The following is a 57,671-nucleotide window of genomic DNA, read 5'->3' on the forward strand; positions in this document are numbered from 1 at the left end:
GCCCCGCACAGGGGCAACGCTAATAGACCACTAACAATGCAAGGAAAGGCACCAAAGCCAGAACAAGGAAAGCCCAAAGCCCTAAGAACACGGCCAAAAAGCGCCGCAGGCAACAACCCACACTTCAACCCGCGCGCGCCCTACTGCGCCGCCACGTCTCCGATGGCAACTCCCCAAACTGCCCCCGATACTCATTGGAGAAATTCCCAAAATGCCAAAACCCCCACCGCGTAGCGACTTCAGTAACAGACCCAGCGGCTCTCAGTTCCCGCCGCACATGATCAAGCCGAACCGCTCGTATATACGCTGAAGGATTCACTCCAACTGTATCCTCAAACGCATACTGCAAAGTGCGCCGACTCGCGCGAAACCGCGCACATAGCTCGGCGACAGACAGCGGGCAATCCGGCGACTCTTCCACCAGCTCACGAACGCTGCGCACAAGCTGCCAGTTCCGCGCGGTACGCGCTTCGACATTCCCGTGTGGATCCGCATCCCGCATTCCCTGCAATGCCTCGGCAAGACCAAATATCACCGACTTCTCGAACGAGGCCGCCACGCCGCCATCATCGAGCAGAGTCGGCGTCGCACTCACGGCGTCAAGCAATGGCTTCAGCACCTCGCGAAATCCTTGCAATCTCGCAGGATCGACATTCAACACACCAGGCCTCGCGCCCAGCAACGGCGCAATCTCGTCGAGCTGCGAGCGCAGCAAATGATCGCCAATCGCGTCAGGTTCGATCTCCAGATTCACCACCAGATGCGTGTCGGGCGACAAAAACTCGAACCCGCCATCGCCGGAAAACACATGCAGACCGTCGCGATGACTCGTCTGCCCGCACAGCAGTGCATGCCCTTCGAGTTGAAATGGAATGCCCACGGCGAGCCTGGACCGCGCCACCTGGCCGCGTTGATAGACCGTGCGGTTCAGGCGCTCCACCAACACCCGCACGCCGCCCGCGGCGAACGAACTCACCGAGCCGTCGAAGGCGCCACGCGAAATCTGGCAATAGCTCTGGTTCCACGCGTCGAGCAACATCGCCTGCTCGTCGATGTTCCGGCAATAGCGAATCTCGACGGCGCTGCTTGTCTGATTGGCCGGCTGCATAGCTTCTCCCGATTCTGTTGGCGCTCCCCGAAAGCCTCGTGCCGACCAGTGTATGCGAAAAAAAGTCCGTGCCGCACCCGGGGTTCAGGCCGTCTGCGCTCATCCGGGTGCGCTCGAATCACCGCATGTAATGCATTTGTCAGTAAGGCAGATTTTTACGGGATTTTTACTTTTTGCCAATTTTGGATAGTCGCCGCTTTTTGCCGCCCCTACTTTGTGCACAACGCAATGCAACACAACGCACTGGACACTGGAACGGGAGTCACGCATGAGCAGAGCGGCAGGCAGGCTGGAAGGCAAGATCGCAATCGTGTCAGGCGGCGCGACCGGTGCGGGCGGCGCGGCGTCGCTGCTATTCGCGCAGGAAGGCGCGCAAGTCGCCGTGGTCGATATCAATACCGATGCGGGCGAGGAGGTCGTGACGCGAATTCGCGCGGCGGGTGGCACAGCCGAACTGTTCGCTGCCGATGTATCGAAGCGCGCTGCCGTGGACGCCGCCGTGGCGAACATCATGGCGCGCTTCGGGCGCATCGACGTGCTGTTCAACCACGCCGGCAGCATCGTCGTGAAGCCGTTCGTCGATACCACCGACGAAGACTACGACTGGCTCATGAACGTCAACGTCAAAAGCATGTTCATGATGACCCGCGCGGTGCTGCCGCACATGCTCGCGGCAGGCGGCGGTTCGATCGTGTGCACCGCGTCGATTTCGTCGGTCGCGGCCACGCCGCTCGAAGTGCTGTACTGCACGACCAAAGGCGCATGCGCCATGTTCGCGCGGTCGATCGCCGTCGAGTATCGCGACCGTGGCATTCGCTGCAACGCCGTGTGTCCCGGCTTCATCGATACGCCGCACGGACGCCGCGAAATCAGCGCGCTTGCGAAGTATGGATTCGATGCGAGCGAAGCGGCGCTGTCGGTGCAGCAGGGCCGTCTGTGCGCGCCGGAAGAAGTCGCGCGCGCGGCGCTCTTTCTCGCCAGCGACGACGCCAGTTTCGTCAACGGCGCACACCTGTACGTCGACAACTGCTTTACGGCTGCGTGAGCCGGTCCTTCGTCGCGCGGTCACGCCAGTTTGCCGCTTCGTCATAACCCTGTTCAAAGGATCGCGTCATGGACATCAACACGGCCGTGCCGTCGGCGGAGTCCGCCGACAACGACGTCAAGCTGTTGCACAAGATGGGCTACGCGCAGGAGCTGTCCCGGCGCATGGGGGCGTTCTCGAACTTCGCGGTATCGTTCTCGTTGATCTGCATTCTGTCGGGTGGCATCACGTCGTTCCAGATGGGCCTGTCGGCGGCGGGCGGGGCGTCGATCGGACTCGGCTGGCCGCTCGGCTCGCTGTTCGCGTTGGTCGTGGCGGCAGCGATGGCGCAGATCGCGTCGTCGTATCCGACGGCTGGCGGCCTTTATCACTGGAGTTCGATTCTCGGCGGCAAAATGTGGGGCTGGCTCACTGCCTGGCTGAATCTGCTCGGTCTCGTGTTCGTGGTCGCCGCGATCAACTACGGTACCTATGATCCGTTCTTTCGCACACTGATCGCGCCAATGTTCGGTGTGAGTCCCGATTCGCTCGGCTGGTGGCAGCAGACGCTCTTTCTGACGGTGATCACCGCCTCGCAAGCGTTCCTGAATCATCGCGGCATTCGCATCACCAGCAAGATCACGGACCTGTCGGGTTATCTGATCTTTGTGGTGACGGTCATGCTGGTGGTGTCCCTGCTGGTGTATTCGCCGGTCAAGATCGATCTGTCGCGGCTCTACACGTTCACCAACTTCACCGGTATCGATGGCGGCGCATGGCCCAAGCAAACCATTGCCATGGCGTTTCTGTCCGGTTTGCTGCTGACCGCTTATACGATCACGGGCTTCGACGCTTCTGCGCATACCTCGGAGGAGACGCATCAGGCGGCGCGCAATGTGCCGCGCGGCATCGTTGGCTCCGTGTTCTGGTCGACGACCTTCGGCTATGTGATGGTGTGCGCGTTCGTGCTGGTGATGCCGGATATCACTGCGGGGGTGAAGCAGGGCACCGGGTTCTTCGAAGCGATTCTTGCGCCGATTCCGGGACCGCTGCGCATCCTGATCGAATTGCTGATGTTCTTCATCAACTACGTATGCGGTCTCGCAGCCGTTACGTCGACCTCGCGCATGATGTTCGCGTTTGCCCGCGACGGCGGCTTGCCTGGCTCGAAGTGGCTGCGCAAGGTGAATGCGGCACACCGCACGCCGGGTGCTGCAATCTGGACCTCGGCGGTGCTGGCGATTGTGGTGACGTTGTACGGCGACGCGTTCACGGTGCTGAGCGCGGGTAGCGCGGTGTTTCTGTTCATCTCCTACGCGATGCCGATTGCTGCCGGCATTTTCGCCGAGGGCCGCACGTGGAAGGAAAAAGGGCCGTTCCAGTTGGGCATGCTGTCGAAGCCGTTCGCGGTGGCTGCGGTGTTCGGCGCGCTCGTGCTCGCCTATGTCGGCATGCAGCCGCCTAATCAGAAAGTGGTGTACGTCATTGTTGGTTTGCTCGCGATCCTGCTGGCGATCTGGTACGGCGCCGGTGTGCGCAAGAGCTTTGCGGGCCCGCCGATCGGCAAGGTGTCGAAGGAGCGCGAGCAGGAGTTGAGCGGGCTCGAGGGGCGACTGGGGGAAAGCTGACGCACTGCGAGTGCGCGGCCAGGCGCCGCCATCCATGTCTGAAAAAAATAACGTCAGCCGGCCCTGAAGCCGGCTGACGTTTTTACGTCTACCGCATGATGAGGCGGTTGCTAATTAGATACCGACGTATCCCACCGGCACCGTCGCATTCGACTTCGCAACCGAAGCGTTGTTAGACACCACATACACCGGCGATTCAGTCAGATTAAGCGTCAGCGTCCCATTACTGTAACTCGCGCTCGAAGCATTCCCCATCATATCGACCACCTTCACGGTACCGCTCGTGCCCGGCGCATCCACAGTGAGGCTATACGGCACGCTATAGCTCGAGCTGAACCCAACACTCGCATCCCACACGCTATTGTTGTGCGCCCACAAAGCGGTGATCACCGCCCCATTGCCCACCTGCTGGAACGCGTACGCGTAGACCCCGGTCGGCGTGCCGTTCACCGCTCCAAGCGTATGCGTACCATCGAGCGTATGCGTCATCGCGCTGATCGCCATCGCGACTGGCTTCGGACTGATATTCGTCGCGCCGAAGGCACCCTGCGCATCGCTCAGGTCGAAGAACGTGCCGTAGCCGACTTCGCCCGGATAGTCCGCACCGTAGAACACGTAGGTCTGATCCGCGCCTTCACCCAGCGTGATGATGTGCATGCGCGCCGCGACCGCCGCTTGCGCGTACAGCACGTTCGCGCTCGGATAGTTCGGACCGTACGAGCTGCCGAGGTCGTAGCTGATGCCGGCTTCCGTGGAGAACAGCTTCATGCCCGTGCGGTAGTCGGTAGCCATTTCATTTCGCAGAGCGCGCATCTGGCCGCGCAGCGAACCTGAGGCTGTCGACGGGTCACTGTCGTAGCGCTCCGGCGGATGCGACGGCGAAGTGCCCGCGTCGTAGTAGCCGTGCGTTGCCACCGCGTCGATGTATTGGCCGAAGCCGAGCGGCGCGAGGCGCTTCAGACGCGTCGTGGTCAGGCTCGGGAACGCATCGGCCGGGCCCATCACCACCGCGTTCGAATCGGTGGAATGGACGCCTTGATAGACGGACTGATACAGCGCGATGAAATTGGCATCGGTGTCGGTCCAGAACTCGTTGGGCTCCCACGTCACCTGATAGTAGTTCGCCGACTGGGTCGGGAAGTACGCCGCGCGAATCGCGCTCGATTCCGTGCCGACGCGGCTCATGTAGTTCTGGTAATACGAAAGGTTGGTCGGCACGCTCGTGTCGTCCTGGAACGCGCCGGTGCTGCTCGCCCAGGCAGGGATGCCGTCGAGACGGATCAGGCGCATCACGTTGCCGCTCTTGTAGAACGGATCGAGATTGTTCGTGGAAGGGTTGAAGGTGTTCGCGCCGTTCGGCTCCATCGTCGAAAGCTGGCGGTCGTCGATCGTCGACGAGATGCCGAGGTCGGCCAGCAGAGGGCCGTTGTCGTTCGCGCCTTGCATGCCGAAGCGGTGCTGGTCCTGATGCGCGTAGGTGACCGCAGGCACGACCTGAGACAGGTTCGGCAGCACACCGAAAGTCGCAATGCCGACCGGACGCGTGCCGGCCTGTGGCAGTTGGCCGCCGTTCTGCGCGAGTGTGCCCGTCGCGGCGAAATAGCCGGCGAGCGTCGAGGTGCAGTTGAGCGTGATGGTCTTCGAACCGCTCGGGACGGCGGTGCTGCCGCTCGCCGCCACTCGGCCGATGGTGTCCGTGACGGCCCAGTTCAGCGTATCGGCATTCGGCACGTTGGTGCTGAAGGCGAGCTGGAAGGTGGTGCCGGAAGCGAAGATGCGTGTGCCGTCAGCACTCGGCGTGTCGGCGGAAATGGTGGCGCTGCCGGAGCCCGCCGAGACGGCCGGCGATGCACAACTGAGCGTCGCGACGGTGGTGCCCGCGCCGTTCACCGTGGCGGTGCCGCCGGTGCTGCTGTTGCCCGCCGCAGTCGAGTTGGACGAGCCGGAGCTGCCGTTGAGCTGGCTTGTTGCGTTGTTGCTGGCGCCGTTACCGCCGCCGCCACCACCGCAGCCCGCTAGCGCGAGAGAAAGTGTCGAAAGTAGGAGTAGTTGCGATTTCATCAATCTAACCAATGCGTTCTGTGAATATTCGCTTGCCTCTTCGCGCAAGGCGCGTAGGGAGACAGAGCAAACATCGGGGTTCAATTGCAAGCCAGCCGATGACCGAGGCATCGACACTGGCCGTCCTGGATGCGCAACCATTCGGTCGCGCGAAGGTGTGATGCCTTCCCGGGTTGTCGGCCCCGAACGCATTTCTCTGCAGAGAAATTCTTATCGTACGAATCCATGCCACTCGTCATGGCGGATTTGGCGGAATCGGACGACCGGGGAAGGTGTGACGAATACAACGAACGTCTTGAGGAACAGCGCAATCCACATCGAAGTGCTTGAGTTCATCGCGCCATTCGATGAACTTTTTACTGTCCTGTAAGCAAGAAAGGCTCTGATGGGAAGAATCGACTGCAACAATACTCATTAGTATGTTTAAAAGAAGTAACGAGTCGTTACGTATGAACAATAAGGCAGTACTAATTGCATTGATCGCACCAAAAAATACGTATGAGGAGATTAGTCTTTGTCCGCCAAACAGAAATGGGGTCGAAAAGATTTGCAACGGATGCCTAACTATACGAATCGGGGTAAACCGCTGAGAAATGGGCGATAGCGCTCATTGCATAGCCGAAGGAGCCTTGCAGATGGCGGAAAAGTGCTGGGCCTTCGGTGTAACGTTTCCTCGCGATAGTGACTTCGCGGCGGAACTGTCGCTGTTTTACGGAGACGAGGCCGCGTCCCGCGAAAGGGGCGCGCCAGATGAACGATGATGGATGTCGACGGTTTTTGGGGGCGGTACTTGCTGGTCGGCTTGTCCATCCGCTGCGCAAAAAAGGCGGTTATCCAGAGAGATAAATCGTGAGAATTCTTCAGTTGGTTCATGCCCCGCGACTTTCCGGGGCAGAAGTACTTGTAAAAGGTCTCGCGATTCAACATCAGCGCGGCGGCCATGAGGTCTGTATAACGTCACTGCTTCCTCAGCAGGACGATTTCGTCGGCATTCGTGCGGAGCTGGAAGCCGCAGGCGTCACCTGTCTGTTCCCGACCAGCCGTCACGGCAGGGTGGGCAAATTGCTGCACCTGTATCGCGTGGTGCGCCAGTTCCGTCCCGACTTCATCGTGGCGCATGCTACGCTCGCCGCACTCTATGTGCGTCTTCTGCCGGTGCATACGCCGATCGCCTGGGTGATGCACTCCGGCGTCAATGACTTCGAGAACGGCGCGCTCAAGCAGGCGGAGCGCCTGCTGTCACGGCGGGCGAGAGCGATCATCGGCGTGTCGCAGCAAAATATCGACGACTACCTGCGAGAAATCGGCAAGCATCCGGCGATGGTCGTGATCCCGAATGGCGTGGACGCGTCGCTGTTCGCCGAAGACAGCAACCCATCCGTACCGGATATCGCCGTGCCTGCGAAGCAGATCGTTCAGCTAGGCCGCTATATAGAAGGGAAGAGTCAGCTGGACACGATCCGCGCGTTCGAGCACGTCGTGCAGAGCGAGCCTGAAGCGCGCCTGCTGCTGTGCGGAGTCATCGAGGAGATTCCCTATTACGAGGCGGTGGTGTCGCTGGTTCATCAGCTTGGCCTCGACAGCCGCGTGACGGTATGCGGGCCGCGCCTGGATGTCGCCGCGATTCTTCGCTCGTCACGTGTCTTTGCGATGCCTTCGCGTTTCGAAGCGCAGAGCATCGGCTTTCTGGAGGCGCTCGCCTCGGGCATTCCTGTCGTGGCGAGCCGGATTCCGTCGTTCGGTTTTGCCAGTGGATTTGCCGGCGTTAGTCTCGTCGACACGGCCGATCCGGAGGCCTATGGCCGCGCCTTGCTCAAGGCGCTCGATATGCCGCGAGCGAACCGGCAACTGGCGGGATACACGTTGCACGACACGGCAGATCGCTACATGACGATCGCGCGGCAGTTCGTTCAGCCGCTGCGCGTGTCGACCTGAACCGCGTCGGGTCGACCGGCTTGCGCTACTGCGCCAACCGGTCGATCCGCACCGTCTCCGAGAACAGTCCCGGGAGTTCACCGAGATCCTGGGCTGCGCCTAAAGCGAAACCATCGCCTACCGGATAGCGCGTCAGCGCCGGTGCGCCGCCGGTGAAATAGAAATCGCCGAGCGTGGCGTCGGTTCTTCGATAGAGCACGAGCGCGGCATTGCGCTTGTCACGCACGAAAGCCGGAAAGACATCCGACCACGACATGCCACGCAGCGTCGCCGCCTGGACCGGCACTGCGTTCGCGTCCGCTGTGTCGAGCGTGGCAATGTCGATGACCGCGTCCTCGTTCGTTCCGTCGAGATGCGGTGTCAAAAGAATCAGCGTATTGCTCGCTTTGCCGTGCACGGCCCCGACCGTCACTTTGACGAAGTCGGGCAGGAAACTCGCCGGCAATAGTTTGCGTTCGCCGATGGTCATGCGTGTGCCGTCATTGGAAATTGGCGTGAGTGCGAGCCGGCCGTCCGCACCATCCACCGCGACCAGCGACGTGCGTGAACCTGCAGTTTGGACTGGCAGAAGATTGGCGTTTTGCCGCAGCGTTTTTGCTTGCGCCATGAGTGTCGGCGCTGAGCCCGTCGAGCCCGTGGAAGACGCCGTCCAGAGGTCAAGCCCGCTATCGGCGCGTTTCTGTGCGATCAGCACGCCGGCACGTCCCATTCCGCCGAAGTCCGCCGCCACATATTGCTGCGTCAACGCGGGCCTGAACTCACGGCTCGTCTGAAGCCAGAGACGTGGAGCCTCGAAGCGCTCGCCTGTGCTGCGAAGCAACCAGAACGCGGTGCCACCCTGGCGCGCGGTGATGACCATCAAGTCGGTCTTGCCGTCGCCGTCGAAATCGCCGAGCAGGAAGCGCGCGCTATCGAAGCACAGCTTGTCATCCGTGCAACTGGGCGCGGTGGCGCGGGGATCGAAAGGAACGAGGCCGGCGTACCAGAGCGCAGGGGGCGACGCTTTCACGAGCGACGCCGCATACACATTAAAGCCGGGCCCGTCGTGTTGTCGTTGCACGTAGACCGCGGCTTGCTCGCCCGTGCCGGCGACGTCGCCGACCATTGCGGTTGCGAGGCGCAGATCTGTCGCCTGCGTGCGTTGCTGAGTTGCCCACCGGTAGCGTGTGGTGAGCTGGGTGCAGCCGCGCATGGTGAGCTTGCCGTCGTTTTCGCCGAGGCAGTGCCGCAGCGGCGTATAAACGAGGCCGAAGTCCCACGGCGTCCAGCGCTGCGCCATGTCCCATTGATCACAGGTCTCGGAGATCAGATAGCCGTCGCGTTCGGCGATGCATTGCGAAGTCGCGACGCTGACGAGTGCGGCGTTGCGCGCATTGCCGGGATATACCGTCACCGGATCCCAGCGCCATTGTTGCGTGGACGAGCCCGTGCATGCGGCGAGTGTCGGCGCCTGGCCGCTGCCTGCGGAGGTCAGGCAGCGAGTTGCCGCCGCATTGAATAGCTGAATGGGATGCGATTGAAAATCGGCAACGCGGTGATCGCTGCGATCGGCGAAGGCATAGCGGCGCGCGACCCAGTTACCGTCCCACTGGAACTCGCCGAATACGTGCGAAAACTCGCTGCCGTCGACAGAAAAATAGCTGGCGACGATGTCGCGCTTGCGCTGAACTTCGGCCGCCGACACATTGCCCGGCCAGTCGCCGGTCGGATAGGTGATGTGGTATTCGATCGGCACGCTTTTGTTCAGCGTCTGGGCGACGTGGCGCGTGATGCGCGCGGCGTAGATGTGATCGGGGTGCTCGAGAAACGGTACGGTGTCCGGATTGAGCGTGTAGATCTGCGACGCCCCGGCGAGTATCACTCTCAGTGTGGCCGACAGCGAGGCCCGATCGTATTGCACACGCACCGAACCGTCGGCGTTCATCGGATAGGTGGAAAGCGTGGCGCGCTGTTCCCACAGCAGGCCGAGCGGTTCGCGGCCGCCGCGCACGGCGCCGCCGGGCAGGCGGAATTCGAGCAGACGGACTTGCGGCTTGGCCTTCAGCACCATCTGATGCACCAGCTTGCCGGCGATCGGAATATTCGTTTCGATCCATTCGTCAGGCACCCCCGCCATGCGCGCGTACGCGAGCCGCGAGGCCCGCTCGCGGGTCTGCACGTAAGCGAAATCCGCACCGTTGGCGCCGCCGATCAGATGGACAGTGGTGATGCACCAGCCGGCGTCGAGCCGTTCGCTGATGGCGGGGTCGACAAAGAGCAGATCGTCGTCGAGGTGAGCGACGACTGTCACCAGCGTGCCGGCGCCGCAATCGGCCGCGCGCGCCGCGCCCGGAAAGAAAGCGAAAAAAAGTAGCGCTAGAAGAGCAATGGATGAATCGCGAACGAGCCTGGCTGCCGATGATCGCATGTCTGATTCGAGCCCTGACGGTGAGCTCGATCATACTGTACCGGCGTGAGTTGACGCGTTGGCGAACTCACAGTAGATATCACTTTGCGCACCGGCAATGGGTCATGCGGGTGGCGGGGCTGTTGGCGCTAGCGGAAATAAGCCTTGGTGTTCTCGTGGACATCGGCGCGTGCGAGCAGCTCAGAAGGTGTTAGCCAGAGATAGTCGCTGTGCTGGTCGAGCCGGCCGACCGAGATGGTGCTGGTGAACTGCAGGCCATAGGCGAGCACGATGTAGTGCGTCGACACGTCAGGCTCGGCGGCGAAATTGTCTTTGTAATGGTGTTCGAAAACGCCCTCGAAGCGCGCGGTCGAGCGCGTCAGCCTGCCGATGCCCAATTCGGCGTCGGCGATGCGCGTGAACGCTCTGTCGAGTGTTTCGTCTTTGAGAATTCGCCCGCCGGGAACGAACCATGTGCCGCGGGCGGGGCGATTGCGCCGGTGGCCGATCAACACGCGGCCCTCGGCGTCGCTGACGATCAGATCGATCGCGACCAGCGGCGTCAGACGCACCACGTCCAGGAAATCGATCTCGGTCAGCATTCCATCTCCTGCAGGGTGCGCGTCGCGTTGAGCGCAGGGTGATCGTGAGGCGATGCTGAAGGCACTAGTAGTCGCCATGATGTTCATCATCCCGGGTGAGACGGCTTGAGACATTCGCCAGCAGCAGTGCGACCAGAATCGCGCCGACCGTGGCGAAGACAAACGCCCCAACCATCCCGGCCAGCACCAGCATTGTCCATGCGAGGCCGTTCATTTCTCGGTTCCGGCGCGTTGATATGCGTGCGAGGTAGTCTTCTTCTGGATTTTACGGGTGTAAGAAACGACTTGCCCTGTCACATCACGCCGAAGTATCGCCGCGTCTCGACAGCAAGCGGTGCCTATCGAGGGGTCTACGGCGGCCGCTACGCGCACCCCGCGCCTTGTGCGGTACATCTAGCGAGGCACGTAACCCTCCGGCGTCATGACCGCGTCCTTGAACACGCCGGCGTTGGCGGACACCACATAGATGGGCGCCGGCGACAGCTTGAGGTTCGCGACACCGTCGCGATACGGCAAGCTCGATGGGTTGCCCATCATGTCGAACACGGTCACTTCGCCTGACGTGCCGGGTGCGTCGACACGCAGACGATAATCCGCGCTCTGGCTCGCGCTGAAACCGGTTTTGGCGTTCCACGCGTCGTTGTCATGCGTCCACAACGCCGTCACGATCTTGCCGCCGCCGAGCCGGCGGAACGCGTACGCGTAGACGCCTTTGGGCAAAGCTTTGAGCGGCCCGAGCGTATCCGTGCCGTCGATGATCCGCGTCATCACCGCCACCGCGAGCGCGGCGGGTTTGGGGCTGATGCGGGCGGCGCCGTAGGCGCCAGTCGGATGATCGAGCTCGAAGAAAACACCATAGCCGGGCGCGGCATCCGGCATGTCCGCGAGGTAGAACACGTAGGTCATATCCGCGCCTTCGCCGAGCAGGATGAGATGCGTGCGCGCCACGACCGCGGCTTGTGCATACAGCACGTTCGCGCCCGGATAGTTCTTGCCATACGCCGCACCGATGTCGTAGCTGATGCCGGTTTCGGTAACAAACAGCGGCGCACCGGGTTTCAGGTATAAACGCAACTCGTGACGCAGCGCGCGCATCGCGGCGGGCAGCGCGCCGGGCACGGTGCCCTGATTGCCTGAGTCGGCGACACGTTCGGGCGGGTGCGATGGTGTGGTGCCGATGTCGTAATAGCCATGGATGGTCATGCCATCCATATAGCGGCCGATCCCGAGCGGACCGAGACGGCGCATCTTCTCGACATTGACTTGCACTGACGCGTACGTCACCCCCATCACTACGGCATGCGGGTCCGTCTGATGAATGCCCTCCCAAACCGCCTTATACATCGCGACGAAATTCGCGTCGGTATCGCGCCACGGCAGGCCGCCGTCGGCGTCCGGTTCCCATGTCACCTGATAGTAGTTGTCGCGCTGTTTGGGGAAGTAGGTCATCCGCGTGCGGTTGGACTCGGCGCCGACTTTGGCCATGTAGTCCTTCATTTGTGCGAGCGAGGTCGGCGCATAGCTGTGCGTCTCCTTGCCGGTCGGACTAGCCCACTGAGGAATACCGTCGAGCTGGATCAGACGCATGATGTCGCCGCGCCGGAAGTAGGGCAGCAACTGCTTGCTCGCGGGATCGAACGTGCCTGCGTTTTTCGGCTCTTCCATATACCAGTTGCGATTGTCGTTCGCCCACGAGAGGCCGAGCGCGGTGTAAGCCGGCCGATAGCCGTCGCCATCGCAGCAATGCTGCCCGGGCGCAAGGTATGCAGTCCCCTGTCCGCCGAATCGGTGCAGGTCGTCGTAGGGAAAGCGAACGGCGGGCAACGCAGCAGAGGTGTCGGGCAGGACGCCGAAGGTGGCGATCCCCGCAGGACGTGTGCCACGCGATTCGAGCTGGCCATGTGCGCGTTCCAGCGAAGCGGAGACGGCGAAGTAGCCGGCAACGGTCGAGGCGCAACTGAGCGTCGACAGCGTGGCGCCCGCCGCAACGGGGAAGCGGCCGCTAGCACGCACGGTATTCCAGCTGTCGCGGATTTGCCAGTTGAGCGTGTCGTTTTGCGCAGGTCGTGTCGTGAAGACGAGTGCGAACGGTTTGTCTGCTGCGAACAGGCGCGTGCCGTCGCTCGGCGTGTCCGCTTCCAGCAGATCGCCGTTTGCGGCCGCGCGTACTTGTGAGGTGGGCGCGCCGCAGCGCAGACCCTGCCCGGGCGGCGCCTTTAATGAAGTGGATACCGTGGCCGCAGATTCCTGCGCGGCGGCAGGCGCTGTGTCTTTTTTCGCCGAGGCAGCGGCTTCAGCCTTGGCCGCCGTGCTCGAGTCAGTCGCAGTGACCGCAACTGCGCAGCGCTTCTCCACACCGGGCGCAGGATCGCCGAACACACCGTTATTGCAATCGGCGGTGGTCGTGAACGTCTTGATGACATGTTGTTCGACGGTGCCGTACAGCACGTCGCGCGTACCGTTGAACCGGCAGGTTCCATATTCCGCCGCGCAAGGTGTCCACTTTCTGCCGTCGACCGTCAGATCGGCATTGCTTGCGCTGTCAGGACCGGCTGAAGCCGCTGCCGCACTACACGAGGAGGCCGCCATGGCCAGCAGGATAAATACCGCCGCCGAAGCGGCAACGCGCAGCGCTAACCCGCGGGCGCCACAGGTGCCGGCGAGTGGTTGCAGCGCGCGATATTCACATACATCAGACATGTGTTCCCCGTGTCGTTCGACGCATAGGTTCCGGCCTGTTGTAACGATAAGGCGTCACCGGATTGCTAGTTGACCAGGCCAGACCCGCCTCAGACTACCTCGCGTTGCAATGTGTTGCGGAAACCGCATAGGCCATTTCCGCAATTCTATGGCGGAAACATACCGGCTCTCATCCGACAGAATCCGCCATTGGCCCGTCTATTGCCGGGCTGGCTAAAGTTGTCTTATTGCCGTGTTTCACGTTTGAAACATTAATCGTCATGTTTATATTCTCCAGATCCAATAACAACGAATTAAATAATTTTCTCTCTCGAAAAGTGCTTATATTGGATACTGTTTTATATGTCTCTGCCGACCAAATATATCGTCAGAAGAAAGCCCCGCGGGCATCCGGTAAGAACAATGACTGGTGCAAACAAGGGGGCTGCTCTCATTCTGGCGATGTGACGGAAAGAAGTCACTTCGAATCTGCAGAATGCCGGGCAGATCAAATTGCAACTCAAGCATTTCGAGTGGCGGTTGTATGTGCGCCAGCACACAAAAAATCACATTAATTAGCATTAGGATTCGCGGAATGTGAATTCATTCATATGCAGAATCGGCAATTAATTCGTTGAAAAATAGTAGCAGAGCAATTGTTCCGAAAATCACTGGCTGGCCACCATATTGAAACGCCAACATGTCTGCACTTTCGGTCATGGCGGCTAAATGCTTGATTGCGGATGGCTATGATGCACTGCACAGAGCATTCCTCTGTGTGGGCGTTCAAGGTTGAAAAGTAGATCCGTTTTCTGTTGAGAGGATGACTATGACCTGCGCGAGTCTCGAGTCTGCCATGTTGCGCTGGGTGCACGCACCGAACAAAGGTATGCGTCGCATCGCAATCCTGATGTTCAACGACTGCTCGCTGCAGGGCGCGGGCGTGGTTGCGGAAGTGTTTCAGGCTGCTAACGAACTGGCATCGTCCGGATCCGGTGGCTGGTTGTATGACGTTTCCTTCCTGTCGGCCGACGGCGGCATGGTGACCTCGTCATCGGCACTGCGGGTCTGGACCGACGGGCTCGACGCGCGCCATTACGGCGGCTTCGACGCGTTGTATGTGGCCGGCGGCAAAGGCGCATTCGCCGCAGCCGGCGACGAGCGGCTGATCGCCTGGTTACGGCGTGTGCGCCGCAACACGGGCATGATCCGGCCGATCGCGGAAGGGCGCGCCTTGCTCGAAGCAGCCTATGTGCCGGACAGCAAGGACAGCGGCGAATTTCACCAGCCGCAGTCGATGTCGTCGCGCCAGACCGAGCAGAACGGCGACGCGGGTGACCGGCTTGAATCGATGAGAAGCGCGCTCGCCATGATCAAGCGCGATCTCGGCGGCGCGACCGCCCGCACGGTGGCCGAGCGTCTGCTTGCCGATTCGTGCTCGAACCTCGCACCGCTGCTTGGCGAAGACGGCGGCTTGAGTCCCGGCGACAAAGTGCGCGCGGCGGCTCGCTGGCTGCAAGAGAATTGCCAGCAATCGATTTCGATTGCCGATGCGGCTCAGTTCGCCGCGATGAGCGAGCGCAACTTCCTGCGCCGCTTCAAGATGGAAATGGGTATCACGCCCTCGAGTTTCCTGTTGCATGAGCGCCTTGCGGTGACCTGCAGCCTGCTGACCGAGTCGGAATTGCCGGTGGACAAGATTGCCCGGCGTACCGGCATGGGTAACGGTGACCGCCTCGCGAAGGTTTTCCGTAAGCGGATGAGGATTTCCCCGACTGAGTTCCGGATTCAAAGCCGCCGTATGGTCGGCGGATAGCGCGCGCCGCGAACCGCGCTGAGCGCGCCCAACACGTAGTCGTCTCGTACCGCGCTTCGGTAAGTATTTCCTTGATCTCAAAAAATTATAAGGAATCCGAATATGTTGACTAAGGGAGTTGTGAACGCTGCGTCGGCGAACCCGGACGGTGCCAATGCCGGGACCGCCGGTGCGCATTGCGCGCGCATCGTCCCGGTCATTCTTGCCGGCGGCTCGGGCACGCGGCTGTGGCCGGTGTCGCGCGAAAACTATCCGAAGCAACTGATCGACGTGGTCGGCTCAGACTCGCTGTTGCAGGCGACTGCGCGGCGTATGGACGGCTTTCCCGCCGGCTGGAACGTGGACGCGTCGCCGATCATCGTGTGCGGCGAAGAACACCGGTTTGTGATTTCCGAGCAGCTTCTGGAAAACGGCGTGAACGCGCGTCTGATCGTCGAGCCTGCGCGGCGCGATACGGCGCCGGCGTTGACGCTCGCGGCGTCGCTCGCGTGCGCGGACGGCGACGACGCGATTCTCATCGTGATGCCAGCCGACCATTCGATTGCGGATGTGCCTGCGTTGCAAGGCGCGCTGGAACGCGCGGCCAGGTATGCGGAGCGTGGTTTGATCGCCACGCTGGGTGTGCCGCCCACGCGCCCCGATACGGGCTTCGGCTATATCCGTATCGGCGCGGAATTGCCCGATGGAGGTTATGCAATCGACGGCTTCGTCGAGAAGCCGGCCGAGGAAATTGCCGCGCAGTACGTCGCTGCAGGCACGTATTGGTGGAACGCAGGGATCTTCGTCGTGCGGGCACGCGTGTGGCTCGATACGCTGCAACGCCTGCAGCCGGAGATGCACGCAGCCTGCGAACGCGCATTCGCGAACGGCCGCAGCGAAGGCGCGTATTTCCGTCCGCTCGTGGACGCTTTCCTGAGTTCACCCGCTGACTCGATCGACTATGCCGTGATGGAGCGCCTCACTGACGTGAGCGACGTGAGTGACGCGAGCGCCACGGACGAGACAGCCGCGCCCCATGTCACTGACCCGCAAGACTCCGCTGCAAATCCGTCCGGCGTCGTTGTTCGGCTCGATGCAGGCTGGTCGGATCTCGGTTCCTGGGACGCCGTCTGGGCCGCAATGGATAAGGACGCCAACGGCAACGCCGGGCGCGGCCGCGTGACGTTCGAAGGCGCGGTGTCGAGCTATGCGCATTCCGAAGGCCGGCTTGTCGCCTGTGTGGGCACGACCAATGTGGTGGTCGTCGAAACAGCCGACGCCGTGCTGGTGGTCGACCGCTCACATGTGCAGGACGTCAAGGGCCTGGTGTCGCGCATCAAGGCGCAACACGCTCCCGAGGCCGATGCGCATCGCAAGGTGCGGCGCCCTTGGGGCTTCTACGATTCCATCGACCACGGTGAACGCTTCCAGGTGAAGCGCATCGTCGTCACGCCGGGCGCGAAGCTTTCGCTGCAACTGCATCACCACCGCGCCGAACACTGGGTCGTCGTGCGTGGCACGGCGCTCGTCACGCGCGGAGAAGAGCAGTTCCTGCTGAGCGAAAACGAGTCGACCTACATTCCACTCGGCACGCGTCACCGGCTCGAAAACCCGGGGAAAGTACCGCTCGAAATCATTGAAATCCAGTCAGGCACCTATCTCGGTGAAGACGACATTGTGAGGTTCAACGACAACTACGGCCGCTGCTCCTAACAGCGCCCCCGGAATCATGTGTGGAAAAGAACGAACGGCAAGAACGAGGTAAGCAAAATGCGCAAGTTTCAGGATTTGCTCGCGCGAGTTTTCGATGTCGCGTTGGTACTGGTGGGTGCGGCGGTGGCGTCGCAGATCCGCTTTGATTACCTCGCTCAATCAGGGTTCTATTGGGCGCTCGTGATGTTTTCCGCCGCCTTTGCGCTGGCCACCTTTCCAGCGTTCGGCGTGTATGAATCATGGCGCGGCCGTTCCAAGCTCTCATTGGCCGGGCAGGTGTCGCTTGCGTGGTTGATGGTGCAGGGCAGCGCGCTTGTGCTGATGTATTCGCTGCATCGCATCGACTTCGTCTCGCGGCTGTGGTTCTCGTATTGGACGGCGGTGACGGGCGGCCTGTTGATCGCTGACCGGCTGATCATGCATGCGGTGCTGGCGCGTGCGCGCAGTGCCGGTCTGAATCTGCATCAGGTTGCGATCGTCGGTAGCGGCTCGCAGTGCGATGCGATCATCCGCAGGATCGATTCGGCGCCCGGCACAGGCTTTCGCGCGACGGCCGTCTACAACACGCGCCCTGACGTGTCTGCTGTGACCAGCCCGCGGGTACCTGTCTGCGAGACGGTGGATGCGCTTGCCGACTACATTCGCACCAACGATGTGCACGAACTCTGGCTCATGTTGTCGCTCACCGAAGAGCCGCTGATCTGCAAACTGATCAACGAGTTCCGCGACGATCTGGTGAATATCCGCTTCATGCCCGACGTGCGCAGCATCGCATTGTTCGATGGCAGCGGCGTGATCGATCTGCTCGGCATGCCGGCGATCAACCTGGTCGCCTCGCCGCTGTCAGCCAGTTCGATGCTGAAGAAGGAAATCTTCGACCGCCTGTTCGCCGCTTCGGCGTTGATTGGCCTCGCGCCGATCCTGCTCGCCATAGCGATCGCGGTGAAGCTCTCGTCGCGCGGCCCGGTTCTCTTCAAGCAGAAGCGCAAAGGCGCGGACGGCCACGTTTTCACGATCTACAAATTCCGCTCGATGCGACTGCATGCCGAGCCGAAGGGCACGCTCAAACAGGCGACGCGCGACGATCCGCGCGTCACGCGCGTCGGTGCATTTCTACGCCGCACGAGCCTCGACGAACTGCCGCAATTCTTCAACGTGTTGCGTGGCGACATGTCGGTCGTTGGACCGCGTCCCCATGCACTCGAGCACGACGACCTCTATCAGAAAGTGGTCGCCGGCTACATCAATCGCTATCGGATCAAGCCGGGCATTACAGGCTGGGCGCAGATCAACGGCTTTCGTGGCGAAACCGACCGCATCGAGAAGATGGAGCGTCGCGTCGAACATGACCTGTACTACCTGGGGCATTGGTCGTTCGCACTCGACATGCGGATTATCGGCGCGACGATCGTTGCCGGACTGGCGCATCGAAACGCTTACTAAGTACTAAGTAGTTAACAAGCACGCTGGGCTCTACCTCCCCCGAGGACAGTCCCTGGCGCAAGGAGGAAACACCATGAGCTCGCTTGGTATACGCACGGGAAGTCTCGTGATTTTCACAGTTGCAACAGTGCTTTCCGGATGCGGAATCGTACCGGGTCAACAGATGATTACCCCAGCCGCGGTTCAGGACACGGGTGGGGACTACAGCACGGAAGCGTCGCAGCAACAGCAGATTCCGATTACTGACATCAACCTCGCGCTGCTGCGCAAGATGAACGCGACGCAGACGGCCACGACGCTGCCGCCGCAGACAACCGCGCTGTTCGGCAAACCGACCTCTTACAAGGTCGGCCCGGGCGACGTGCTGCAGATCGTCGTGTGGGACCACCCGGAGCTCGCCGCCGCGCTGGGCCAGCCCGCGCAGAACGCGAAGACGTCGGACGCCGCGCCCGGTTTTCTGATCGACGAAAACGGCGACGTGCAGTTTCCGTATGCAGGCACGGTGCACGTTGCCGGCAAAGACGTCGGGACGATCCAGAAGGATCTGCACAAGCGTCTGAGCAACGTGTATCAGAAGCCTGAGGTGACGGTACGGGTGGCCTCGTTCCGCAACGCGCAGGTTTATGTCGACGGTGAAGTGCGCACTCCTGGCGCGCAGTCGGTCACGGACATTCCGTTGTCGTTGACGAGCGTGATCAACCAGGGCGGCGGCTTCAGCCCGAATGCGGATCGCAGCCGCGTTGAGCTGATCCGCAACGGCGTGACGTATCCGCTCAACGTGGACGACCTGATCAAGCGCGGCCGCAATCCGTCGGACATCTATCTGCAAGCGGGTGACATCGTACGGGTGGCTTCGCGCGAAGACAGCGGCGTGTATGTGATGGGCGAAGTCAACAAGCCGGCGACGATCCTGCCGATGCGTAACGGCACGCTGACGCTTTCGCAGGCCATTTCCGATAGCGGCAGCTTCGACTCGAACACGGCGGCGGCCAGACAGTTGTTCGTGATCCGCAATTCGACCAGCGAATCGCCGCAGGTCTACCACCTCGATGCGACCTCGCCGGTGTCCATGATCCTCGCCAATCAGTTCGAGCTTCAACCGAAGGACGTCGTGTATGTCGGTCAAGGCGGCCTGGTCCGCTTCAACCGTGTGCTGAACCTGCTGCTGCCGGCGATCAATGCGGCTGTAACGGGTGCCGTTCTTGCGAAATAACAACCGTGCAACGTGACCATGAACCGCCGGGCTTTGTTGGGTGAACAAAATGGCAATTAATTTCGAAAACCGCTATACCGACGTGTCCGGACCGGACGAGCTGCACCTGTCGGACTATCTGCGCACGATCGTGAGAGGTTGGCGCACGATCGTGATGGTGACGCTGATCGCACTCGCGCTGGGGTGCGCGTATGCGTTCCTTGCGCCGCCGACTTACCGCGCAGATGTGCTGTTCCACGTCGAGGACAAGACAGCCAATGCCAATGCGAACGGCAAGGATTCCTTGCCGCCGCTCACCGGCATGTTCGACACCAAGCCCTCGACGGCGGCGGAGATCGAGTTGCTGAAGTCGCGTCTCGTCACCGAGGAAACGGTCAAGAATCTGCACCTCGATATCACGGCTTCGCCGCGTTATATGCCGTTCATCGGCGGGATGATCGCGGGCCTGGTGAACGGGCAATGGGGCTTCAAGTTGCCGTCATTCATCAACGTGTCGGGCTTCGCATGGGGTAACGAGAGCATTGCCGTGTCGCGTTTCGACACGTCGAAGGACTATTACGACACGACCTTCACGCTGATTGCGGGCGATGCGGGTTCGTACGTGCTGCGCGACAAGAACGGTATCGCGATTCTCTCCGGCCACGTCGGCGAGACCGTGCAAACCGACACCGCCGACGGCCCGATCGCGTTGCATGTCGACAAGCTGGTCGGCGAGCCTGGCGCGCGTTTCGAGCTGCAGCGCGCCTCGACGCTGGGCACCGTGGACCGCTTGCAAAAGGCGCTCGTGGTGGCCGAAACCACGCTGCAGTCCGGCGTGATTCGCACCAGCCTCGAAGGCGGCGACCCTGCACTGACCGCGGCGATCGTCAACAGTATGGCGCGCGAATTCGTGCGTCAGGATGTGGAAAGCCGTTCAACCGAAGCGGAGCACATGCTGGCCTTCCTCGACCAGCAACTGCCCGGCTTGCGCAAGGAACTCGACGACGCTGAGCAACGCTACAACAAATTCCGCAACGCGCACGGCACGGTCGATCTTGGTGAAGAAAGCCGTCTGTTGCTTCAACAGGTCGTCGACAACAAGACGAAGCTGCTCGATCTGCAGCAGCAACGCGCGGAGATGTCGCAGCGCTTCACGGCGAATCACCCGGCGGTAGCCGCGCTCGATGCACAGATCGCGGCGTTGCAGGGCGCAGCGGCCACCATGAACCGCAGCGTGGCTGTGATGCCGGATACCGAGCAGACCGCATTGCGTCTGCTGCGCGACGTGCACGTCGACACGGAGCTCTATACCAATCTGTTGAACAGCGCGCAGCAACTCCGGGTGGCGAAAGCTGGCCAGGTAGGCAATGTGCGGGTGGTTGACTTCGCCGAAACGCCTGACGAGCCGGTGCGCCCGAAGCGCGTGCTGGCGATCCTGATCTCGCTTGGCGGCGGCTTGCTGATCGGCATCATGCTGACCTTCTTCAAGCGCGCGATGTACGGCGGCGTGGAACGTCCCGACGAGCTCGAAGCAGTGCTCGGCGTGCCGGTCTTCGCAATCGTGCCGCGCAGCCAGACGCAGCTGCGTTTGCAGGAAAACGTCATGCTGCGCCGCCGCGGGCTGCATGTGCTCGCACAGCAGGCGCCAGAAGACATCGCTGTGGAAGGCGTGCGCAATCTGCGGACCTCGTTGCAGTTGTCGCTCGATCATGCTGAGAACAACGTCGTGATGATCACGGGTTCGCGGCCCGATACCGGCAAGTCGTTCCTGTCGGTGAATCTGGCGGCGCTGGTGGCGTCGGCGAACAAACGGGTGCTGATCATAGACGGCGACATGCGGCGCGGCGACGTCCATTCGCATTTCGGCATCGCGCATCAGCCGGGGCTCTCGGACGTGCTGAGCGGTGGCGATCTCGCGTCGATGGTCCAGCGCGACGTGCTGCCTGGACTCGACGTGCTCGCCAAGGGCACGCTGCCCTCGCATCCGTCTGAATTGTTAATGAGCAAGCGTTTCCAAACGATGCTCGACGAGTTGAAGTCGCACTACGACATCGTGATCGTCGACACACCGCCGGTGCTTGCCGTGACCGATTCGACGGTGATCGGCAAGTACGCCGGTACGACGCTGCTGGTGGTGCGCCATGGCCGCCATCCGCTGAACGAGATTGCCGAGACGGCCAAGCGGCTGCTCAACGGCGGAGTATCGCTCAAAGGCGTGCTGCTGACCGATGTGCCTCAGGAAGGGGCATTCCTCGGTTCCGGCTATCAAGGCGGTTATTACGGATACGACAGCATCGCGGGTTGATGTGACGGCCCCGATGACGGGGCCGCTCATTCAATCGTGATGTTGCACTGGCATTGCAAAGTTCAACGAAAGGAGGGGTTCATGAAACGCAAGGTCGCGCTGATCACCGGCATTACTGGACAGGACGGGTCGTATCTTGCCGAGCTGCTGCTCGCCAAGGATTACGACGTACACGGCATCAAACGCAGGTCATCGCTGTTCAATACGGACCGGATCGATCATCTCTATCGCGACCCGCACGATCCCGACCAGCGACTCTTCCTGCATCACGCCGACCTGACCGACTCGACCAGCATTCTGCGCGTGATTCAGCGTGTGGAGCCCGATGAGATCTACAACCTCGCGGCGCAGAGCCACGTGGCGGTTTCGTTCGAGGAACCGGAATACACCGCTAACGCGGACGGCCTCGGCGCGTTGCGAATTCTGGAAGCGATCCGCATCCTGGGGCTTCAGCACAAGACGCGTTTCTATCAGGCCTCGACCTCGGAGCTGTACGGCCTCGTGCAACAGGTGCCGCAGTCCGAGACCACGCCGTTCTATCCGCGCAGCCCGTACGCGGTCGCCAAGCTGTTTGCGTACTGGACCACGGTCAATTATCGCGAAGCGTACGGGCTCTATGCCTGCAACGGGATTCTGTTCAATCACGAATCGCCGGTGCGCGGCGAGACCTTCGTGACGCGCAAGATCACGCGCGCCGTGGCGCGCATCGCGGTGGGCATGCAGAAGACCTTGTATCTCGGCAATCTGTCGGCGTTGCGCGACTGGGGTCATGCGCGTGACTACGTCGAGATGCAATGGCGCATGCTGCAACAGGAACGGCCAGAGGATTACGTCATCGCCACCGGCGTGCAGTACAGCGTGCGTGAGTTCGTTAAGCATGCCGCCGCTGAGTTGGGCGTCACCGTGCGTTTCGAAGGCACCGGTGTGGATGAAGTCGGCATTGTCGAAAAGGTGGAAGGGCGCGAGATCAAGATGTCGCCCGGCGACGTGATCGTGCGTGTCGATCCGCGCTACTTCCGGCCTGCCGAAGTCGAGACGCTGCTGGGCGATCCGTCGAAAGCCCATGCGCAGCTCGGCTGGAAGCCGACCACGCCATTCAGTGCGCTCGTCAAGGAAATGGTGCGGTCCGACTATCAGATTGCGAGACGTGACGCACTTGTCACGTTGGCCGGTTTCACGGCACTGGAACATCACGAGTAACGGCGATGAATAAACAAGCACGTATCTTCGTGGCGGGCCACCGTGGCATGGTCGGCTCTGCGCTGGTCCGGCGGCTCAATGCCGAGGGTTATCACAACGTCATCACACGCTCGAGAGCTGAGCTCGATCTCAAGGATCAGGCTGCCGTGAACGGCTTCTTCGAGCGGGAAAAGATCGACGTAGTGCTGCTCGCGGCTGCGCGCGTGGGCGGCATTCTCGCCAATGCGTCGCAGCCGGGTGAGTTCATTTATGAAAACCTCGTGATCGAAACCAACGTGATTCACGCTGCGTTTCGCGCGCAGGTAGAGCGGCTGGTGTTCTTCGGTTCGTCGTGCATTTATCCGAAGCAATGTCCGCAGCCGATCCGCGAGGAGTATCTGTTGACCTCGCCGCTCGAGCCGACCAACGACGCTTACGCGATTGCGAAGATCGCCGGCCTCAAGCTGTGCGAGGCGTACAACCGCGAATACAACACCCAGTACGTCTCGTTGATGCCGACCAATCTGTACGGCCCCAACGACAACTACGACCTGAACAGCAGCCATGTTTTGCCGGCTCTGCTCAGGAAGGCGCACGAAGCGAAGGTGAACGGTTCCGCGGCCTTGACGGTGTGGGGCTCGGGCACGCCGCGCCGCGAGTTTCTGCATGTCGACGACCTCGCCGCGGCGACGCTCTTCGTGCTCGAGCACAACGTGACAGAAGGCCTGTTCAACGTCGGCGTGGGTGAAGACCTGTCGATTCGCGAACTGGCCGAATGTATCTGCAAGGTGACCGGCTTCGAGGGTGAACTCGTATTCGACGCGTCCAAACCCGACGGCACGCCGCGCAAGCTGCTGGACGTATCGCGGCTCGCGCAAATGGGTTGGCACGCGACCATCGGCCTCGAAGAGGGCATCACGTCCACGTATCGGGAATTCGTTGAATTACACGCCGGCTCGACCGCCGCCGCCGTCATGCACGTTTAGGCGCGCATTGAAGGGCTGCTGGGCGCGATTCCGGCAATGAGGAAGCGCGTGGAGCGTTTCGCACGAATAGCGTGCAGCGCACACAGGGACGATTTTCGAGGAGTGGCATAAAAATGACTGCGTCAGTCACGATCTTCCACAACGTCGTATGGTCGCGTCACAAGGGTGTCGTGTTTTCCGCCTTGCATAAGATCTCGGCATCCGGCGCGATTCGCTACTCGATGGTGCAGATTGCGGATACGGAGCACGACCGGGTTGGTTTTTCGGACGTCGACTATTCCTACCATCGCTATCCGATGCAGAAGCTGTTCGACGGTTGCTACGAAGATGTGCCGACGATGAAGATGATCGCGCGGCTCACGTGGGAAGTGTTGCGGACGAAGTCGGATCTGATCGTCCTGCCGGGCTACCACCGTCCGGAATACTGGGCGATGCTGGCGGCGTGCATCGTGACCGGCAAGCGGCGCGCGGTGTTCTGCGATTCGACCGCGCGCGACCGGCCTAAAAAATTGCTGACTTCGATTCCGAAGCGCGTGTTCTTTTCACTCTGTGATGGCTATTTCGGTTTCGGCGAACGTAGCCGCGAGTATCTCGAGTCACTCGGCGCGAAGCGCGACAAGATTTTCGTGCCGTGCCAGGCCGCGGCAATGCCTGGATCGTTTTCGCCGGAGCGTGCGCTGGTCGAGCGGGTCGCGGCACGCGCCGGCAATCAGCCGGTGTTTCTGTACGTCGGCCGTCTCTCGGAAGAGAAGGGCATCGGCACGCTGATCGAGGCGTTCGCCGGGTTGCGGCGCCGCATTCCTGCAGCGAAGTTGCGCATTGTCGGCACGGGGCCGATGGCGGACGCGCTGCAGGCGAAGGTGGCCGATCTGGAACTGGGCGACGCCGTCACTTTCGCCGGCAGTTTGCAGGACGAGCCGCTCACTCGCGAATATTACGGCGCGACCTGCATGGTGCTGCCGAGCTATAGCGAACCGTGGGGACTCGTCGTCAACGAGGCGCTCGCGCATGGTTGCCCCGCGGTGGTCAGCGAGAGTTGCGGTTGTGTGCCGGAACTGGTGATCGATGGCGTGAGCGGCTATGCATTCACGGCAGGCGATGTCGCCGGATTGCAGCGCACGATGCTCAAGGCGATGGAGGCATTCGCCGACGCCGGCGGCACGGCGCGCCGTTGCATGGATGTGATTCGCCGTTTCGATCCGCCTTCTGCCGCCGCCAATATCGCGCGTGGCTGTGCGCTAATGCTGAGCGACTGAGGCGCCTCACGGCCCCGTCGCGCATGCGAAGCTCTAACTCGTCCTGGCAGTCACAATGAAGATCCTGATCTACGGCATCAATTACGCGCCCGAACTGACGGGGGTGGGTAAGTACACCGCAGAGATGGCCGTGCTTCTGGCGAGGCGTGGCCACGAGGTTCGCGTGGTGTGCGCGCCCCCTTATTACCCTGAGTGGCGCGTAGCGGCGGACTATGTGTCATGGCGGTATCAGCACGAAACGCGCGACGGCGTGACGATCTGGCGCGCGCCGCTATGGGTGCCGGCGCGTCCGAGCGGGCTGAAGCGGATGCTGCATCTGGCGAGCTTCGCGGTGAGTTCGTTGCCGCTGCTCGCCCGGCAGATGCTATGGCGCCCCGATGCCGCGATGCTGATCGCGCCGACCCTGATGTGCGCGCCCGCTACGCTGGCGCTCGCGCGTCTCGCGGGCGCGAGTACGTGGCTGCATATTCAGGACTTCGAGGTCGATGCCGCTTTCGATTTGGGTCTTCTGAAAAGCTCGCTCGCAGCACGCGTGGCGCGCTGGATCGAAAGCACGCTGCTGCGCCGCTTCGATACCGTGTCGTCGATTACGCCGCAGATGAGTGCGCGCGCGGTGGTCAAGGGCGTTAAGCCTTCGCGGGTTGTGTGTCTGCCCAATTGGGTCGACGTAGCGACCATCTTTCCGCTGACGCGCGCGAGCGACTATCGGCGCCTGCTGGGCATTCCGGCTGGCCAGAAGGTGGTGCTGTACTCGGGCAACATGGGCGCGAAACAGGGTATCGAAACGCTCGCCGATGCGGCGGCATCGCTCGCTGCACGTACCGACCTCACCTTCGTTTTCTGTGGCAGCGGCGCGGCGAAAGAGAGTTTGCTCCAGCGCTGCGCAGGATTGACGAACTGCGTGTTCATTCCGCTGCAACCCGTGGAACGTTTGAACGAGTTGCTCAATCTCGCCGACATTCATGTGCTGCCGCAACGTGGCGACGCCGCGGATCTGGTGATGCCGTCGAAGCTCACCGGCATGTTCGCGAGCGGGCGCGCTGTGGTGGCGATGGCGCGGCGCGGCACGGCTCTCTACGACGCAGTGGTGCCGCGCGGCGTGATCGTGCCGCCGGATAACGTCAAGGCGTTGGCGGCAGCGATCACGGTGCTGGCAAGCGATCCCGAACGCCGTGCGGCGTTGGGTAAGGCGGCACGCGATTATGCGGAGCGCGCGCTATCGCCGGAGTCGACGATCGGTACCTTCGAAGCGCGGCTCGCGACCCTGATTTGTGACACATGTGGCACGAATGCGCGTGGCAAGCATACGAACGTGGAGACGCCGTATTTCGGCGGCCCGAGGCCGTCAGCCACGGTGGCCCGGCGGCGCAAGCCGGCTACAACGGAGGAAGCCGCGCCGGATTGATCCGGCACGCGGCCATCTCATGAATGCGATATCACCACGGGGATTTGTAGACGGCGTGCTTGCCCGCATCGAACGGATCGGCGTAAGTGGTTTTCGCCGCGCCATCGGGCATCAGGCGCTCGGCTGCATTCGTACCGCCCGGCTGGCCGGCCACGCGCACCTTACCGTTGCCGGCGGCCTGCGCCTTGTTGGGCTGCTTGCGCACGGCAGGCTGCGCTCCGCCCAGCACCGTCATGCGTTGTTCGTCGAGCAGGGCTGCCTGCTGGGCGTCGGCGGTATTGCCTTGCTGCGCGTCTGGCGAGCCGTAGTCGCGTGGAGCGCCGAGCAACTGCGTTTCGCTGTTGCGATTCGCCGCCCGCGGCTTGGCGCGCGCTGCAGGAGCGGGGGTGCCGTAGCTGGTCGCAGCGGTAGCGGCAAGAGCCGGTGCAGCGGGCGCGGGCGCTGCTGCGTTCTGCGCGAGCGCCGGTACGGCATAGGTCGCGATGGCGAGAAGCAGAGCGGGTGTTATGTGCCGGAACGGAATGGTCATCGGATGCCCCAGGAAGATGCGGTCGCAATAGAGCTATCGTGCGCCAACCGGTACGCGTGCAGCCGCCAAAACGCTTGCTCGTACGGCCATGAAGGCGGGTTCAGTAAGGAGTCGAAACATAATGTAAGCGTGATGCGCGGGTATGTCGATTGCCGTTCGTGGTCTGGAGAAATCTGATGGGTAACGCTGCCGACGATCCGCAGATCGGGCGTATGCCGGAAGTCGAAGGCGTTCGCGAGGATGGCCGTGTCATCGATCTCAGTCTGGCTGGAAAGGGGAACTATCGCGCGAAGCGCGGCGCCCTGATCGAGCTCATCTGGTTTGTCGTGGAAGCCTGCCTCATCAACAACAAACTGCTGCCGCTCTCGTCGGTCCGCGTTGCGCTATTACGCCTCTTCGGCGCGAAGATCGGCACGGGTTGCCGCTTCGTGCATCCATTGCGCGTGAAGTCGCCGTGGAACCTGGAGGTAGGGGATAACTGCTGGTTCGGCGTCGACGTCTGGATCTACAACCAGGCGCTAATCCGCATCGGCTCGAATGTCTGCATTTCCCAGGGGACGTTCCTCAGTGCCGGCTCTCACGATATGAGCACGACGATGGATCTGCGCGTCGCGCCGATCGTCATCGAGGACGGTGTCTGGATCACGTCGAAATGTGTTGTGCAGATGGGTGTGACGATCGGCCGGTCGGCCGTAGTGACGCCCTTGTCTGTCGTGCATCGTTCGCTTGATCCAGAGGGTGTGTATGGCGGAAATCCATGTCGTTTTATCCGGAACCGTTTCGATTCCGTGACCTGAAGCACAGAGAGAGAACCGCAGCGTTTGTACGCTGAGGAGGCCAGGTCGTTGACAAGCCGGAATGTCGATCGATGCCTTTGATCGACACCTGCGGCGACGCCGGAGATGCGTTCGGCAACGACGTGTGCGTGGTTTGCTTGCCAGCCCCGGTTGGATAAGTAGCCGGTTTGACGCACTCAGACATGCATGAAGAAGATGGGAGTAGGGATGTTCATCGATACTCGCACTGTTGAACACAATACGGTCATTGAAACGACGGTCTGCATCATCGGCGGAGGTGTGGCCGGCATTACGCTTGCGTTGGAGATGTCGAGGGCCGGGGTCGACACCTGCATGCTCGAAAGCGGGGGCTTCGGGCCTGATGACGAAACCCGCGACCTCTATCGCGGCGAAAACGTCGGACTTCCCTATTCGTTCGCGGACGGCTCGCGCAGCCGTTATTTCGGCGGCAGCAGCAACTGCTGGGGCGGCTGGTGCCGCCCGCTGGATCCGTGGGACTTCGACAAGCGCGACTGGATTCCGCACAGCGGCTGGCCGTTCGGACTCGACGAACTGGCGCCGTACTACGCGCGTACGCATGAACTGCTGAAGCTCGGCCCGCAGAATTTCGACCCTGCCTACTGGGAGCGCGAGATCGGACGCCATGACGTGCGCCGCATACCGCTTGCGACCGGCGATATGCGCGATACCGTCGCGCAATTCAGCCCGCCTGTGCGTTTCGGCAAGGCCTATCGTGACGAACTCTCACGCTCGGCGCGGGTGCGCGTGTTTCTGTATGCGAATGTGCAGAATATCGACGCCGACGCTGACGGCACGTCCGTTTCGCGGCTTCAGGTGGCGACCATCAGCGGACGCAAGATGACGGTGACCGCGAGGATTTTCGTGCTTGCCACGGGCGGCATCGAGAATGCGCGGCTTCTGCTTGCTTCGAACAACGTGCAGGCGGCGGGTCTCGGCAATGCCAACGATCTGGTAGGCCGCTACTTCATGGATCATCCGCGGATGATGTCCGGCAAGGTGCGTTTTCGCCCGGGCAACGCACGCAATAAGCTGTACGACATCAAGTATCACTATCAGAACGCCGCGGTGTCCGCGCACGGCACGAAGATCTCTTCACAGTTCGCGCCGAAGCAGGAGTTGATGGAACGCGAGAAGCTGCTGAATTCGCGCGTGTGGCTCTATTCGCGCTGGTACGGCGAAGGAACGGCAGGGTCCGAGGCGCTGATCCACTGCAAGGAAGCGCTGTTGCAGAAGGATCAGCCGGGCCGCAGTCTGAAAACCGATGTCGCGACGATGATCGCGCATCCGTTGCACACCGTAGGCTACGGTTTGACGCGGCTGTTGCAATGGCCCGCGTTGATCACCGACGTGACCTTGCAGGCGATCGTCGAAGCGGTGCCCGATCCCGATAGCCGGGTCACGTTGTCGGCCGATAAACGCGACCGGTTCGGCATGCCGCGCGTGAAGGTGGAGTGGCGTCTGGGCGAACAGGTGCAACGCACCTTCGACAAAACCTTCGCGTTGCTCGCGCTGGAGTTGCAGATGGCGGGCATTGCTGATGTCGAACTCGACGCGCCGCTCGAAGGCCGTCGCTGGCCGGCGAAACTGGAGGGCACGTGGCATCACATGGGCACTACGCGCATGCACGATTCGCCACGCGAAGGCGTGGTCGATCGCGATTGCAAAGTGCACGGCATGAGCAATTTTTATGTGGCGGGCAGTTCGGTGTTTCCAACCGTCGGCGCGAACTTTCCGACCATCACGATCGCCGCGCTTGCGCTGCGCCTCGCGGGTCATCTGGTGCGGCAGCTCGATGTGCCGGATATCGTCGGCAATACGCGGGGTGACGCCGCCAACAGTTCCCTGATGTCGATGCAGACCCAGCAGCCTCAAGTCGAAACGCTGCCGATCGCAGCCTCGACCTTGACGCCGTTGATGAAGGAGCAGTGAAGAACAATCGGTGACAGGGCGCCCCTCGCGGCGCAGTCACCGGTGATATTGATTTTGACCGATGCAGCCTGCCGACCGCAGCCTGCATCGCGGCAAAGCGGTCGCCCGACTGCTTTGCCGCGACGATATTTCGTCATCCTGCTCACATAGCGGGAAACGCCTCCTGAAGTTCATTCACTCCCTACCGATTATTTCAGCGCTTCCACCCGTGCACCGCGAGCGTTTTGCAGATGCACAAAACGCTCGCCGGACCGATCACGTATGTCTCCCCGCCAGACCGACAGCCCAATTTCGGTGTCGCTTTGCTGCGCGCGTACCGAGGGAAAAGCCTAATGTCTGGAGAATCCCTGTTAAGTGCATATTTGCACAAAATATTTATAGGTGGATTTTTCGGGGAAACTTCGCGAACCAGGAGACAGGATGAAAACGTCCGTAAACCAGAAGCGTCGCAGGCTCCTCAAACTCGGCGGTGCAGCCGCCATCCTGCCGGTGGCAGGCGGCGGCACCGGCAACTATGCGGCGATCAGTTCCGCACAGGCCAGCGAAACCGGCACTTCCCCGAGCACCGATTCCCTCTCCACTTCCGCACAAGCCGCTTCACCGCTCCTCTCCGCCGATCAGGCGCTGCTGTTCCAGTACGATCAACCCGCCGTCGAATCCAGCATCCAGTTTCAGGGCCTGCCGGTCGGCAATGGTCGTCTGGGTGCGCTGGCAGGCGGCGCAAGCGAGAGGGAGGCGCTTTACCTGAACGAGATCACGCTATGGTCGGGCAGCAAGGACGTCGTCGACCTGGCCTATACGACAACCGGCATGGGCACCTACCTGTCGCTCGGCAAGCTCTATATCGATCTGCCTGCTCACGCCGGCGCCACGAGCTACCAGCGCTCGCTCGACATCAGCAATGCGCTCGTGCGCACGCAGTACAGCGTCGGCGGCAGGACCTACCGGCGCGAGATCTTCAGCAGCTTTCCCGACAATGTGATCGTCGTGCGGCTCACCTCGGATGGAGGCACCTATAACGGCACCGTATCGCTGATCGACGGCCAGGGTACCCAGACCGTTGGCGAGTCGAATCATGCACTGTCATTTTCGGGTTCAGTCGGCGGTAGCGGAGAGCTGTACGCCACGTACCTGTCGGTTATTCCGGATGCGGGCGTCGCGCGGTTCAACTCCGCCACTGGGCAGATTACGCTGCAGAATTGCCCTGCGCTCACGATCATCGTTGCGGCACGCACCGACTACACCGGGCGTTACGTCGACAGTTACCTGACGGGCATCAACCCGCGCAGCGCCACGATCGCAGACGTGACGAACGCCGCGGCTCGGGGCTACTGGGATCTTCTGTGGCGCCACGTGCGCGACTATCGCGGTCTCTTCGGGCGCATGGAGCTGAACCTCGGCACCTCGAGCGCCGCGCAGAGGGCGCTGACAATCCCGGCCCGGTTGCAGGCGCGCGGAGCGAACCCTGCGCTGGCCGATCCCGAACTCGAAGCGATGTACGTGCAGTTCGGACGCTACCTCACGATCTCGTCGTCGCGCGGCTCGATGCCTGCGAATCTGCAGGGCTTGTGGAGTACGACGAACAATCCGCCGTGGATGGCCGACTACCACACCGATATCAACGTGCAGATGAACTACTGGCTCGCCGATCGCGCGGGATTGCCGGAGTGCCAGTTGCCGTTTGCCGATTACGTCACCGGGCAATATCCGTCGTGGGTCCAGTCCACGCGGAATCATTTCAACGACGCCGCCAACGTGAATTACAGCAATTCGAACGGCAAGGTGGCGGGCTGGACGGTGGCGATTTCGACCGGCATCTACGGCTCGCTCGGCTGGGACTGGAGCCCGCCGGCGAGCGCATGGTATTGCCGCACGCTGTGGAATCACTACCAGTACACGCTGGACAAGCGCTATCTGGCGAACATCTACCCCGTGATGAAATCTGCCTGCGAGTTCTGGCAGGCGCGCCTGATCCGGGATCCGGCGACGGGGCTGCTCATCGACGACAAGGACTGGTCGCCGGAGCAGGGACCTCACCAGCAGCTCGGCATTACCTATGCGCAGGAACTCGTTTGGGACCTGTTCACCAACACGGTCGCGGCGAGCCAGTTGCTTGGCAAGGACGCGGATTTCGCGCAGACACTTGCGACGCTGAAGTCGAACCTCTATCTGCCGAAAGTGAGCCCGACGACCGGCCAGCTTCAGGAATGGATGAGCGACAGCGTCGTCGGCGAAACGGGGCACCGGCACCTGTCGCCGTTGATCGGGTGGTTTGAAGGCGAGCGCATCACGCTCGACAGCGATCCGAAACTCGTGGCCGGTGTAAAGGCCCTGCTCACCGCGCGCGGCTTCAACTCGTTCGGTTGGGGACTGGCATGGCGCATCGCCTGCTGGGCGCATTTCCACGATGCCGCCACCTGCTATTCGATGATTCCGAAGCTGTTGAACTACTCGGCGGGTAACGACGGGGTGAACGGCACGTTTGCCAATATGTTCGACGCCTACGCGCTGTCGAGCAACTCGTCAGCATTCCAGATCGATGCGAACTTCGGCGGTCCGGCGGCGATATTGGAGATGCTGCTGCAAAGCAGGATGGATCGCATCACGCTGCTGCCCGCGTTGCCGTCGCAATGGGGTACTGGAAGCGTCAAGGGGCTGCGGGCGAAAGGCGGGTTTGCAGTGGACCTCGCGTGGAGCAATGGCGCGTTGTCGTCCGTCAAGCTCACCAGCGTGGGAGGGACGCGGACAAACCTGTACTACGGCAACGCTTCGCGTGCGGTCGTGATCCCTGCGAATGGCACGGCAAAGTTCGACGGCAGACTGCAGCCCGTTTCCTGGTAGCCTCATGCCGAAACGCTGCCGATCGCAGCCTCGACCTTGACGCCGTTGATGAAGGAGTATTGAAGAGCAGCCTGTGACGGTGCGCGCCTCGCGGCGCGCGCCGTTATCCCAACGTCACTGGCTTGGTTGAGTCGTCGCTTCGCGCAGCGTGCTGAGCGTGTTTTCGCGCGTTTCGCCGATGCTGCCTTTCGTTTCCAGCAGCGCGGTCAATGCGCTAACCATGGTCTCGACCCGGAAGCGCGCTTCGAAAGTGTGAACTGCCTGAGCGCGCATGGCGGCGCGCGCGGTGTCGTCGAGTTCGAGCCAGCGCACGAGATTCTTTTCCGTACCGTCGACCGTATCGGCGGCCACCATCCCCGCACCGTCCGCTTCGATCTCGCGCCACACGTTGACCTTGTCGGAGATCAGCGCCGGCAGTCCGCAGCCGAGCGCCTCGGCAACCGCAACGCCGAAGTTCTCCTGATGCGAGGGCAGAACGAACACGTCGCTTGCATGGAACGCGCCCCACTTGAGATCGCCTTGCAGCATGCCCGGCAGGCTGAGGCGGTGCGCGATGCCGGCTGCCTGAGCCTGGGCGCGCAAGCTGGCCACCCAGCCGGTCTCGTCGGGACCCGCGATCATGAGATGCAGCGACGGGTCGCGGCCGGCGATACGCGCGAACGCATCGATCAGCAGATCGCAGCCTTTCTTCGCGTGCACGCGGCCGAGAAACAACACGATGCGTTTGCCGCGTAAGCCGGGCACGGCTTGCAGGAACGCTTCGCGCACAGACGCTGCGTCGAGCGGCGGCACGGTCGCGCCGTACGGCACGATGCGCTCATGCGCGCGGTACAGCCAGAACGATTGACGAGCACGCGTACGCTCTTCCTCTGTCGTAAAGATGACGGCGCGTGCATCGCGCAGCACGCGGTATTCGGCCCACGGCCAGTACAGCCACTTCTTCAGATGCTTGAGCGGGTAAGCCTGTTTGAACCAGGGGTCGAGCATGCCGTGCACGTACACGTAATAGGGCACGTCGCTTTGACGCAGCGCTTTCCATGCTGCGAAGCCGTGGTATTGCCACAGGCCGTGCACGATGACCGCATCGAAGCGCTTCGCGTTGGTCGCGATCCACGGTGCGAGTTGCGCGCTATAACTATAGCGGCTGGTGACGGGGCCAAACGCGTGGACGGGAAACGGAAAGGACGCGAGGTAGGTGTCACCGGGCGCGTCGCAGGTGGCCACTTCAATTTCGTGTCCAGCGTCCTGCATCGCCGCGCCGCTGCGGCGAACGCCTTCAACCGGGCCGCCGGCGCGGGGATCGACGCTTGCAAGCAAATGGAGAATTTTCATCGGACGATATTCCGTCGATTGGTGTTTCGCGTCGACGTGGTGTGCGACACGAGGGCACCGAACTGGCTGGAGCCGGGCGCGGTGCTTGCCGCGTGCGACATGCCGAGGGTCGTCGCGAGATCCGCGCGACCCATGCCGGGCTGGATTCTGCCCGGCAATTCAGGCATGGCGGCCGGGTGCAAATGCGGGGGCTTAGGTGCGCGCTTCACACGAGCCGGCAGTGCGCGCTGCAAGCGCGCGTGCGTGGCGATCATCAGGCCCAGGGCGATACCGAATATCAGCCCGGAAAAACGCGGCCCGAGCGGATTGCCGCCGATCGACGTAGCCGGCAGCGCGGCGAACAGCATGATGGCGCGGCCCAGCACCGGAAGCATGGGCGCGTCGGGAACCACCACGCGCCAGTAGCGGTAGGAGAAAAAGCAGATTACCAGCGCGGCCAGACTCGCCAAAGGCATGGCGATGCCGAACAGCAGTCCGCCCGCGAAGAGCTGATAGACCCAGAAATTGTGACCCGCCGGCCATTCGTTGATCGCGTAAAAGTCTTTCTCGCTGATCTGGCCGGCAAGGTCCGGCAGATAGACGGGGGAATAGCGGTAGTAGTGTCCGTAGCCTTCGCCGAACAGCAGCGTTTCCGGCGACGACGTCACCTGGTCATACTGATCGCGCATCTCGGCGAGACGGGTGATCGTGGTTGGATCCTTGCCGGTGACGGTTTCTTCGGACGCGAAAATGCGCTGCGTCCAGTGCTCGGTGACAGTCGGAAAACTCACTGCCACGATGCCGACTACACCGGCCAGCACCGCGCCGGTTATTACGCTGCGGGCGGCCGTACGCCAGATAAGCTGGATCGACGGTGCGCTCAGTGCCATGGCGATCAGGAACAGCAGGACCGTACCCACCAGCAAACTGCGCGTCACGCTCAGCAGCTCGACGATCACGCTGACTGCGAACACTGAGACGGTGAAAAACGAAAAGCGTTTGGCGACGACGAATTCGTGCAGTAGCACGCCTTGCAGCCCGAGCAACGTCACCGAGATGATACGAAAGCGCGCATCCTCGAGATCGCCGCTTGTGGCGAGGCCATAGACGAAGGTAAACAGGAGACAGATCACGTTGGCGACAAACAGCGCTTTCTCGAACTGCGTGATTCTGTATTCGCTCCACGGACGGCAGGCTACGAGATAGCCCAGCAAAAACAGCAGGAACGGCAGAAGAACGCGCAGATAGTTGCCGGTGTCGTTATCCTGAACAAACTGGGCGACGATGCTGCCGAGCACGCATAGCAGCACGCTAAAGGTGACCACCGAGCGCAGCCGCGAGCCGTTGTGAAAGCGTGGCGCGATCAGGGCGAGAGCGAGCCCCGCGGCGATCACGGGAATGACGAATATGAACTGGACGAAGTGGCCTACGTTGGCGTCGGGCGCTTTATAGTCCAGCGCAAGCGGTAACAGAAATAACCATATCCAGAGCGTCGCATACTGATGGCGCATTGCTGATTCCTCCCCGTGCTGTCGATCCGCCGTCGGTCTAAAGCGGACGGTCTCGCATCGGGTCATTGTGCGGGAATATCCCCGCGTGGCCGCTCTGCGCACCCCTTTTCGTCGCCGTTTGCCTGGGTTCTGGCGACAGTGGCAAGGGCGCTCCCTGCAAGACGCGCGCACACTTGCTGATGTTGTCGGCCAATGCCTTGATGTTGGCGCGCACGCACGCGTGCCGCCACCGAAGATGCAAAAAGGGACATGCGCCCACGAATGGTGACAGGGGAGAACAACATGAAATTATTCGGCGGGGCGAGACCCTCAACAGCCGGGCGAGCCATCGAGCTGGATTTCGTGCGGGGCATCGCCATTATCATGGTGATGGGGTTTCACTTTCATGCCGTTCAGACCGGCAATTTCCTGATTGAGATCGTTGAATATCCCCTGAAGAATTTCGGGCGGGAAGGCGTCAATCTGTTCTTTACGCTGAGCGGTTTTCTGGTTGGCGGCCTGTTGCTTCGACAGTACGCCGAAACCGGTAACGTCGACGCCAAGCGCTTTATTGTCCGGCGGATTTTCCGCATCTGGCCCGCGTATTACGTGTTGATCGCGTTTCATGTGCTGGCCGGGCGCCATCCGTGGAATACCTTTCTGGTCCAGAACCTGACCCACCTGCAGAACTATCTGGGCACCTCGATTACGCAGACCTGGAGCCTCGCAGTCGAAGAACACTTTTATCTCGTCCTGCCGGCACTACTGTTGCTGTTCGCGCGCTGGCGCCTCAGTGCGTGGACGATCGTCGGCGTGCTCACGGGAATCTGCGCGGTGGTGCTCACCGCGCGCTGCTTCGCGGTGGCGGGCGGTAACCTGGAAGGAGCATTCGCGTACACGCAATACCGCATCGACAGTCTGCTGGTCGGCGTGATTCTGTCCGCGATCTACTGGATGAAACCGGGCGTCTATCATCAGATCGCGAAGCGCAAATGGCTGCTGATCGCCAGCGTCGTGGTGCTGTGCGCGTGGCTTGCCCTTGCGACGAAACACATCGCGCTCGACGAAAGCATCGGCTATACGATTCAGGCGCTCGGTTTTGCCGCACTGATCGTGTTCGTGCTGGAGTATTCCGGATCGTTCAAGACGTCGTGGGTGTATCGCGGGATTGCCTGGATCGGCCTCTATTCGTACGGTATTTACCTGTGGCATTCGCTTGCGCTCGCCCCGGGCGACATGCTGATTCGAAAAATGACCGCCATGGGTCTCGCGCCGAGCGTCATCTGGATCGTGGCGCTTGCCGCGCAGTTTGCGTTCGCGATTGCGATCGGCTACGTGACCACGCGCGCGATCGAGTATCCGTTCCTGCTGATGCGCAATGCCCTGTTCCCGGCAAAGCGCAACAGCTCGGTGCGGGAAGAAGTGCCTGTTGCTGGCGGCCAGTTGTCCTGAGTACGTTCAAGTTCAACCATGAGCGGCCTGGCCTCGCGCCAGGCGCTCTGAGTTTCTGCCGAAGTGAGGGTGTCTCGAAGAAGGCGTGTTGCCGGATCAGGCTATCAGGCCATCTGCTGCAACAAGGTCTGCTTGAATTGCCCGAGCGTATGCCGTGACAGCAGATCTTCGCGTGCGGCCGGAACGGCCTCGGGTTCGTGCGGCCACGAGGTCATGGTCTCGGTGATCGCCTTGCCGATCGAGGCGGAGCTCAGGTCCTTCAGAATCGGCCCCAGTTCGCAGCGCCGGCTGAACCAGCCGATCAGTCCATCTTCCGTTGCAATGACGGGCTTGCCGAAGCGGTACGCCTGCACGAGCACGCCGCTCATGCCGTAGTGTCCCTTGTAGCCTAGCCAGACTGCGTCGCAGGCGGAGAACAGATCGCGCTCCACGTCGTTTGCAATGAACGAGTCGAGTACCAGCGGCGCGGGCGTGAGGCTGCGCACATGATTGCGCATGAAATGGCGCGTGCCCGCATCCTGCTCACCGGCAACGATCAGCGTGGGCGCATGCTCCAGACGCGTCAACGCGTGGACCAGTTCGTAGATGCCCTTTCGTTCGGTGATCGAGCCGTACACCAGCAGATAACGTTGCGTGGGGTCCAGCCCGAGACGCTCACGGGCCAGCACGGGATTTTCCGCACGCTCGTCCGGAAACGGGTCCGCGACATAGGCGACCGCGGCGCTGTTTTTTGAAGTGTTGTGTGCGGCCCATTCCGGCAGAGTCGGGTCGATCGTCAGCAGTGTGCGCAGCCCGGCAGAGCGGATTGCACGCTTGAAAAGGAGCGCCTTGACGGCATTCACAATCGGCCGATCCGGCGACTTGATGCCGACCTTGTGATGATGGAAAGTCGAGCGCATCGTGATGCCGATCCACGGTGTCTTGCGAAACGGCGAACCGAGAAACGGCAATCCATAGAAGAAGTAATCGACATAGGGCACGACCACCAGCCTGATCGGCTGCGCGTGGCTGACGATGCGATGCACGCGCTTGAAATAGCGGTGAAAGCGCGAATACTGGTTCGACTGGGGCAACAGCCCGCGGGGCCGCTCCTCGGGATCGACGAACGCGATCTGCAGATCCGCGCGGTTCGCGGCGACGATCTGCCTCGCGAGCCGGTGGTCCTCGTTGGCGGATTCCGTGGCGAGAATGCACGGATAGCCGGCTTCCGTGCAGGCCTGCATGGTCCATTCGACATAGCGCCAGCGGTGGCCGGTGAGGTTGGGTTCCACAATCAGGACGTAGTCTTGTTCCATCGATTCAGTGGTCTTCAGTGGTCGAATGCGTTGTGGAAAAGCACCCTTGCGCCGGCTGTCTGAGGCGCTAGCTGAACAACGTTAGCATCGGCGGCGTCAGTGAATCCGTCTATTTGACCCGTTCTGTGGGTAAACGTACTAGCGCGCAATGGCTTCGGCTGAACTGACCTAGCTGATGGCGGTTGTTGCCGATTCTCTCGCTGTAAGGTCGTATATGGAATTCGATGAAAAAACTCGCCAGCTTGCTGGTGCAATCTAACAATTTATGCGCCGGCGGCGTTTCGCAGCGATGTATTGAATCGCTGCTTATGGCCGACTCAACGGCGCTCCGATTCGACGGAGAAACAGCTTGCGGGCGATCAGGCTTCCGGCGCTCTCGATAGCGGCCAGCTTCGGCGCGAGCGCGGCGACGTGGGTGCTATTGCAGCAGTTCGCTGTGCGTGGACTTGTAGCGATCAAATTTCTTGCGATCGGCCGGATGCTCGGGCCGGCGGCGATCGGCAGCGTGAGCGTGGCTTTGCTCGCGGTGGCGATTGCCGAGGCGTTGTCGGACACCGGTCTCGCGCAGGCGGTCATTCAAGGCGAACATCCACCGTCGCGTTCACAACTCGGCGCGGTGTGGACGACGCTGACTGCGCGCGGCGTGCTCATCTCACTGCTGCTGGTTGCGCTTGCACCATTGTTGAGCAGTCAGTTCCATCTGAACGGCTCACTGGTGCTGATTCAGCTTGCCGCGCTGCTGCCGCTGTTACGCGGTCTCGCCTCGCCCACCTACTACCTCGTGCAGCGCGAACGGCGCTTCCAGCATATTGCCGGCGTCGAGGTCGGGGCGGCCTTTGTCGATTGTTCGGTCGGACTGGGGCTCGCGTATTTCGGCGCCGGTGCGGCTTCGGTGTTGCTCGGCCTCGTGGCCGGCGAGAGCCTGAAAAGCATCCTGACCTGGGCGACGATGAAACCGCGTCCGCCGATGCGCGCCGTGTGGTCGGGTATCGGTCATTACGTCGGCTTCAGCCGCTGGATCTGGGCGAGCAGCGTGATCAACCTGCTGCTCAACCAGTTCGACAAGGTCGTAGTCGGCAAACTGCTCGGCCCGGCGCAACTCGGTGGCTATCAGATGTCGTCGCGGCTCGCGCAGATGCTGCTCGCCGACGCCGCTATCGCGATGTCGCAATACCTCTTTCCCACCTTCGCGGCACGCCATCGGCGGAGTCCGCAGGCCGCATCGCGGTTGATCAAGATTTATCTGCTCGTGATCGCGATCGGGCTGACGGGGTTCGTCGCGGTGCTGAGGTTGATCGCCGAGCCGCTCTTCTCGCTGATTCTCGGCGCGGCCTGGTTGCCTGCGGTGCCGCTGTTCAGGATTCTGGTGATCAATATGGCGATCGGCGCGTTGATTGCCGTGCTGGTTGCTTATCTGCGCGCGGTGGGTGACGCGAAGGCGACGGTGCATGCGTCGCTGATTCAGGTTGTCGTGCTGCTGGCAAGCGTGCCTGCAGCGGTTCACTGGTGGGGCGTGACGGGTATTGCCTGGTCCATGACCCTTGGCCTTGGCTGCGCCGCGGCGTGGATGCTGTTCAGAACGCTGACCGCAAGGACTTCGTGATGCGCGTTTTACATCTGGTTCTGGCGCCGCGTTTGTCGGGCGCCGAAGTCCTCGCCAAGGATCTCGCTATCGATCAGAGCGCCGAAGGCATGGCCGTATGCATGGCCTCGCTGTTGCCTGTGCACGCCGAATTCCTGCCCTTGCAGGACGAGCTGCAGCGGCATGGTGTGCAGTGCTGGTTTCCTTCACGGCGCAGGCGCCTCGCGGGCAAACTGTGGAATCTGTTCTTCACGGTGCGGCGATTTAAACCGGACGTGATTTTCGCGCACGCCACGATCCCTTCGTTTTATGCGCGCGCGTTGCCGCTGCGAGTGCCGGTCGTCTACGTCATGCATTCGGCGACCAACGATTTCGAGCGGCCATTGTTCAGGCGCGTCGAGCACATTCTGTCCGGACGTGCCCGGGTCGTGATCAGCGTGTCGCAACAAGGCATGACCGATTACGTGCAGGCCATCGGACCGCATCCTGCGATGACCGTGGTGCCCAACGGGGTCGACCTCGGCCGCTTCGCGTTCACGGACGGCGCCGCGCACAACGGCCGGGCACCTCAGGTCGTGCAGATCGGGCGGTATGCGTCGGTGAAGAATCAGCTTCTGACGGTGCGTGCCTTCGGCCAGGTGCTCGAGCAGGTGGCGGACGCGCGCCTCGTCTTGTACGGCGTGGTCGAAGATCCGGAGTATCAGCGCACTGTCATTGGCCTCGCGCAGGAGTTGGGGATCGCGCACCGCGTCGTGGTGGCCGGTCCGCGTACCGATGTGGCGAGCGTGCTGTCAGAGTCGAACGTGTTTGTCATGCCCTCGCGTTCCGAGGCGCACAGCGTCGCGTTTCTTGAAGCGTTGGCTTCCGGTATCCCGATCGTCGCGAGCCGGATTCCGTCGTTTGCCTTCGCGAACGGCTTTCCCGGTGTGCAGTTAGTCGATACGGACGATGTGCCGTGCTATGCGGATGCCGTGGTCGCGGCGCTAGGGCAGGCGCGGGCGCAACGCTCGCTTGCCGGTCTGACGCTCAGGGATACGGCGGCCCGTTATCGGGCAATCGCGCATCAGGTCAGCAGCCGTCTCGCCGTGCCGGCCCGATAGTTCTTCGGTTTGACCCTGCCTGTTTCCGGCCTGTTGCTTGCGCCGGAACCCCCGACTTTCAATGGTGGCTGATTGAGAGGCCGCGTTCGTCGGGCGTCGATTCGGGCGCGGGTGTCGACGGCCACGCGCTTGCCAGTTCGGACTCGCGCATCGCGAGAGTCAACAGGCGTTGGGCTTCCTTGCTGCTTGAGTCGACCTGCAGCGCGTCGCCGGCTTTGTGCCAGACGCACGCCCATCGTGCGACATAGCCACAACCTCGCGCCACGCTCAAAAGTGCGTCCCGCTGTTGTTCACGCGCGGTCACGGTTTCGCGCATGCGCAGCGCGTCGGGGTTGTCCGGCTGGGCCGCCATGGCTGCCACCAGGCGCGCTTTCGCCGCCGACAGATTGTTCTGCTGCAGATTGGCGCGAGCGGACCTGATCTGCTTTGAAGCGTCTACGTTAGGTTTGACGGATGGGTTGTAAGTCTGGCCACCCGGGTTGCGCTTCGCCTCGGCCGACGCAGTTACTACGTGCCGCGGCGCCGGCGGCGCAGCGATTGGCGGGACCGGGGCCGATCGCACGGGCGCGGGCTTCACGGGCCGTTGAGCAACGAAGACCGGTGCGGACCGCTGAGCGACGACAACCGGCGGCTTGACGTGCTGGGTCTTCACTTTGCCGGACACCGCGATAGGGGTGCCGTCGTCCGAGTCGTTGGTGTGAATGAAGCCCAGGTACACGGCGGACGCCACAAGCAGCATCGAGACGCTGAGCACGAGCGGCTGGCGCAGCCTGTGCACGACGGGGGCGGCGACCGGTGTCTCGCTAATGACGGAATACGGATCGGTTAGCGCTCTCGAAGACGGGCGCCAGATTCGCGGCGTCATGAGCCGGGTGGCCAGCATCGGCTGAGGGTCGCCCAGCGGTATTTTCAAGGAGGGAGGCGGCGTGCGGCGCGCGCCGAGCGAATCGACCGGACGCGCGCCGCACTCGGTGCATGGCGTAAAGCGACCGGCTAGCGACGCACCGCAGTGCTCGCATTGGGGGTAATCATGCTGATCGGAAGTAACGTCGCTAAGCATTGCCGTTTCGCAAAGGGGCGTCGAATGCCGGCGCCACAATCAAAAAGAACCAGGCACGGCAGCGAGGCTTGCAAGCGGGATTACTGTGCGACGACGTAACCCCGCGCTTGCATGCACGCGCCATAAGCGGCCCAATACTGTGTCATTGGCGGTTCAGGCGCCGGCAGCGGCGGCAGCTTTACGCCAGATGCAGCGGCCGTCTGTGCCGCGCTGGCTGCTGCCGTTTCCGAGGCGCCGTTATCCGCGCTGGTTGCCGATGCCGGCGTGGCCGCCGTCGTCGTCGTTGCTGTTGCCGTGGTCGAGCTTGCTGACTTGGTCGCTGCAGCGGTCGTTGCCGTGCTCACGCCGGCCCCGCTTGCGGCAGGCGCGGTTGCGGCTGCGGGCATGCTTGCGCCAGGCGGGGTCGCCGAAAAACTGCTTTGGGGCAAGGGTGGCCGCGACGGGGCACCCGTCGACGATGTTTTGGTTGCCGCAGGTTTGCGCGGTGGAAGCTGCGATTCGTGCGCGATGTTGATCTTCGTCTGCTTGTTGGCAGTGGCGTAGCACATCGCGGTGTCGATGCTGCGCTGATAAGCGCTTTGACTTCGGATGGGGTAGACGAGTGGCTGCCATGCGAAAGCAGCACTGCTAAACACCCATAGCGTCAATGCCGTATATATTCTGATTCCCATCGCAGTCGCTCCCGCAGCGATGTTTCGCCGTTCGCCGGCAATCGCGCTTCGCGGTATGTTCTCGTACCTGCTGATTTTGCCGCTGAACGGCGGCTCACTTCCGCGAAGGCTGCTTTCTTGAGGGTAGCACCGGGGAGCGTCGGCGCAAGACGTCGTATAGCGCGCGAAAACGCCATCCTGCAGTCGAATCACGACACTCCAGCGTGAAAGGGCGGCAAACGCGGCGAAAAGCCAGGGGAATTCCCTGGACGCCGCGTGCCGCCACGCTGACTGAAAGACCAGATTGTCAGATCGCCTTTCTCACCGCTTGGAAATCCGCCTGGTCAGCTGCGTTGCGATATTCCGCCAGCCATTTGTCGCGTTTCGTCGCCGCGGCCAGGACGTTGCGCTCCTTGACGTGACCGAAACCGCGAATCTCGTCAGGGAGATTGGCAAGCCGCATCGCGACGTCCAGACGGCTGTTGTCCAGCGTGCTGCAGAACTCGTCGATCAACGCGATGTACTGGTCAATCAGGACGCGTTCACCGCGCCGCTCGGCGGTCTTGCCGAACACGTCGAACGCACCGCCGCGCAGGAATTTGAGCTTCGCGAGCACACGGAACATCGGGAGGGTCCATTGCCCGAAGCGTTGCTTTTTCAGGTGACCATGTTCATCGCGTTTCGCCAGCAGGGGCGGTGCGAGGTAAAAGCCGAGCTTGTAGTCGCGGCCAGGTTCGCCTTCGAACTGTGCCCGCAGTTTGTCGAAGTACGCCGGGTCGGCATAGAGACGTGCAACCTCGTATTCGTCCTTGTAGGTCATCAGCTTGGCCAGATTGCGCGCCGCCACCGGTGTGAGGCGTAGCTTCGAGCCCGCGGCGAGCGCGGTTTCTTTGGCTCGCATCTGTTCGATTACCGCTCGATAGCGCGCGGCATACTGCTCATTCTGATAGAGGCCCAGCAGTTCGACGTTGCGCTCGATGAGCCGCTCCAGCGACTCCGGCATCTGCACAACGATTGCCTGTTGCTGATTGGCGCGCGGCGCGAATGCATCGGCCGCTGCTTCGCCATGCTGCGCGACAAAGCGGCCCCATTCGAACGCGAGGCGATTCTTGTCGACCGCCACGCCGTTCAGTTCGATGGCACGGTCGAGGCTTTCGTAGCTGACCGGCAGCCAGCCGCGTTGCCATGCGAAACCTAGCAGTAGCGGATTGGCGTATAGCGTGTCGCCAAGCAATGCGAGCGCGAGGCGATTGGCGTCGATGAAATCGCAGTCCTCGCCGATGCTGTCGCGCAGGTCGCCCTGGATCTGGTCGCCGGGAAAGGCCCACTGCGGATCGCGCACGAATTGCGCGGTCGGCGTTGCGCCGCTGTTGATCGCGGCCTTGGTGACACCGCGTTGCGTGCGTGCCAGGACTTCGGCGGACGCCGATACGATCGCGTCGCAGCCCAGAATCAGACGCGCTTCGCCGGTCGCGATACGGGTTGCGTGCAACTCGTCCGGCGTTGCTGCGATCTGCACGTGGCTCAGTACAGCGCCGCCTTTTTGCGCGAGGCCCGCCATGTCGAGCACGCTCACGCCTTTGTTCTCGAGATGCGCGGCCATGCCGAGCAGGCCGCCGATCGTCACGACACCGGTACCGCCGACACCCGTGACGAGCACGCCATAGGGTTTGGCAAGGCCGGCGATCGCCGGGCGCGGTAGCGCGGTGAAGTCGGGAAGCGCGGAGCCACGATCTGCCTTCGCCGGCTTCTTCAACTGCGCGCCTTCAGCGGTAACGAAGCTCGGGCAAAAGCCGTTCACGCACGAGAAGTCTTTGTTGCACGACGACTGATTGATCTTGCGCTTGGTGCCTTGCGGCGTTTGCAGCGGTTCGACGGACAGGCAATTCGATTTCACCGAGCAGTCGCCACAGCCTTCACAGACGGCGTCGTTAATGAACGCCCGCTTGGCCGGATCCGGATAGGTGCCGCGCTTACGGCGCCGGCGCTTTTCGGTCGCGCAGGTCTGGTCGTAGATCAGGATCGTGGTGCCCGCGACCTCACGCAACTCGCGTTGCAGACGATCGAGTTCGTCGCGGTGATACACCTTCACGCCTTCCGGCAAGCGCACGCCGGTAGCATATTTTTCGGGTTGGTCGGTGACGACGAGCACCTGCTTCGCCCCTTCGGTGGTCACCTGGAACGCGATCTGCGGCACCGTCAGCACGCCGTCGATGGGCTGGCCGCCGGTCATCGCGACCGCATCGTTATAGAGAATCTTGTAGGTGATATTCGCACCGGCCGCGATCGAGGCGCGGATCGCCAGCAAACCCGAGTGAAAGTAAGTACCGTCGCCCAGATTCGCGAACACGTGACGTTCGTTGGTGAAGTGCATCTGGCCAGTCCACGCCACGCCTTCGCCGCCCATCTGGCTGAAGGTTTCCGTGTTGCGGTCCATCCATATGGTCATGTAGTGGCAGCCGATGCCGGCGAGCGCGCGTGAGCCTTCGGGGACGCGCGTCGACGTATTGTGCGGGCAGCCCGAGCAGAACCACGGCTGCCGTTCGGTGACGGTGCGCGGCGTGGCTGCGTCGCGTTCCTTCGCTTCGATGATGGCGATGCGTGCTTCGATCCGGGCGCGTACGTCCGCAGGCAAATCGGCTTTCGCAAGACGCCGCGCGATCGCCTTTGCGATCAGCGCCGGCGACAGTTCGTATTGCATCGGCAACAGCGCCTGGCCGCGCGGGACCGACCACTCGCCGCCTGCGTCGTCGCGTTGATCGAACTTTCCGAATACTTTCGGACGCACGTCGTCGCGCCAGTTGTAAAGCTCTTCCTTCAGCGCATATTCGAGGATCTGGCGTTTCTCTTCGACCACCAGAATCTCGTCGAGTCCTGTAGCAAAATCGCGTGCGTTCTGCGCATCGAGCGGCCACACGCAACCGACCTTGAGCACGCGAATGCCGATCCGTGCGCAGGTGTCGTCGTCGAGCGACAGGTCCGCCAGCGCCTGACGCACGTCGAGGTAGGCTTTGCCCGCGGTCATGATGCCCAGACGCGGCGTTGGGCTGTCGATCACCACGCGGTTCAGTTTGTTTGCGCGCACATAGGCGAGCGCCGCATACCACTTGTGGTTGAGCAAACGCGCTTCTTGCGCGAGCGGCGGATCGGGCCAGCGGATGTTCAAGCCGCCTTCGGGCATGTCGAAGTCATCTGGCAACACGATCTGCAAACGGTCCGGATCGATGTCGATCGACGCGCTGGCTTCCACAACGTCTGTCACGCATTTCATCGCGACCCACAGACCGGAATAGCGGCTCATGGCCCAGCCGTGCAGACCATAGTCGAGATACTCCTGCACGCTCGCCGGATAGAGCACCGGAATGCCGCTCGCGACGAACATGTGCTCGGACTGGTGGGCAACGGTTGACGACTTCGCCGCGTGGTCGTCGCCCGCCAGCACCAGCACGCCGCCATGCGGATCGGTGCCCGCGGAGTTGGCATGCTTGAAGACGTCGCCGGTGCGATCGACGCCCGGACCCTTGCCGTACCACATGCCGAATACGCCATCGACTTTCGCGTCGGGCCACAGATTGAGTTGCTGCGTGCCCCACACAGCGGTGGCGGCGAGATCCTCGTTAACCCCTGGCTGGAACACGACGTCGTGTTCCTTCAGATGCTTTTTCGCTTTCCATAGTGCCTGGTCGAATGCGCCGAGCGGAGAGCCGCGATAGCCCGATACATAACCCGCCGTGTTCAGTCCCGCGCGCCGGTCCCGTTCTTTCTGCAGCATCGGCAAGCGGACCAGCGCCTGGGTACCGCTCATGTAAACGCGGCCTTTCTCAAGCGTGTATTTGTCGTCGAGTGAAACGGTGGCGAGGGCGTCGTGCAGCGGGGGCGATAGGGGGGCGTTCATGGGGCGGCGTCTCCGGAAGCTTTATTGTCCTGGCGAGTATAGGAAGCCGAATTCCCATCGTAAAATCACAAATACCGAACCCTGCTATGCGAAAAACACATGTCAAAAGACGTCACATTGCGGCAGATGCGTTACTTCGTTGCGGCCGCGCAAAACGGGCAGTTTTCGATGGCGGCGGCGACCGAACACGTGTCGCAATCCGCGATTACCAATGCGGTACTTGCGCTGGAGGAGACGCTGGGAACCCGGCTCTTTGAACGCCTTCCGCAAGGTGTCGCGCTGACGCCGGATGGGCAGGACTTTCTCAATCACGCGCGTCACATCCTCGATTCGGTACGCGACGCGATCTACAAGGCGCCGTTTCGCTCACACGACCTTAAGGGCACGGTGCGTATTGCTGCCTCGTACACCTTGCTCGGTTATTTCCTGCCGGAACTGTTGGGGCGGTTTCGTGCGACTTACCCACACGTCGAGCTGGATCTGCGCGACGCCGATCGTCCCGAGATCGAGCAGGCCATACTCGATGGCGACATCGATCTGGGTGTGGCGTTGCTATCAAATGTGGATCATCTCAAACGGTTTCAGCATCACGTGCTGATCCGTTCGCGGCGTCAGTTGTGGACCGCACCGACGCATCCGCTGGCACAGGTGAACTCGCCGTCGCTCGCGGACATCGCGGCGTATCCGTATATCCTCATCACCGTCGACGAGAGCGAACGAGCGACGCTGCGTTACTGGAAAGAAAACGGCGTCGAGCCGAATATCGCATTTCGCACAAGTTCAATGGAGGCGTTGCGCGGACTGGTGGCGCATGGCTTTGGCGTAACGATCCTCTCGGACATGGTGTTTCGGCCATGGTCGCTGGAAGGCAAGCGGATCGATGCCCGGCCGATTCTCAACGCGATCCCGCAGATGGATGCGGGGATGTTGTGGCGCAAGGGTGCAACGCTCGATGCGCCGGCGTTGGCATTCCAGCAGTTCCTGATTCATGCGTGCGGCAGCTAAGCCGGCGCTTATCCGTTTTTCGCATACCACTTCAGTTTTCCGACGCCGCGCGCGTAGACACGCTTGCAAGCGCAAGACGACGTGGGACACGGCCAGATAGGCAATTTTGCATTCCTGATCCGGACCCCAGTCGCGGCCGGGCAAACCCCATTGCAACTATTTTTTTCCCGTGAAACACTGCGCTTCATCTGCTGCGTCGGACATGAGTCCGATATACCAGACAGTCGAGCATTGGCGCGCATGCCGCGAAGGGCTTGCTAAGCGCCGCTTCCGTCCACGCACGGACTTCTCACACCAGATCGGGACTGAAAAATGAAATTTGTCAGGGAAAGCGCAAAGTTCACTTGTTTGTTCGCCTTAGCCGGTCTGTTGGTGCTCGCCGGCTGCACGAAAGTCGCCCCGCCGGAACAGGGTGCCGCGGTTGATTCGACGCTGAAGCAGGTGCTGCAACGCGGCACATTGCGGGTAGGCGACTGCTTGACCTTTGCGCCATTCGGTTTCTACAACAAGGACGGCCAACCCGATGGTTACGACGTCGACCTGGCGAAAGAACTGGCGAAGCAGATGGGCGTCAAGCTCGAAGTCGTGAACACGACGAGCGCGAACCGCATTCCGAATCTGCAAACCAGCAAGGTTGACGTGGTGTTCTGCAATTTCACCCGTAACCTCGAGCGAGCGAAGGAAATTGCATTCACGAATCCCTACGTGGTCGCGAGTGAGGCGCTGCTGGTCAAGAAGAGCAGCGGCATCAAATCCATCAATGACATGTCGAATCGCACGATTGCAACCGTCAAGGGCTCGACGAATGGCGACGAAGTGCGCTCGCTGAACATGCAGGTCAAGATCCAGGAGTTCGACAGCTCGCAGGCTGCAATCCTCGCCGTCAAGCAGGGTCAGGCCGACGCGATGATCGAGGACAACAACTTTCTCGCTTACCAGGCATCGCTCGATCCGGAGCTGACTGTCACCAATGAAGCACTGGTTCCGCTCGAATACAACGCGTTCGGTGTGAAGTCCGGAGATCAGGTCTGGCTCAACTACCTGAACCTGTTCCTGTTCAACATCAACGCATCGAAGCAGAACGCGCAGCTATACAAGAAGTGGTTTGGCGCCGAGCCGCGCTTTCCGCTGAATCCGCAGTACTGAAACCCCGCTAGCGCCGCACTGCTCGACCGACGGAGGAGCCATGAGCTATGAATGGGTGACCCTTGCGGGTTATTGGAGCGATTTCGTTCGCGCAGCGTGGCTGACACTCCAGATCACGCTTCTGGCCTTCCTCCTCGCGATGCTGCTCGGCTTACTCACCGCTCTCGCGAGCGCATCGCGCGTCGGGCTGCTGCGGGCGATCGCGCGGGCGTACATCGAAGCGATCCGCAATACGCCGGTCCTGCTGCAGATCTTCATCGTGTTCTTCGGGTTGCCGTCGCTTGGCATCACCCTCAATGCGTATACGGCAGGCGTGATCGCGTTAGGGGTGAATGTCGGCGCATATCTGGCGGAAGTGTTTCGTGCGGGTATCCAGTCGGTACCGCGCGGTCAGCTTGAAGCGGCCTCGATTCTCGGTCTGGAACGTTCGCAGATTTTCGTCGAGGTGGTTTTGCCACAGGCCGCACGCGCCGTCTATCCGGCGATCGTCAACAACCTGATTCAGTTGCTGCTCGGCACGTCGCTTCTTTCGGCGATCGCGCTACCCGAGTTGAGCGGAACGGCGACGGTGATCAACGCGCGCACGCTGCTCTATATCCAGACTTTCTCGATCACCCTGATTGCCTACCTGTTCCTGAGCAACCTGCTGTCGTGGCTGGCGGGCCAGATCGGCGTGCGTGTCTTTCATCCGCCGCTCGTGATGAAGAAACGCACGCGCCGGCGGTTCCTTGTCGCACGACAGGCCGATCGCACCTGAACCTTCAACCGGAGACCGGCCATGTCGCAAGAATTGTTAATGACCAGCCTGGCGATCCTGTTTCAGGGACTGCTGGCAACACTGCTTCTGTCCGCAGCGTCAATCGTTGGTGGAACGCTGATCGGACTGCTGGCGGCGGTATTACGCTCATTCGGGCCGTGGGGTACGCCGCGCATCGCCAGGCTCTATACCGAGCTGTTTCGCGGTACGCCGGTGCTGATCACGCTGATGTTTATTTACTTCGGCGTGTCGTACTTCGGCTACGCGATCGATGTGTTCGCAGCGGGTGTCGTGGGCTTGAGCATCTATCAGGGCGCCTATATCTCCGAAGTCTTCCGCTCAGGCATTGAAGCAGTACCGAAAGGCCAGTGGGAGGTGTCGCAAATCCTCGGGCTTAGCAAGATCCAGGCGTTCTTTTCCGTGATCTTGCCGCAGACCGGAAAGATCGTGATTCCGCCGCTCGTCGGCCAGTATTTGTCGCTTATCAAGGACACGTCGATCGTCAGCATGATCGGTATGTCGGAACTGATGCATGGTGGTCAGGCTATCGTCGACCGGGTGGGCAAACCGGTGGAAATCTATGGACTCGTTGCCGTGCTTTATTTCATTGTGTGCTTTCCACTGTCGCAGTGGGTGCGGCACCATGACCGAAGAAGGAGCCTGCTGTCATGACCAGCGTCACTACGTCGAAGCCCATCATCAATCTCACTGGCGTCAGCAAGTCATTCGGCGCTACGCAGGTCCTGAAGGAGATCAACCTTGATGTACGGCCGGGCGAAGTACTCGTGCTGATCGGGGCGTCGGGCTCCGGAAAGAGCACGGTGCTGCGCATCATGAGCGGTCTGGAGACGGCCGATGCGGGCGAAGTCTGGGTCAACGAAGTGCCGCTGCACGATGCGCGCCGGGCGAAGGAAATCCGGGGTCATGTCGGCATGGTGTTCCAGCAATTCAATCTGTTTCCGCACAAGAGTGCGCTGGGTAATGTGACGCTTGCCCTGATCAAGGCACGCAAGATGAGCGCCGCAGACGCACGCAAACGTGCGATGGATGCGCTCGACCGGGTGGGGCTTGCCGACCGAGCCGAGCACTACCCGAGTCAGCTCTCCGGTGGCCAACAGCAACGGGTCGCGATCGCCAGAGCGTTGGCCGTCGAGCCGGGCATCATGTTCTTCGACGAAGCCACGTCCGCTCTCGATCCGGAACTCGTCGGCGAAGTGACCGAAGTCATGCGCGGACTGGCGCGCGACGGGATGACCATGGTCGTCGTCACACACGAGATGGGCTTCGCGCGCAAGACCGCCGACCGCGTCGTGTTCATGGACAAAGGCGTCATCGCGGAACAGGGCGCCCCGGAGCAGATTTTCGTGAACCCGCAGAACGAACGTACGCGACAGTTCCTGCATCGTGTGCTCGACCATTGAGCACCCTTGAAGGGCGTCAGGCGTCTTCGTGCTGCGTGATGGCAAGGCGTCGCCCTTTACGCGCTAAACTCGCGTCACACAAAAGATAAACTGCGATCACTATCGCCGACGGAGTTGAAGGAATGTCTGCATCGGAATCATCGAGGGCCAGGGGGGTGGACCGCGTCATTGGCATTCTCAAGCAGTTGCATATCGCGCGGCGTCCAATGACGATGCGCGAATTGATCGAAGCGACCGGCGCGCCACGCTCAAGCATCTACGAATTAGTCACCATGCTGACTGAAGCCGGATGGCTCGAGACGAGTGTCGACGGGAGCGTGTTTTTCGGCCGCGAGATGCATTACTACGGCTCCGACTATGCCGTGCATAACGACCTGATCAGTCGCGCCCACCAGGCGATCCTCGCGCTCGTTCGAACGCACGACGAAACCGCGCAGTTGTGCATGCTCGAAGGCAACAAGTACACCGTGGTTCTATCGGAGAACAGCTCGCGACCATTCAACATCAGTTCCGACATCGGCGTGAAGGTGCCGATTCCGTGGACCGCATCGGGCCGCCTGCTGCTCGCCCATATGCGGGCGGAGGAAATTCGCAGCTTGATCCCAGACGAAGACTTTATCCTCGACAACGGCAGACGCGTTGAATTTCAGGACTTTCTTTGCGATGTCCAACGCGCCGCTGATCAGGGCTACTGTTGCACCGAGGGTCTGTCCCATACTTTTCGACTCTGCATGGCGGCGCCCATACGCGATCGCACCGGTCTCCCTGTTGCAGCGCTTTGCTTCATGACAAGCCGCGATACGGATCCGGAGAAGCGGGCGATGATGCTGGAAGACCTCATCAGATCGGCGAAGGCGTTGTCGCAACCTTATACCCGCTTGTAAATGCCGAGTGGTTTGCTCGCGGTCGGAAGGGGCGAGGGAAGGGTGGGAAGTTTTGGAAATGAAGTTACCCGTTTCGGCTATTTACTTCCCGGAACTCGAACATTAAATTTGCGGCCGTCTGGATGACTTTTCTTTTGTTGTAATCCACGCAGGTCCAGACCTTAGCTATGCGAAGTTGCATAGCTTTTTTTTGCCTGCGAGAAAGATGCGGAAAGGGAAAGATGCAGAAAGTTCCCATTCCTAATTTTTGGTCGTGTTTACCCAACACTATTTTCAATCACGTTTTACCGCCAGTTATTCTGCGCTCCGCAGGCTCATCAACACAAACTTAAGGACGCAGATGAAGAAGACCACACTGGCAACTCTTTCGCTGGTAATGCTTGGCGCAACCGGCGTAGCTCACGCACAAAACAGCGTCACGCTGTACGGCATCATTGATACCGGCCTGACCTACGTTTCGAACGACGGCGGCAGCAAGTCGATCAGCATGTCGTCGGGTAACGAGTCGGGTAGCCGCTGGGGCCTGAAAGGCTCAGAAGACCTCGGTGGTGGCCTGAAAACAATCTTCCAGGTGGAGAACGGTTTTAATTCGACGAACGGCAAGCTCGGCCAGGGTAGCCGCCTGTTCGGCCGTCAAGCGTTCGTTGGCCTGAGCAGTGACAAGTGGGGTACGCTCACGGCCGGGCGTCAATACGATCCGCTGGTTGACCTGGTTCAGCCGGTGCAGGGCGATGGCTTCCTCGGAGGTGTGTTCATCTCGCCGGGTGACATCGACAACGCCGACAACAGCGCGCGGGTTAATAACTCGCTCAAGTACACGTCGCCGACCTGGTCCGGCTTCCAGTTCGAAACCATGTATTCGTTGGGTGGGGTGGCTGGTGCAACGGGCTCGGGTCAGAGCTACGCAGCCGCAGCTGCATACAGCAACGGTCCGGTCAACCTGGCCGCAGGTTACTATCACCTGAGCAACGGCAACGGCACGAACCGCGGTACGACGACGTGGGATTCGCTGTTCAACACATCGGTCAACGCGGCGTACTCCACTGCGGCGTCGATCAACAATGCCCGTATCGGCGGCAACTATGTGTTCGGCTCGGTGACCCTGGGCGGCTACTTCAGCCATGCCGAATACACTGCAGACGCCAGCTCGACATTCACGCAGACGGAAAAGTACAACACGGGTTCGGTGTACGCAGTGTGGCAGGTATCGGCGCCGCTGCAGACCGAGATTGGCTATGTGTACATGAAGTCGAGCGGCAATTCGTCGGCAAAGTACAACCAGTTCGCTGTTGCAGCTGACTACTCGCTTAGCAAGCGTACGGATGTCTACGCATTTGCTGGCTACACGACCGCATCAGGCACGCAAGACTCGTCGGGCACGGCCGCTGTTGCTGTTATCGGCTCGGCAACCGGCGACTCGGGTTCCAACAAGCAGGCTACGGTAACTGTTGGCATTCGCCACAAGTTCTAATCGATAGATGCACTAAAGAAAGCCCGCGTGATGCGGGCTTTCTTGTTTACTCGACAGAACACTGGATCGGCGATATTGAAACCTTATTTTTTCGATGGCGGCTGGGCGCAGATCGGGAGTTCAAAGTTGTATCGGCGCATTAGTCCTGAGTGGCCGCATGGGTAGCGTCCGCCTGTACCAATGCGCGCACGAGCAGGTACACGGCTGGCAAGTTGTCGTCGTCACGTCGCCAGTCGACGGGTTCGTCGAGATCCATTCCGGACAAACGACTGTCCTCAAATCGGATAAACGTGGAGCGCACTGCCTCGCTGTGCCGCGCCAGGAAGCCCCGATTCTCAAAGACCTGTTCGTCGATTGTCAGCAGCGTGCGCCAGGTCGGCAATTGCGCGCTGCTTGAGTAGCGGCGACGGCCACTGTCGAGGTGACGACCTGCGACCGTGGCAATGATCTGCTGGAGGTCGAGCGACGCGCTGCGAAGTGCGCGTTCGAGGGCGACAGGATTGATGTCTTGGACATCCATATCAAGAGCGGAGTCGTTACTCATACTGTTATTTTCCTGAGGACTCGCGGCAATTCGCAGCATCAAATCTGATGCTTCAACAACGCCTGGTTTCGCTGCGCCAATAACTGGCGGATCTGGGCAAGATAGTTATCGCCGACCGTACAGTCTTCAACGGGCCGGATATGTTGATGAGGCGTTGGTGGACGTACGCCGAGATAGCGGCACACCGCTGATAGATAGGGTTTGCCGTTGCCTCCCAGATGTCGCGCCGCGTCAGCCACGCGTACGTCTCCGACATGCTTGCGCAACCACGCAAGTGTTTCGCGATCACCGTCGTTCAAGATGCGGATGAGCTGGTTCATGGCCGATCCTGTATGTAAACACAGTACTGTAAATTTATACAGTATTTGATCGGGATGCAAGTTAATTTGCAGGTCTACTCCATTAGCCGAACGGCCATCGTGTCCGAGTTGGAGCGAGATATTTCGATTGCCGGCGGGTCAAGGGATTTCCCTGGTCCAGGGATTACGCACATATTTCGCGTACGTAGCTGAGGAATAGCCGTCCGGAAGCGCGCAGCGCGCAACCTGATGGCGGCGAATGCGCACGGATACCGTCCTCAAAGCGATGCGTATCTCAACGCAACCCAGAATGTGCTCGCAGTGGCATCGGGATTGCCGGTGACTCCGAAACTGAACGTGGTCCCCGGAAGTCATTTTGTATTTATTGATCCATGTCCGGCGCAGATTGCGGCCACCGAAACGCTGATTTGCCAAGACGGGGCAGGAGTCGATCGAACGTCGATTCATCGTCAAATCGAGACCCAGGTAATTGCTTTCTTGCGGGCGAACCTATGAACTTCGGTCGCGCAATATCAAGCCGCAATAACGGCGCCCGTTCGTGACTGGCCGCTTTGGCGCGAGAAGCGGTCATCCTTCGCTAAGAACTGGTTGACGCTTATGGGTCGATGAGCCGCCCAAAGCAAAATCACTTTGCCGCGTCTTCTCAGACTGAGGTAGGTGCTATACCGACAGGCGCCCCGAAGCCGAATGCGAGAATCCGTGAAGAATTGTTGTTTTCCCCTCCAACAATCGGGAAGATATCGCGTTAGACTGGCTCACTACGCGATCGGGCACTTTTTTGCTTACGCAACTCTAGCGTGTTGACCACGCGCCCGGGTAGTTGAGTGCCAGCCATGCTTAGGGGGTTCAAGCAACCGGCATCGATTCGCTGCGACGCCTGGCCACGCAAGGGCGGAGCAGTGGCGAAGTCGCATGGGCAACGGTTGGACGCCAGGAGTCCGAATCATGATAACGACGTTCACGCTGATCGATCTTGCTGGCTCCGTTGCTCTGCTGCTGCTGGGCACCCAGATGGTTCAAACCGGCATGCACCGGGCATTCGGCGTCGGACTTCGGTCACTCCTCGGCAGGTCGCTGCGTGGTGGCTTCCGGGCTTTCCTAGCCGGGACGGGTGCGGCCGCGGTATTGCAAAGCAGCACGACGACCGGACTCATGATTGAGGGCGTCGCTGCTGAGGGGGGCGTCGGACTTGTGCCAGCGCTTGCGGTAATGCTTGGCGCAAACGTCGGCGTGACATTGATCGTGCAGGTACTGTCCTTCGACCTCGCGGCAGCCATTTCGCCGGCCCTGATCCTTGTCGGCGCGCTGATGTTCCGCAAGGTATCGAACACACGTGCACACGACCTGGGACGCATGTTCATTGGTCTGGGCTTGATGCTGCTCGCGCTGCACCATCTGCTTGAACTGATGACCGATTACGAGGATGCCCCCAGCCTGCGCATGCTGCTGGGCGCTGCATCCACCGTACCGGTCGTCGATGTTCTGCTCGCTGCGGGTTTGACGTGGGCCGCGGATTCGAACGTCGCGGCTGTTCTGCTCATCACCTCGCTTTGCGCGCGGAACGTGGTTCCTCCCAATACGGCCTTTGCACTGGTGATGGGTGCGAACCTCGGCACCGCCATCAACCCCGTTCTGGCGGGCACGGGACCATACGATCCCGTATCGAAGCGCCTACCCGTCGGAAACCTGCTCACGCGATTAATCGGCGTTGTGGCGGCCCTCGCGGCGCTCGGGCCAATCGGCCGCTTCATGGTTACCATGGAACCGGACAACGCACGTGTGGTTGCGGATTTTCACACGCTGTTCAATCTGGTTCTCGCCGGTGTATTCCTGCCAATACTTCCCCTCTATGCGAGCCTCTTAACCCGGTTACTGCCTTCGCTCGTGACGGTCGCTGCTCCGCCGCCTGGCATCGATCCTACCGTGAGTCAGATTCCGAAGGGGGGAGCCGAAACCGCAGCACCCAACCCACTTCGACTCGCCGATCGTTTTGGCGAGATCCTGTCGGGCACGCGTGCGGCACCGACAGATCGCGAGCGGCAGTTCATCGTGGAGATCCGCCAGCGTGGCGATATTCTGGATAGCCTGAACAGCGCGGCAAGGACTTACCTGACACCGCCGGATCCGGAGCAACTCGCGGCGAGCGCCCATCCGCGCCTCGATAAAAAACAACATGTGGCCTATCGCGCGGGGAGTCGCGGAATTAGCGTGCGAGAGAGCAGTGGCCACTCGCTCGAACACGTCGGGCCTGATGGCAACGAGACGATGTATTACCCTGCAAGCTCACTCTGGCTTACCTTGCAGGATCTTCAGGTCGTTCAGCAACTGGAACCCGCAGAGGGAGGAACGCAATCCACCCTTACTACCTGCGTCCGTGGGACGGCTTCCTTCGATGAAGTTCGCCTGTCAATTATTGGGGAACCCGTGAACAGCACGCGCGTGGTCCAGATCTGCTTTGCGGCCAGGGAAATCCGTTCGGCAGACCGGCATGGCCTTCGGGAATGGCAAGACGCGCTCGGTACAACTTTCTCGGACGTCCCACTGGGCACTGCAAGGCTCGGCTATAACCGCCCGGACAGGGAGATGCAGGAACCCGATCAGTGGTGGGTGTCTTGCCATGTACCGGAAAGCAGCATGAAGGCGCTCATCGAGGGCGTTGAGGCCGGCCGGCTTGCTGCGGTCAAGGTCGGCCTGTGTCTAAGGAACGTTTATACGTTGGGGCCGGTGTGTGCTGACTTCCCTGGGGAAGCGTATCTGTTCCTCCGGCCAGGCAAGGAAGACAGCACTGCGGAATCGCCGGAAATCGCGAGCGGATACGTTGTTCATCTCGCACTCGATTTCGGGAAAGTCAGCTTCGGCCGGCTCGACCACAGCGGGAGATCACCCGAGGGGCAACAGCAAACAAATGTTAGCGAGGTGAATTCGATAAGTGCATTGGTGGACAAGCTCAGCAAGCTTGTCGCCAGTTTGAAATGGCTTGCAGCGCTTGTCGCAGTCCTCGTTGTCGTTTTTGCATTCAAGAATCGATGATCGAACGGTGGCTCCCATTGCGCCTGGTTGCGCCGATCCCGGAAGATCCGATCAAGTACCTCCCAGCGATACGGCTAGCGGGCGCACTTTGAAAAAAGAAATTCGTTTTTTCAACTCGACCGTCTGCCGAACCAGTGACGCTGCCGCGGCAGACGCCTGTTCGACGAGGGCTGCGTTCTGCTGAGTGACCTCATCCATAAGCGAGACGGCCTGATTGACCTGCTCGATACCAGTGCTTTGTTCGCGGGACGCGCCTGATATTTCGCCCATTAGGGCAGTAACCCGCGCAACGGTCGTGCTTACCTCGCGCATGGAATTGCCCGCCCCCTGAGCCAGCGACGCGCCGCTCGCGACCCGTTCATTGGAAGTCAGGATCAGGTCCTTGATTTCTTTCGCTGCCCCCGCGCTGCGTTGCGCCAGCATGCGGACCTCTGACGCGACCAC

Annotated in this window: 42 protein-coding genes (1 of these 42 running past the window's edge); 26 read left to right on the plus strand and 16 right to left on the minus strand. The window is 61.3% G+C overall.

Annotated features, from left to right (window positions below; all coding sequences use genetic code 11):
* Positions 1-124 precede the first annotated feature (124 nt).
* Positions 125-1,108 carry a helix-turn-helix domain-containing protein gene (locus M0D68_RS18635; protein ID WP_093636565.1) on the minus strand — a complete coding sequence of 328 codons (984 nt, stop codon included), beginning with the start codon at positions 1,106-1,108 and terminating at the stop codon, positions 125-127.
* A gap of 268 nt (positions 1,109-1,376) precedes the next feature.
* Between M0D68_RS18635 and M0D68_RS18640 the strand changes: the two genes are divergently transcribed.
* Together M0D68_RS18640 and M0D68_RS18645 are read left to right on the plus strand one after the other, a co-directional pair.
* Positions 1,377-2,153 carry an SDR family NAD(P)-dependent oxidoreductase gene (locus M0D68_RS18640; RefSeq protein ID WP_093636562.1) on the plus strand — a complete coding sequence of 259 codons (777 nt, stop codon included), beginning with the start codon at positions 1,377-1,379 and terminating at the stop codon, positions 2,151-2,153.
* Between the two features lie 68 nt (positions 2,154-2,221).
* Positions 2,222-3,760, plus strand: a complete 1,539-nt coding sequence (locus tag M0D68_RS18645) for an amino acid permease (RefSeq protein WP_054035445.1) — start codon at positions 2,222-2,224, stop codon at positions 3,758-3,760.
* A gap of 114 nt (positions 3,761-3,874) precedes the next feature.
* On the opposite strand, the gene M0D68_RS18650 is transcribed toward M0D68_RS18645, so the two are convergent.
* Complete coding sequence (locus M0D68_RS18650; protein ID WP_200654814.1) at positions 3,875-5,821, minus strand: hypothetical protein; 1,947 nt, start codon at positions 5,819-5,821, stop codon at positions 3,875-3,877.
* 849 nt (positions 5,822-6,670) lie between these two features.
* Between M0D68_RS18650 and M0D68_RS18655 the strand changes: the two genes are divergently transcribed.
* The gene (locus M0D68_RS18655) at positions 6,671-7,756 is read left to right on the plus strand and encodes a glycosyltransferase family 4 protein (RefSeq protein WP_200654813.1); all 1,086 of its coding nucleotides are present in this window, start codon (positions 6,671-6,673) and stop codon (positions 7,754-7,756) included.
* 25 nt (positions 7,757-7,781) lie between these two features.
* On the opposite strand, the gene M0D68_RS18660 is transcribed toward M0D68_RS18655, so the two are convergent.
* The 4 genes from M0D68_RS18660 to M0D68_RS18675 all read right to left on the minus strand — a co-directional run bounded on the left by M0D68_RS18660 (position 7,782) and on the right by M0D68_RS18675 (position 13,444).
* On the minus strand, positions 7,782-10,163 hold the full coding sequence (locus M0D68_RS18660; RefSeq protein ID WP_200654812.1) for a PIG-L family deacetylase: 2,382 nt from the start codon (positions 10,161-10,163) through the stop codon (positions 7,782-7,784).
* Between the two features lie 128 nt (positions 10,164-10,291).
* On the minus strand, positions 10,292-10,744 hold the full coding sequence (locus M0D68_RS18665; RefSeq protein ID WP_093636550.1) for a GDP-mannose mannosyl hydrolase: 453 nt from the start codon (positions 10,742-10,744) through the stop codon (positions 10,292-10,294).
* 64 nt (positions 10,745-10,808) lie between these two features.
* Positions 10,809-10,958: a hypothetical protein gene (locus M0D68_RS18670; protein WP_167378424.1), complete on the minus strand. Its 150-nt coding sequence runs from the start codon at positions 10,956-10,958 to the stop codon at positions 10,809-10,811.
* 179 nt (positions 10,959-11,137) lie between these two features.
* Positions 11,138-13,444 carry a hypothetical protein gene (locus M0D68_RS18675; protein WP_200654811.1) on the minus strand — a complete coding sequence of 769 codons (2,307 nt, stop codon included), beginning with the start codon at positions 13,442-13,444 and terminating at the stop codon, positions 11,138-11,140.
* A gap of 808 nt (positions 13,445-14,252) precedes the next feature.
* Here M0D68_RS18675 and M0D68_RS18680 point away from each other — a divergent pair.
* The 9 genes from M0D68_RS18680 to M0D68_RS18720 all read left to right on the plus strand — a co-directional run bounded on the left by M0D68_RS18680 (position 14,253) and on the right by M0D68_RS18720 (position 26,697).
* Complete coding sequence (locus tag M0D68_RS18680; RefSeq protein ID WP_200652366.1) at positions 14,253-15,239, plus strand: helix-turn-helix domain-containing protein; 987 nt, start codon at positions 14,253-14,255, stop codon at positions 15,237-15,239.
* A gap of 102 nt (positions 15,240-15,341) precedes the next feature.
* Positions 15,342-16,931 carry a sugar phosphate nucleotidyltransferase gene (locus M0D68_RS18685; protein ID WP_093636541.1) on the plus strand — a complete coding sequence of 530 codons (1,590 nt, stop codon included), beginning with the start codon at positions 15,342-15,344 and terminating at the stop codon, positions 16,929-16,931.
* A gap of 57 nt (positions 16,932-16,988) precedes the next feature.
* Positions 16,989-18,374, plus strand: a complete 1,386-nt coding sequence (locus M0D68_RS18690; protein ID WP_093636538.1) for an undecaprenyl-phosphate glucose phosphotransferase — start codon at positions 16,989-16,991, stop codon at positions 18,372-18,374.
* Between the two features lie 73 nt (positions 18,375-18,447).
* Positions 18,448-19,587, plus strand: coding sequence for a polysaccharide biosynthesis/export family protein (locus M0D68_RS18695; RefSeq protein WP_093636535.1), 1,140 nt, complete (start codon positions 18,448-18,450; stop codon positions 19,585-19,587).
* A 49-nt stretch (positions 19,588-19,636) separates the two neighbouring features.
* A complete protein-coding gene (locus tag M0D68_RS18700) occupies positions 19,637-21,871 on the plus strand; it encodes a polysaccharide biosynthesis tyrosine autokinase (protein WP_093636532.1) in 2,235 nt (744 codons plus the stop codon).
* A gap of 81 nt (positions 21,872-21,952) precedes the next feature.
* A complete protein-coding gene (gmd, locus tag M0D68_RS18705; RefSeq protein ID WP_093636528.1) occupies positions 21,953-23,071 on the plus strand; it encodes a GDP-mannose 4,6-dehydratase in 1,119 nt (372 codons plus the stop codon).
* Positions 23,072-23,076: 5 nt separating this feature from the next.
* Positions 23,077-24,036 (plus strand): GDP-L-fucose synthase, encoded by a 960-nt coding sequence (locus M0D68_RS18710; RefSeq protein WP_200652331.1) that lies wholly within the window; start codon positions 23,077-23,079, stop codon positions 24,034-24,036.
* Positions 24,037-24,149: 113 nt separating this feature from the next.
* Entirely contained in the window at positions 24,150-25,292 is a 1,143-nt protein-coding gene (locus M0D68_RS18715) for a glycosyltransferase family 4 protein (protein ID WP_093636522.1), read from the plus strand.
* Positions 25,293-25,347: 55 nt separating this feature from the next.
* Positions 25,348-26,697 carry a glycosyltransferase WbuB gene (locus M0D68_RS18720; protein ID WP_093636519.1) on the plus strand — a complete coding sequence of 450 codons (1,350 nt, stop codon included), beginning with the start codon at positions 25,348-25,350 and terminating at the stop codon, positions 26,695-26,697.
* Positions 26,698-26,728: 31 nt separating this feature from the next.
* Here M0D68_RS18720 and M0D68_RS18725 read toward each other — a convergent pair whose 3' ends face one another.
* Complete coding sequence (locus M0D68_RS18725; RefSeq protein WP_093636516.1) at positions 26,729-27,226, minus strand: hypothetical protein; 498 nt, start codon at positions 27,224-27,226, stop codon at positions 26,729-26,731.
* A gap of 176 nt (positions 27,227-27,402) precedes the next feature.
* Between M0D68_RS18725 and M0D68_RS18730 the strand changes: the two genes are divergently transcribed.
* The 3 genes from M0D68_RS18730 to M0D68_RS18740 all read left to right on the plus strand — a co-directional run bounded on the left by M0D68_RS18730 (position 27,403) and on the right by M0D68_RS18740 (position 32,814).
* A complete protein-coding gene (locus tag M0D68_RS18730; protein ID WP_093636513.1) occupies positions 27,403-28,023 on the plus strand; it encodes a putative colanic acid biosynthesis acetyltransferase in 621 nt (206 codons plus the stop codon).
* Positions 28,024-28,230: 207 nt separating this feature from the next.
* On the plus strand, positions 28,231-29,973 hold the full coding sequence (locus M0D68_RS18735; protein WP_093636511.1) for an FAD-dependent oxidoreductase: 1,743 nt from the start codon (positions 28,231-28,233) through the stop codon (positions 29,971-29,973).
* Positions 29,974-30,393: 420 nt separating this feature from the next.
* Positions 30,394-32,814 carry a glycoside hydrolase N-terminal domain-containing protein gene (locus tag M0D68_RS18740; protein WP_266224925.1) on the plus strand — a complete coding sequence of 807 codons (2,421 nt, stop codon included), beginning with the start codon at positions 30,394-30,396 and terminating at the stop codon, positions 32,812-32,814.
* A gap of 114 nt (positions 32,815-32,928) precedes the next feature.
* On the opposite strand, the gene M0D68_RS18745 is transcribed toward M0D68_RS18740, so the two are convergent.
* Together M0D68_RS18745 and M0D68_RS18750 are read right to left on the minus strand one after the other, a co-directional pair.
* Positions 32,929-34,146, minus strand: coding sequence for a glycosyltransferase (locus M0D68_RS18745; protein ID WP_266224926.1), 1,218 nt, complete (start codon positions 34,144-34,146; stop codon positions 32,929-32,931).
* Complete coding sequence (locus M0D68_RS18750) at positions 34,143-35,636, minus strand: O-antigen ligase (protein WP_211708297.1); 1,494 nt, start codon at positions 35,634-35,636, stop codon at positions 34,143-34,145. Before M0D68_RS18750 ends, M0D68_RS18745 begins: the two co-directional genes overlap by 4 nt.
* Before the next feature lie 282 nt (positions 35,637-35,918).
* On the opposite strand from M0D68_RS18750, the gene M0D68_RS18755 reads away from it, so the two are divergent.
* A complete protein-coding gene (locus M0D68_RS18755) occupies positions 35,919-37,067 on the plus strand; it encodes an acyltransferase (protein WP_200652335.1) in 1,149 nt (382 codons plus the stop codon).
* A gap of 104 nt (positions 37,068-37,171) precedes the next feature.
* Here M0D68_RS18755 and M0D68_RS18760 read toward each other — a convergent pair whose 3' ends face one another.
* Positions 37,172-38,362 (minus strand): glycosyltransferase, encoded by a 1,191-nt coding sequence (locus M0D68_RS18760; protein WP_200622021.1) that lies wholly within the window; start codon positions 38,360-38,362, stop codon positions 37,172-37,174.
* 349 nt (positions 38,363-38,711) lie between these two features.
* Between M0D68_RS18760 and M0D68_RS18765 the strand changes: the two genes are divergently transcribed.
* Together M0D68_RS18765 and M0D68_RS18770 are read left to right on the plus strand one after the other, a co-directional pair.
* Complete coding sequence (locus tag M0D68_RS18765) at positions 38,712-39,965, plus strand: oligosaccharide flippase family protein (RefSeq protein WP_200622023.1); 1,254 nt, start codon at positions 38,712-38,714, stop codon at positions 39,963-39,965.
* On the plus strand, positions 39,965-41,044 hold the full coding sequence (locus tag M0D68_RS18770) for a glycosyltransferase (protein WP_211702984.1): 1,080 nt from the start codon (positions 39,965-39,967) through the stop codon (positions 41,042-41,044). The genes M0D68_RS18765 and M0D68_RS18770 overlap by 1 nt, the downstream gene beginning before the upstream one ends.
* Positions 41,045-41,102: 58 nt before the next feature.
* Here M0D68_RS18770 and M0D68_RS18775 read toward each other — a convergent pair whose 3' ends face one another.
* The 3 genes from M0D68_RS18775 to M0D68_RS18785 all read right to left on the minus strand — a co-directional run bounded on the left by M0D68_RS18775 (position 41,103) and on the right by M0D68_RS18785 (position 46,649).
* Positions 41,103-42,104, minus strand: a complete 1,002-nt coding sequence (locus M0D68_RS18775; protein WP_266224928.1) for a hypothetical protein — start codon at positions 42,102-42,104, stop codon at positions 41,103-41,105.
* A gap of 80 nt (positions 42,105-42,184) precedes the next feature.
* A complete protein-coding gene (locus M0D68_RS18780) occupies positions 42,185-42,775 on the minus strand; it encodes a hypothetical protein (RefSeq protein ID WP_266224929.1) in 591 nt (196 codons plus the stop codon).
* 286 nt (positions 42,776-43,061) lie between these two features.
* Entirely contained in the window at positions 43,062-46,649 is a 3,588-nt protein-coding gene (locus M0D68_RS18785) for an indolepyruvate ferredoxin oxidoreductase family protein (protein ID WP_266224930.1), read from the minus strand.
* Between the two features lie 99 nt (positions 46,650-46,748).
* On the opposite strand from M0D68_RS18785, the gene M0D68_RS18790 reads away from it, so the two are divergent.
* From M0D68_RS18790 to M0D68_RS18820, 7 genes are all read left to right on the plus strand, one after another.
* Complete coding sequence (locus M0D68_RS18790) at positions 46,749-47,654, plus strand: LysR family transcriptional regulator (protein ID WP_093636484.1); 906 nt, start codon at positions 46,749-46,751, stop codon at positions 47,652-47,654.
* Between the two features lie 312 nt (positions 47,655-47,966).
* Positions 47,967-48,800, plus strand: coding sequence for a transporter substrate-binding domain-containing protein (locus M0D68_RS18795; RefSeq protein WP_093636480.1), 834 nt, complete (start codon positions 47,967-47,969; stop codon positions 48,798-48,800).
* Between the two features lie 40 nt (positions 48,801-48,840).
* Positions 48,841-49,557, plus strand: a complete 717-nt coding sequence (locus M0D68_RS18800) for an amino acid ABC transporter permease (RefSeq protein WP_211708876.1) — start codon at positions 48,841-48,843, stop codon at positions 49,555-49,557.
* Between the two features lie 21 nt (positions 49,558-49,578).
* On the plus strand, positions 49,579-50,229 hold the full coding sequence (locus M0D68_RS18805; protein ID WP_093636474.1) for an amino acid ABC transporter permease: 651 nt from the start codon (positions 49,579-49,581) through the stop codon (positions 50,227-50,229).
* Complete coding sequence (locus tag M0D68_RS18810) at positions 50,226-50,978, plus strand: amino acid ABC transporter ATP-binding protein (protein ID WP_093636471.1); 753 nt, start codon at positions 50,226-50,228, stop codon at positions 50,976-50,978. The genes M0D68_RS18805 and M0D68_RS18810 overlap by 4 nt, the downstream gene beginning before the upstream one ends.
* A gap of 122 nt (positions 50,979-51,100) precedes the next feature.
* The gene (locus M0D68_RS18815) at positions 51,101-51,862 is read left to right on the plus strand and encodes an IclR family transcriptional regulator (RefSeq protein ID WP_200622035.1); all 762 of its coding nucleotides are present in this window, start codon (positions 51,101-51,103) and stop codon (positions 51,860-51,862) included.
* Between the two features lie 340 nt (positions 51,863-52,202).
* Positions 52,203-53,333, plus strand: a complete 1,131-nt coding sequence (locus M0D68_RS18820) for a porin (protein WP_200652343.1) — start codon at positions 52,203-52,205, stop codon at positions 53,331-53,333.
* Between the two features lie 139 nt (positions 53,334-53,472).
* Here the strand turns inward: M0D68_RS18820 and M0D68_RS18825 are convergent, their stop codons facing one another.
* A complete protein-coding gene (locus M0D68_RS18825) occupies positions 53,473-53,877 on the minus strand; it encodes a DUF2471 domain-containing protein (protein ID WP_200652367.1) in 405 nt (134 codons plus the stop codon).
* Positions 53,878-53,915: 38 nt separating this feature from the next.
* Positions 53,916-54,197 (minus strand): hypothetical protein, encoded by a 282-nt coding sequence (locus tag M0D68_RS18830; RefSeq protein ID WP_200652344.1) that lies wholly within the window; start codon positions 54,195-54,197, stop codon positions 53,916-53,918.
* Positions 54,198-55,142: 945 nt separating this feature from the next.
* On the opposite strand from M0D68_RS18830, the gene M0D68_RS18835 reads away from it, so the two are divergent.
* Positions 55,143-57,227 (plus strand): Na/Pi cotransporter family protein, encoded by a 2,085-nt coding sequence (locus M0D68_RS18835; RefSeq protein ID WP_266224933.1) that lies wholly within the window; start codon positions 55,143-55,145, stop codon positions 57,225-57,227.
* A gap of 51 nt (positions 57,228-57,278) precedes the next feature.
* Here the strand turns inward: M0D68_RS18835 and M0D68_RS18840 are convergent, their stop codons facing one another.
* Positions 57,279-57,671, minus strand: partial view of a methyl-accepting chemotaxis protein gene (locus M0D68_RS18840; RefSeq protein WP_266224934.1) — the 3' end only. Its footprint extends 1,173 nt past the window's final position; 393 of the gene's 1,566 nt are visible here — the last part of the coding sequence; the start codon falls outside the window, past its right edge; its stop codon occupies positions 57,279-57,281.

Origin of the sequence: Paraburkholderia sp. SEWSISQ10-3 4 (assembly GCF_030464785.1) — a bacterium.
In the GTDB taxonomy this organism is placed as follows: domain Bacteria; phylum Pseudomonadota; class Gammaproteobacteria; order Burkholderiales; family Burkholderiaceae; genus Paraburkholderia; species Paraburkholderia aspalathi.

What these genes read in the sequence shown, in the direction of transcription:
- M0D68_RS18675 (WP_200654811.1), bottom strand. Translation starts at nt 13,444, where the DNA reads ATGTCTGATGTATGTGAATATCGCGCGCTGCAACCACTCGCCGGCACC.
- M0D68_RS18770 (WP_211702984.1), top strand. Translation starts at nt 39,965, where the DNA reads ATGCGCGTTTTACATCTGGTTCTGGCGCCGCGTTTGTCGGGCGCCGAA.
- M0D68_RS18815 (WP_200622035.1), top strand. Translation starts at nt 51,101, where the DNA reads ATGTCTGCATCGGAATCATCGAGGGCCAGGGGGGTGGACCGCGTCATT.
- M0D68_RS18685 (WP_093636541.1), top strand. Translation starts at nt 15,342, where the DNA reads ATGTTGACTAAGGGAGTTGTGAACGCTGCGTCGGCGAACCCGGACGGT.
- M0D68_RS18680 (WP_200652366.1), top strand. Translation starts at nt 14,253, where the DNA reads ATGACCTGCGCGAGTCTCGAGTCTGCCATGTTGCGCTGGGTGCACGCA.
- M0D68_RS18820 (WP_200652343.1), top strand. Translation starts at nt 52,203, where the DNA reads ATGAAGAAGACCACACTGGCAACTCTTTCGCTGGTAATGCTTGGCGCA.
- M0D68_RS18775 (WP_266224928.1), bottom strand. Translation starts at nt 42,104, where the DNA reads ATGCTTAGCGACGTTACTTCCGATCAGCATGATTACCCCCAATGCGAG.
- M0D68_RS18800 (WP_211708876.1), top strand. Translation starts at nt 48,841, where the DNA reads ATGAGCTATGAATGGGTGACCCTTGCGGGTTATTGGAGCGATTTCGTT.
- M0D68_RS18750 (WP_211708297.1), bottom strand. Translation starts at nt 35,636, where the DNA reads ATGCGCCATCAGTATGCGACGCTCTGGATATGGTTATTTCTGTTACCG.
- M0D68_RS18835 (WP_266224933.1), top strand. Translation starts at nt 55,143, where the DNA reads ATGATAACGACGTTCACGCTGATCGATCTTGCTGGCTCCGTTGCTCTG.
- M0D68_RS18805 (WP_093636474.1), top strand. Translation starts at nt 49,579, where the DNA reads ATGTCGCAAGAATTGTTAATGACCAGCCTGGCGATCCTGTTTCAGGGA.
- M0D68_RS18745 (WP_266224926.1), bottom strand. Translation starts at nt 34,146, where the DNA reads ATGAAAATTCTCCATTTGCTTGCAAGCGTCGATCCCCGCGCCGGCGGC.
- M0D68_RS18780 (WP_266224929.1), bottom strand. Translation starts at nt 42,775, where the DNA reads ATGGGAATCAGAATATATACGGCATTGACGCTATGGGTGTTTAGCAGT.
- M0D68_RS18795 (WP_093636480.1), top strand. Translation starts at nt 47,967, where the DNA reads ATGAAATTTGTCAGGGAAAGCGCAAAGTTCACTTGTTTGTTCGCCTTA.
- M0D68_RS18645 (WP_054035445.1), top strand. Translation starts at nt 2,222, where the DNA reads ATGGACATCAACACGGCCGTGCCGTCGGCGGAGTCCGCCGACAACGAC.
- M0D68_RS18710 (WP_200652331.1), top strand. Translation starts at nt 23,077, where the DNA reads ATGAATAAACAAGCACGTATCTTCGTGGCGGGCCACCGTGGCATGGTC.
- gmd (WP_093636528.1), top strand. Translation starts at nt 21,953, where the DNA reads ATGAAACGCAAGGTCGCGCTGATCACCGGCATTACTGGACAGGACGGG.
- M0D68_RS18740 (WP_266224925.1), top strand. Translation starts at nt 30,394, where the DNA reads ATGAAAACGTCCGTAAACCAGAAGCGTCGCAGGCTCCTCAAACTCGGC.
- M0D68_RS18830 (WP_200652344.1), bottom strand. Translation starts at nt 54,197, where the DNA reads ATGAACCAGCTCATCCGCATCTTGAACGACGGTGATCGCGAAACACTT.
- M0D68_RS18735 (WP_093636511.1), top strand. Translation starts at nt 28,231, where the DNA reads ATGTTCATCGATACTCGCACTGTTGAACACAATACGGTCATTGAAACG.
- M0D68_RS18825 (WP_200652367.1), bottom strand. Translation starts at nt 53,877, where the DNA reads ATGAGTAACGACTCCGCTCTTGATATGGATGTCCAAGACATCAATCCT.
- M0D68_RS18640 (WP_093636562.1), top strand. Translation starts at nt 1,377, where the DNA reads ATGAGCAGAGCGGCAGGCAGGCTGGAAGGCAAGATCGCAATCGTGTCA.
- M0D68_RS18715 (WP_093636522.1), top strand. Translation starts at nt 24,150, where the DNA reads ATGACTGCGTCAGTCACGATCTTCCACAACGTCGTATGGTCGCGTCAC.
- M0D68_RS18700 (WP_093636532.1), top strand. Translation starts at nt 19,637, where the DNA reads ATGGCAATTAATTTCGAAAACCGCTATACCGACGTGTCCGGACCGGAC.
- M0D68_RS18730 (WP_093636513.1), top strand. Translation starts at nt 27,403, where the DNA reads ATGGGTAACGCTGCCGACGATCCGCAGATCGGGCGTATGCCGGAAGTC.
- M0D68_RS18650 (WP_200654814.1), bottom strand. Translation starts at nt 5,821, where the DNA reads ATGAAATCGCAACTACTCCTACTTTCGACACTTTCTCTCGCGCTAGCG.
- M0D68_RS18785 (WP_266224930.1), bottom strand. Translation starts at nt 46,649, where the DNA reads ATGAACGCCCCCCTATCGCCCCCGCTGCACGACGCCCTCGCCACCGTT.
- M0D68_RS18720 (WP_093636519.1), top strand. Translation starts at nt 25,348, where the DNA reads ATGAAGATCCTGATCTACGGCATCAATTACGCGCCCGAACTGACGGGG.
- M0D68_RS18760 (WP_200622021.1), bottom strand. Translation starts at nt 38,362, where the DNA reads ATGGAACAAGACTACGTCCTGATTGTGGAACCCAACCTCACCGGCCAC.
- M0D68_RS18810 (WP_093636471.1), top strand. Translation starts at nt 50,226, where the DNA reads ATGACCAGCGTCACTACGTCGAAGCCCATCATCAATCTCACTGGCGTC.
- M0D68_RS18670 (WP_167378424.1), bottom strand. Translation starts at nt 10,958, where the DNA reads ATGAACGGCCTCGCATGGACAATGCTGGTGCTGGCCGGGATGGTTGGG.
- M0D68_RS18660 (WP_200654812.1), bottom strand. Translation starts at nt 10,163, where the DNA reads ATGCGATCATCGGCAGCCAGGCTCGTTCGCGATTCATCCATTGCTCTT.
- M0D68_RS18790 (WP_093636484.1), top strand. Translation starts at nt 46,749, where the DNA reads ATGTCAAAAGACGTCACATTGCGGCAGATGCGTTACTTCGTTGCGGCC.
- M0D68_RS18635 (WP_093636565.1), bottom strand. Translation starts at nt 1,108, where the DNA reads ATGCAGCCGGCCAATCAGACAAGCAGCGCCGTCGAGATTCGCTATTGC.
- M0D68_RS18695 (WP_093636535.1), top strand. Translation starts at nt 18,448, where the DNA reads ATGAGCTCGCTTGGTATACGCACGGGAAGTCTCGTGATTTTCACAGTT.
- M0D68_RS18755 (WP_200652335.1), top strand. Translation starts at nt 35,919, where the DNA reads ATGAAATTATTCGGCGGGGCGAGACCCTCAACAGCCGGGCGAGCCATC.
- M0D68_RS18725 (WP_093636516.1), bottom strand. Translation starts at nt 27,226, where the DNA reads ATGACCATTCCGTTCCGGCACATAACACCCGCTCTGCTTCTCGCCATC.
- M0D68_RS18690 (WP_093636538.1), top strand. Translation starts at nt 16,989, where the DNA reads ATGCGCAAGTTTCAGGATTTGCTCGCGCGAGTTTTCGATGTCGCGTTG.
- M0D68_RS18665 (WP_093636550.1), bottom strand. Translation starts at nt 10,744, where the DNA reads ATGCTGACCGAGATCGATTTCCTGGACGTGGTGCGTCTGACGCCGCTG.